51 protein-coding genes and 1 tRNA gene (2 of these 52 running past the window's edge) are annotated in these 57,671 nt (G+C 40.7%); 20 read left to right on the top strand and 32 right to left on the bottom strand.

Annotated elements, in window-relative coordinates:
• The 8 genes from FQ085_RS11375 to ilvD all read right to left on the bottom strand — a co-directional run.
• Positions 1-1,480: the 5' portion of a nicotinate phosphoribosyltransferase gene (locus FQ085_RS11375; RefSeq protein ID WP_058386071.1), read on the bottom strand. The gene continues 2 nt to the left of window position 1, outside the view; only the first 1,480 of its 1,482 coding nucleotides appear in the window; its start codon is at positions 1,478-1,480; its stop codon straddles the left edge of the window (only 1 of its three bases is visible, at position 1).
• A gap of 591 nt (positions 1,481-2,071) precedes the next feature.
• Complete coding sequence (locus tag FQ085_RS11370) at positions 2,072-3,514, bottom strand: aldehyde dehydrogenase family protein (RefSeq protein WP_149456625.1); 1,443 nt, start codon at positions 3,512-3,514, stop codon at positions 2,072-2,074.
• 20 nt (positions 3,515-3,534) lie between these two features.
• Entirely contained in the window at positions 3,535-4,290 is a 756-nt protein-coding gene (locus tag FQ085_RS11365) for an SDR family NAD(P)-dependent oxidoreductase (protein WP_058386073.1), read from the bottom strand.
• Positions 4,291-5,376, bottom strand: a complete 1,086-nt coding sequence (locus tag FQ085_RS11360) for a tartrate dehydrogenase (RefSeq protein ID WP_149456624.1) — start codon at positions 5,374-5,376, stop codon at positions 4,291-4,293.
• 18 nt (positions 5,377-5,394) lie between these two features.
• On the bottom strand, positions 5,395-6,663 hold the full coding sequence (locus FQ085_RS11355; protein WP_149456623.1) for a TRAP transporter large permease: 1,269 nt from the start codon (positions 6,661-6,663) through the stop codon (positions 5,395-5,397).
• Positions 6,664-6,665: 2 nt separating this feature from the next.
• Positions 6,666-7,136, bottom strand: coding sequence for a TRAP transporter small permease (locus FQ085_RS11350; RefSeq protein ID WP_058386076.1), 471 nt, complete (start codon positions 7,134-7,136; stop codon positions 6,666-6,668).
• Positions 7,137-7,198: 62 nt separating this feature from the next.
• Complete coding sequence (locus FQ085_RS11345) at positions 7,199-8,212, bottom strand: TRAP transporter substrate-binding protein (RefSeq protein ID WP_058386077.1); 1,014 nt, start codon at positions 8,210-8,212, stop codon at positions 7,199-7,201.
• 216 nt (positions 8,213-8,428) lie between these two features.
• A complete protein-coding gene (gene ilvD, locus FQ085_RS11340; RefSeq protein ID WP_071153700.1) occupies positions 8,429-10,111 on the bottom strand; it encodes a dihydroxy-acid dehydratase in 1,683 nt (560 codons plus the stop codon).
• A gap of 305 nt (positions 10,112-10,416) precedes the next feature.
• On the opposite strand from ilvD, the gene FQ085_RS11335 reads away from it, so the two are divergent.
• Complete coding sequence (locus tag FQ085_RS11335; protein ID WP_149456622.1) at positions 10,417-10,917, top strand: GNAT family N-acetyltransferase; 501 nt, start codon at positions 10,417-10,419, stop codon at positions 10,915-10,917.
• Positions 10,918-10,974: 57 nt separating this feature from the next.
• On the opposite strand, the gene FQ085_RS11330 is transcribed toward FQ085_RS11335, so the two are convergent.
• Together FQ085_RS11330 and FQ085_RS11325 are read right to left on the bottom strand one after the other, a co-directional pair.
• A complete protein-coding gene (locus FQ085_RS11330) occupies positions 10,975-12,609 on the bottom strand; it encodes an alpha-glucosidase (protein WP_149456621.1) in 1,635 nt (544 codons plus the stop codon).
• Positions 12,610-12,825: 216 nt separating this feature from the next.
• Positions 12,826-14,847 (bottom strand): penicillin-binding transpeptidase domain-containing protein, encoded by a 2,022-nt coding sequence (locus tag FQ085_RS11325; protein ID WP_149456620.1) that lies wholly within the window; start codon positions 14,845-14,847, stop codon positions 12,826-12,828.
• 230 nt (positions 14,848-15,077) lie between these two features.
• On the opposite strand from FQ085_RS11325, the gene FQ085_RS11320 reads away from it, so the two are divergent.
• Together FQ085_RS11320 and FQ085_RS11315 are read left to right on the top strand one after the other, a co-directional pair.
• Positions 15,078-16,361 (top strand): glucose-6-phosphate isomerase, encoded by a 1,284-nt coding sequence (locus FQ085_RS11320; RefSeq protein WP_149456619.1) that lies wholly within the window; start codon positions 15,078-15,080, stop codon positions 16,359-16,361.
• A 152-nt stretch (positions 16,362-16,513) separates the two neighbouring features.
• A complete protein-coding gene (locus FQ085_RS11315; protein ID WP_058386083.1) occupies positions 16,514-17,095 on the top strand; it encodes a biotin transporter BioY in 582 nt (193 codons plus the stop codon).
• Between the two features lie 41 nt (positions 17,096-17,136).
• Here FQ085_RS11315 and FQ085_RS11310 read toward each other — a convergent pair whose 3' ends face one another.
• From FQ085_RS11310 to FQ085_RS11295, 4 genes are all read right to left on the bottom strand, one after another.
• Positions 17,137-17,610 (bottom strand): HEAT repeat domain-containing protein, encoded by a 474-nt coding sequence (locus tag FQ085_RS11310; protein WP_058386084.1) that lies wholly within the window; start codon positions 17,608-17,610, stop codon positions 17,137-17,139.
• A 129-nt stretch (positions 17,611-17,739) separates the two neighbouring features.
• Positions 17,740-18,978, bottom strand: coding sequence for a cysteine desulfurase-like protein (locus tag FQ085_RS11305; protein ID WP_149456618.1), 1,239 nt, complete (start codon positions 18,976-18,978; stop codon positions 17,740-17,742).
• Positions 18,979-19,175: 197 nt separating this feature from the next.
• Positions 19,176-20,138, bottom strand: a complete 963-nt coding sequence (locus tag FQ085_RS11300; protein WP_149456617.1) for a TRM11 family SAM-dependent methyltransferase — start codon at positions 20,136-20,138, stop codon at positions 19,176-19,178.
• Positions 20,139-20,207: 69 nt separating this feature from the next.
• Positions 20,208-21,143: a ketopantoate reductase family protein gene (locus tag FQ085_RS11295; RefSeq protein WP_149456616.1), complete on the bottom strand. Its 936-nt coding sequence runs from the start codon at positions 21,141-21,143 to the stop codon at positions 20,208-20,210.
• Between the two features lie 195 nt (positions 21,144-21,338).
• Between FQ085_RS11295 and FQ085_RS11290 the strand changes: the two genes are divergently transcribed.
• Both FQ085_RS11290 and FQ085_RS11285 read left to right on the top strand, forming a co-directional pair.
• Positions 21,339-21,890, top strand: coding sequence for a TVP38/TMEM64 family protein (locus tag FQ085_RS11290; RefSeq protein WP_071153705.1), 552 nt, complete (start codon positions 21,339-21,341; stop codon positions 21,888-21,890).
• 288 nt (positions 21,891-22,178) lie between these two features.
• A complete protein-coding gene (locus FQ085_RS11285; protein WP_058386089.1) occupies positions 22,179-22,952 on the top strand; it encodes an alpha/beta fold hydrolase in 774 nt (257 codons plus the stop codon).
• Positions 22,953-23,023: 71 nt separating this feature from the next.
• Here FQ085_RS11285 and FQ085_RS11280 read toward each other — a convergent pair whose 3' ends face one another.
• Positions 23,024-23,800: a 3-hydroxybutyrate dehydrogenase gene (locus tag FQ085_RS11280; RefSeq protein WP_058386947.1), complete on the bottom strand. Its 777-nt coding sequence runs from the start codon at positions 23,798-23,800 to the stop codon at positions 23,024-23,026.
• 24 nt (positions 23,801-23,824) lie between these two features.
• Entirely contained in the window at positions 23,825-25,144 is a 1,320-nt protein-coding gene (locus FQ085_RS11275) for a GntP family permease (protein WP_058386090.1), read from the bottom strand.
• A 186-nt stretch (positions 25,145-25,330) separates the two neighbouring features.
• Here FQ085_RS11275 and FQ085_RS11270 point away from each other — a divergent pair, with 186 nt between their 5' ends.
• Complete coding sequence (locus FQ085_RS11270; protein WP_058386091.1) at positions 25,331-26,212, top strand: LysR family transcriptional regulator; 882 nt, start codon at positions 25,331-25,333, stop codon at positions 26,210-26,212.
• Positions 26,213-26,254: 42 nt separating this feature from the next.
• Here the strand turns inward: FQ085_RS11270 and FQ085_RS11265 are convergent, their stop codons facing one another.
• The 5 genes from FQ085_RS11265 to FQ085_RS11245 all read right to left on the bottom strand — a co-directional run bounded on the left by FQ085_RS11265 (position 26,255) and on the right by FQ085_RS11245 (position 30,518).
• A complete protein-coding gene (locus FQ085_RS11265; RefSeq protein WP_058386092.1) occupies positions 26,255-27,082 on the bottom strand; it encodes an undecaprenyl-diphosphate phosphatase in 828 nt (275 codons plus the stop codon).
• Positions 27,083-27,363: 281 nt separating this feature from the next.
• A complete protein-coding gene (locus FQ085_RS11260) occupies positions 27,364-28,026 on the bottom strand; it encodes a class F sortase (RefSeq protein ID WP_237150173.1) in 663 nt (220 codons plus the stop codon).
• Entirely contained in the window at positions 27,977-28,774 is a 798-nt protein-coding gene (locus FQ085_RS11255; RefSeq protein WP_149456615.1) for a DUF4397 domain-containing protein, read from the bottom strand. The genes FQ085_RS11260 and FQ085_RS11255 overlap by 50 nt, the downstream gene beginning before the upstream one ends.
• Before the next feature lie 293 nt (positions 28,775-29,067).
• A complete protein-coding gene (locus FQ085_RS11250) occupies positions 29,068-29,727 on the bottom strand; it encodes a reverse transcriptase-like protein (protein WP_149456614.1) in 660 nt (219 codons plus the stop codon).
• Positions 29,728-29,861: 134 nt separating this feature from the next.
• Positions 29,862-30,518: a potassium channel family protein gene (locus FQ085_RS11245; RefSeq protein ID WP_058386095.1), complete on the bottom strand. Its 657-nt coding sequence runs from the start codon at positions 30,516-30,518 to the stop codon at positions 29,862-29,864.
• 136 nt (positions 30,519-30,654) lie between these two features.
• On the opposite strand from FQ085_RS11245, the gene FQ085_RS11240 reads away from it, so the two are divergent.
• Entirely contained in the window at positions 30,655-31,575 is a 921-nt protein-coding gene (locus FQ085_RS11240; RefSeq protein WP_149456613.1) for a PhzF family phenazine biosynthesis protein, read from the top strand.
• A gap of 88 nt (positions 31,576-31,663) precedes the next feature.
• Here the strand turns inward: FQ085_RS11240 and FQ085_RS11235 are convergent, their stop codons facing one another.
• Both FQ085_RS11235 and FQ085_RS11230 read right to left on the bottom strand, forming a co-directional pair.
• Positions 31,664-32,764 carry an AbrB family transcriptional regulator gene (locus FQ085_RS11235; RefSeq protein ID WP_262499789.1) on the bottom strand — a complete coding sequence of 367 codons (1,101 nt, stop codon included), beginning with the start codon at positions 32,762-32,764 and terminating at the stop codon, positions 31,664-31,666.
• 305 nt (positions 32,765-33,069) lie between these two features.
• Entirely contained in the window at positions 33,070-33,963 is an 894-nt protein-coding gene (locus tag FQ085_RS11230) for a sulfurtransferase (RefSeq protein WP_058386097.1), read from the bottom strand.
• Positions 33,964-34,127: 164 nt separating this feature from the next.
• Between FQ085_RS11230 and cysK the strand changes: the two genes are divergently transcribed.
• Together cysK and FQ085_RS11220 are read left to right on the top strand one after the other, a co-directional pair.
• The gene (cysK, locus tag FQ085_RS11225) at positions 34,128-35,048 is read left to right on the top strand and encodes a cysteine synthase A (protein WP_149456612.1); all 921 of its coding nucleotides are present in this window, start codon (positions 34,128-34,130) and stop codon (positions 35,046-35,048) included.
• A gap of 140 nt (positions 35,049-35,188) precedes the next feature.
• Complete coding sequence (locus tag FQ085_RS11220) at positions 35,189-35,905, top strand: 3-ketoacyl-ACP reductase (protein WP_058386099.1); 717 nt, start codon at positions 35,189-35,191, stop codon at positions 35,903-35,905.
• Positions 35,906-36,128: 223 nt separating this feature from the next.
• On the opposite strand, the gene FQ085_RS11215 is transcribed toward FQ085_RS11220, so the two are convergent.
• On the bottom strand, positions 36,129-37,418 hold the full coding sequence (locus tag FQ085_RS11215) for an MFS transporter (protein WP_058386100.1): 1,290 nt from the start codon (positions 37,416-37,418) through the stop codon (positions 36,129-36,131).
• 280 nt (positions 37,419-37,698) lie between these two features.
• On the opposite strand from FQ085_RS11215, the gene FQ085_RS11210 reads away from it, so the two are divergent.
• Positions 37,699-38,229, top strand: a complete 531-nt coding sequence (locus FQ085_RS11210; RefSeq protein WP_149456611.1) for a hypothetical protein — start codon at positions 37,699-37,701, stop codon at positions 38,227-38,229.
• A 137-nt stretch (positions 38,230-38,366) separates the two neighbouring features.
• Here the strand turns inward: FQ085_RS11210 and selA are convergent, their stop codons facing one another.
• Positions 38,367-39,770, bottom strand: coding sequence for an L-seryl-tRNA(Sec) selenium transferase (selA, locus tag FQ085_RS11205; protein WP_149456610.1), 1,404 nt, complete (start codon positions 39,768-39,770; stop codon positions 38,367-38,369).
• Positions 39,767-41,671: a selenocysteine-specific translation elongation factor gene (gene selB, locus FQ085_RS11200; protein ID WP_149456633.1), complete on the bottom strand. Its 1,905-nt coding sequence runs from the start codon at positions 41,669-41,671 to the stop codon at positions 39,767-39,769. The genes selA and selB overlap by 4 nt, the downstream gene beginning before the upstream one ends.
• Before the next feature lie 161 nt (positions 41,672-41,832).
• On the opposite strand from selB, the gene FQ085_RS11195 reads away from it, so the two are divergent.
• The 7 genes from FQ085_RS11195 (at position 41,833) to FQ085_RS11165 (ending at position 47,630) form a co-directional block, all read left to right on the top strand.
• Positions 41,833-41,929, top strand: a tRNA-Sec gene (locus FQ085_RS11195).
• Between the two features lie 308 nt (positions 41,930-42,237).
• Positions 42,238-43,233 (top strand): glycosyltransferase, encoded by a 996-nt coding sequence (locus FQ085_RS11190; RefSeq protein WP_149456609.1) that lies wholly within the window; start codon positions 42,238-42,240, stop codon positions 43,231-43,233.
• Between the two features lie 141 nt (positions 43,234-43,374).
• A complete protein-coding gene (gene selD / locus FQ085_RS11185; RefSeq protein WP_082707497.1) occupies positions 43,375-44,424 on the top strand; it encodes a selenide, water dikinase SelD in 1,050 nt (349 codons plus the stop codon).
• Positions 44,425-44,522: 98 nt separating this feature from the next.
• On the top strand, positions 44,523-45,419 hold the full coding sequence (gene phnD, locus FQ085_RS11180) for a phosphate/phosphite/phosphonate ABC transporter substrate-binding protein (RefSeq protein ID WP_149456608.1): 897 nt from the start codon (positions 44,523-44,525) through the stop codon (positions 45,417-45,419).
• An 11-nt stretch (positions 45,420-45,430) separates the two neighbouring features.
• Complete coding sequence (phnE, locus tag FQ085_RS11175; RefSeq protein ID WP_058386951.1) at positions 45,431-46,186, top strand: phosphonate ABC transporter, permease protein PhnE; 756 nt, start codon at positions 45,431-45,433, stop codon at positions 46,184-46,186.
• A 12-nt stretch (positions 46,187-46,198) separates the two neighbouring features.
• Complete coding sequence (phnC, locus tag FQ085_RS11170; RefSeq protein ID WP_149456607.1) at positions 46,199-46,969, top strand: phosphonate ABC transporter ATP-binding protein; 771 nt, start codon at positions 46,199-46,201, stop codon at positions 46,967-46,969.
• A gap of 100 nt (positions 46,970-47,069) precedes the next feature.
• Positions 47,070-47,630 carry a polysaccharide deacetylase family protein gene (locus FQ085_RS11165; RefSeq protein WP_262499788.1) on the top strand — a complete coding sequence of 187 codons (561 nt, stop codon included), beginning with the start codon at positions 47,070-47,072 and terminating at the stop codon, positions 47,628-47,630.
• Between the two features lie 30 nt (positions 47,631-47,660).
• Here the strand turns inward: FQ085_RS11165 and FQ085_RS11160 are convergent, their stop codons facing one another.
• Positions 47,661-49,694 carry a Na+/H+ antiporter gene (locus FQ085_RS11160; RefSeq protein ID WP_149456606.1) on the bottom strand — a complete coding sequence of 678 codons (2,034 nt, stop codon included), beginning with the start codon at positions 49,692-49,694 and terminating at the stop codon, positions 47,661-47,663.
• 168 nt (positions 49,695-49,862) lie between these two features.
• Here FQ085_RS11160 and FQ085_RS11155 point away from each other — a divergent pair, with 168 nt between their 5' ends.
• A complete protein-coding gene (locus FQ085_RS11155) occupies positions 49,863-50,600 on the top strand; it encodes a hypothetical protein (RefSeq protein WP_058386108.1) in 738 nt (245 codons plus the stop codon).
• Between the two features lie 259 nt (positions 50,601-50,859).
• Here FQ085_RS11155 and ulaA read toward each other — a convergent pair whose 3' ends face one another.
• From ulaA to FQ085_RS11135, 4 genes are all read right to left on the bottom strand, one after another.
• On the bottom strand, positions 50,860-52,128 hold the full coding sequence (gene ulaA / locus FQ085_RS11150; RefSeq protein ID WP_078080196.1) for a PTS ascorbate transporter subunit IIC: 1,269 nt from the start codon (positions 52,126-52,128) through the stop codon (positions 50,860-50,862).
• Positions 52,129-52,153: 25 nt separating this feature from the next.
• Entirely contained in the window at positions 52,154-52,420 is a 267-nt protein-coding gene (locus FQ085_RS11145; RefSeq protein ID WP_071153720.1) for a PTS sugar transporter subunit IIB, read from the bottom strand.
• Positions 52,417-54,480, bottom strand: coding sequence for a BglG family transcription antiterminator (locus FQ085_RS11140; protein WP_149456605.1), 2,064 nt, complete (start codon positions 54,478-54,480; stop codon positions 52,417-52,419). The genes FQ085_RS11145 and FQ085_RS11140 overlap by 4 nt, the downstream gene beginning before the upstream one ends.
• Before the next feature lie 176 nt (positions 54,481-54,656).
• Positions 54,657-55,553, bottom strand: a complete 897-nt coding sequence (locus FQ085_RS11135) for a glycerophosphodiester phosphodiesterase (RefSeq protein WP_058386111.1) — start codon at positions 55,551-55,553, stop codon at positions 54,657-54,659.
• Positions 55,554-55,914: 361 nt separating this feature from the next.
• Here FQ085_RS11135 and FQ085_RS11130 point away from each other — a divergent pair, with 361 nt between their 5' ends.
• Together FQ085_RS11130 and FQ085_RS11125 are read left to right on the top strand one after the other, a co-directional pair.
• Complete coding sequence (locus FQ085_RS11130; protein ID WP_058386112.1) at positions 55,915-56,292, top strand: YidH family protein; 378 nt, start codon at positions 55,915-55,917, stop codon at positions 56,290-56,292.
• A gap of 42 nt (positions 56,293-56,334) precedes the next feature.
• Entirely contained in the window at positions 56,335-57,552 is a 1,218-nt protein-coding gene (locus FQ085_RS11125) for an EAL domain-containing protein (protein ID WP_149456604.1), read from the top strand.
• 80 nt (positions 57,553-57,632) lie between these two features.
• Here the strand turns inward: FQ085_RS11125 and FQ085_RS11120 are convergent, their stop codons facing one another.
• A protein-coding gene (locus FQ085_RS11120; RefSeq protein WP_058386114.1) for a YitT family protein crosses the window boundary here: on the bottom strand, positions 57,633-57,671 show its end. 804 nt of this gene lie beyond the right edge of the window; 39 of the gene's 843 nt are visible here — the last part of the coding sequence; the start codon falls outside the window, past its right edge; it ends in the stop codon at positions 57,633-57,635.

The raw sequence follows: 57,671 nt of genomic DNA, 5'->3' as shown, positions 1-57,671 counted from the left end.
AAGCTCCTCCTTCCTCTTCGATAAAGTCATGAACTGCTTCCCGTACTTCTTGAATATTTTTCATTTTATTGTTCCAGCATTTCTGACTTAAGTCGACTGGGTACTCTTCAGGATTTAATGACCGTTTGTATTCATCCCACAATAAATCCATATTTTTAATTCCGTAGCTTTGCATTTCCTGCACACTTGGATTGTCATAAATGATTTCACCATTTTCAACAACTTTTTGATGGATATTGATTGCATCGAAATTCGTCACAAACTTTGATACGAAGGTATGAACCGGATGGAACATTTTTAAACGTTCTTGAGAAGCCGGATCTTCATCGTGCATAGCAATATAATCGCCTTCAGATTTACCATTTTCTCTATCGATAATTCGGTAAACATTTTTCAGACCCGGCGTCGTAACTTTCTCAGCGTTTCCGGAAATTTTAATGGTATCTTCCATTTCACCGCTGTCGTTTTCAATAGCTACTAATTTATAAACAGCTCCTAATGCTGGCTGATCGTATGCCGTGATTAGCTTTGTCCCAATACCCCATGTATCTACTCGAGCACCCTGTGCCTTTAAATTCAATATCGTGTATTCATCGAGATCATTTGAAACTACAACTTCTGTATCCGTGAAGCCTGCAGCATCTAGCATTTTCCGCGCTTCTTTCGATAAGAAAGCGATATCTCCACTATCTAAGCGTATTCCTTGGAAGTTGATTTTATCGCCTAATTCTTGCGCTACCTTTATGGCAATAGGCAGTCCAGATTTCAAGGTATCGTATGTATCAACTAAAAACACACAGTTTTTGTGACGTTTAGCATATGCATGAAATGCAGCATATTCATCCTTGTATGCTTGCACCATTGAATGAGCGTGCGTACCTGCTACTGGAATACCAAATTTTTTCCCAGCTCGTGCGTTGCTAGTCGCTTCAAGTCCACCGATATACGCAGCTCTAGAACCCCAAATTGCAGCGTCCATTTCTTGGGCACGTCTTGTTCCAAATTCCATGACCCGTTCTTTTTTTACGATTTGTTTAATGCGACTGGCTTTCGTGGCAATTAAGGTTTGGTAATTAACGATATTCAATAGTGCAGTTTCAATTAATTGCGCTTCTACGAGAGGAGCCTCGACACGGATCAACGCTTCATTTTGAAAGACTAGTTCGCCTTCTACTACCGAGTAAACATCTCCGGTAAATCGGACGGTACGTAAATATTCGATAAAATCTTCCTTGTAGCCGAGTTCTTCTTGAAGATAATTCAAATCACTTTCTGTAAATTTAAAGTTTTTCAAGTAATCCAAAACACGTTCCAATCCAGCGAACAGTGCATAACCGTTGCCAAAAGGCAGTTTGCGGAAAAATAATTCAAATACCGCTTTTCGTTCATGCATCCCATCTGCCCAATAAGTCTCCGACATATTGATTTGATATAAATCTGTATGTAGCGCCAAACTGTCATCCGCATAATGCTTATCCATAAGATTCTCCTTCTTCCACCATCAGTAATGCTTCCAATTATACACCAATAATCCAAAGACAAAAATAAAAGTCATTCATATGTAGAGAACTAATGCTTCTTTTCTTCTAACCCCTTCAAATCAACACTTTTTTTGCAAAAATCTGTAATCTCACGTTTCAATCTTCTAGTTAATCTATCGACTACAAATGTACATGCTTTTTCTACACAATTGACAAAAAGTATATGACTACCCACAATTAATCATATGCCTTGACACTTTTCACCAAACATGAGATACTTACTTGGTTAACACAAAGGTAACTGGTAAATTTTGATAATCTGGCATTCTACGATAATGTTTTTGAGAATACTTATTCACACTGGAGCGATTTAAGGATCGCAAGGACGTAAAAGAAGGTAGGGTTTACGTTGCTTAGGTTAGAAAGCACCCAGTGGAACAATGACCGCGGTACTGAAAGTAATACTTTCAATGGAAATGATTCCCCAGTAACATGGGTTGAAAAATTGAGTCAAAACAAATTATGGTTACCTTAAACAAACAAAGGGATGTCCTCTACTTGAGGGCATCCCTTTTCCAATTCTTTAGCTGTTAATATTTGAGCGCTACATTTTTTAAAATGGTGTAATTGCGCAAAGCTTCAAGTCCTTTTTCACGTCCAAATCCACTTTTTTTATATCCTCCAAACGGCATCTGTACTCCACCACCCGCTCCATAATTATTAATGAATACTTGTCCCGCACGAATTTTACTGGCTACTCGATGTGCTCTAGCCCCATCTTTTGTCCAAACTCCTGTCACAAGTCCGTAATCTGTGCCATTGGCTAAGTCAATTGCTTGTTGTTCCGTTTCAAATGAAAAAGCTGTAACCACGGGTCCAAAAATTTCTTCTTGAGCAACGTAGCTGTCTGGTGACAGTCCATCAATCACAGTGGGTTGAAAAAAGTAACCATCTTCGAGTCCAACCGTCTTCTGTCGTTCACCTCCTATTAAAAATGTGGCACCTTCTTTTTTAGCTATATCCATAAATTCAAGGATACGTGTAAATTGTTTTTCATTTAAAATTGGGCCAAGATCCAAATCATCTAATCCTTTGCCGATTTGAATTGTTTTCATTTTTTCTACTACCTTTGCTAAAAACTCTTGCTTGATGGTTTGTTGAACCAAAAGACGAGATCCCGCTGAGCAGGTTTGCCCGGCATTTTGAATAATCGACCGAACAACCCAATCCACCGCTTCTTCTTGATCGCAATCATCAAAAACAATATTCGGCGATTTTCCGCCAAGTTCTAGCGTAACTGGCTTAACATTTTTCGCTGCTCCCGTCATGACAGCAGAACCTGTTTGAACAGAGCCGGTAAAAGTAATATGATCCACATCTGGATGTTCAGAAATTGCGGACCCCGCTTCAAAGCCATAGCCTGTCACCAGATTAAACACACCTTTGGGCAGGTCCGTTTGATCAAAAATTTCAGCTAATTTGATCGCAGTTAACGGCGTGTCTTCTGCTGGTTTTGCAACGACCGTATTGCCTGTTGCAATCGCTGCGGCTGTTGAACGAGAAATGATTTGTAACGGATAATTCCACGGAATGATATGTGCCGTTACGCCAATCGGCTCACGCAGTGTGTAATCCAAAATTCCCGGTTGAACGGGTATGGTTTCGCCGAAAATTTTATCCGCCATTCCAGCGTAATACTCAAAATAGAGAGCAGAAGCCTCCACATCTTTACGTGCCTGTGTCAGTGGTTTTCCCGTATCAAGTGTTTCTAACAAGGCGATTTCTTCTATGTCTGCGCGTAAAGCACAGGCTACTTTATGTAAAATTCGTCCTCTTTCAATTGGTGGAAACAACTGCCATTCTTCGGACTCAAACCTTGTGCGAGCCGCTTGAACCGCGGCATCCACATCTTCTTTTTTGCCTCTTGGTACTTCCGCTAGTATTTCGCCAGTTGCCGGATTTTTTGTTTCAAATCGCTCTCCGGTTAGACTGTCTAGCCATTTCCCATTTACATACATTTGCTGTTTTTTCATTTTCCTGTTCCCCTTCTCGGTTAGATTCCACGTCCTCCGTCTACGTTTACTACGCTGCCCGTCATCATTTTTGCTAAATCAGAACTGAGGTATAGCACACAGTTCGCAATTGCTTCAGGTGTAATCAATTCACCTAATGGTACGCTTTTGCGGAATATACGTTCTTTTGTCTCTCCTTCATCACTGCCGGATGCTGTAAATTCACCAAGCATCTTCGTATCGGCTGGACCTGGATTGATGGCATTTACTCTTATGTTGTAAGGAGCTAGTTCAATGGCCAACGCTTTTGTCAACGAAATCGTTGCACCTTTGGAAGCTACATAAGCATTCAAACCCGGACGCGGCCGGTCTACGGAAACAGAAGCAATGTTAATAATCGATCCACTTTTTTGCTGTTTCATATATGGAACGGCCGCGCGTGAAGTTAAAAAAACCGCCGTTGAATTAATTGCCATAATGCGTTCCCAATCTTTTAAAGACACTTTTTCAATATCTGTCGCTGCCTGTGCAATTCCGGCAACGTTTGCCAAGACATCAATCTGCCCAAATGTTTCAGCCGTTTTTTTCACCGCATCTTCCACACTTTGTTCGTCTGTTAAGTCTCCTTGAATAACTAGTAACTGCTCCGGATATTGAGTCTTTAATTCATTAAGACCGTCTAAGTCGAGATCAATTGCCGCTACTTTTGTGCCATGTGTTAAAAATTGTTCGACAACTACTTTACCCATTCCACCGCCGGCACCCGTAATGATTGCTACTTTAGTTTCTAGATTCATCTATCTTTCCCCCTCTTTGGTCAGCAAATGATAGACTTTTTCTGCAATTGCTGATCCGACTTGTTGCGTTGTGGCAATACCACCTAAATCCGGTGTCAGCACTTTGCCTTCTTGAATTACTTGTTCGATGGCGCTTACAATTGCAGTCGATAAATCTGCACGTCCTAAATGATCCAACATTAATGCAGCTGACCAAATTTGCGCAATCGGATTGGCAATTCTTTTGCCCGCAATATCTGGTGCCGAACCATGTATTGCTTCGAACATAGAAGGGAAATTACGTTCTGGATTGATATTGCCTGACGGGGATACACCTAGCCCTCCGACTAAGGCGGCTCCGAGGTCTGTCAAAATATCCCCAAATAAATTGGATGCAACAACCACTTCAAACGATTCTGGTCGCATGACGAAATACGCAGCCAAGGCATCAATAAAATTGCTTTCAAGTTCAATATCCTCGTAATCTTTCGCGACCACTTCCACGACTTCGTCCCATAGCTTCATTGAATGGATGATAGCATTGGATTTTGTCGCACTCGTCACTTTCGATTTGTTGTTTTTTCGAGCATATTCAAATGCGTATTTTGCAATTCGCTCGACGCCTTGTTTGGTGATCACGGTGTTTTGTATGGCCATCTCTTGCGACTGTTGCTGGTATAAGCGACCGCCGATATTCGAGTATTCACCTTCTGCATTTTCACGGAATACCATGAAATCAATTGGCAAATCATTTTTCAAAGGAGATTCAATACCGGCCAATCGTTTAATTGGTCGCATGTTGACGTACTGTTGAAATTTTTTGCGAATCGGCATGATTAGTTCCCATATAGTAATTTCATCTGGCACCCGTTTGTCTCCAACAGCACCGAACAAAATAGCATCAAAGTTCTTTAACTGATCTAGTCCATCCGCAGGCATCATGTACCCATGTTCCAAGTAATATTCACTGCCCCACTCGAATTGCTGAAAATCAATGTTAAAAGTAGGGTCTTGTCGCTTAAGAGATTCTAATACTTTGATAGCTTCTTTTGTAACATCTGGTCCAATTCCGTCTCCAGGAAGGACCGCTATCTTATAAGTTGTCATATATTCTCCTCCAATTGCTTACTTTCCAAGAAGGAATAAACTGATTCCTGGAATAAATGAAATAATAAGTACATCGACAATCATCACCAGGATGAATGGAATAATCGCTTTCAGCAAACTTTCAAACTTTGTTCCAGCGATATTTGCAGCTACAAATAAATTGAGTCCAACTGGCGGTGTAATAAATCCGATTCCTAAGTTAACAATCATAATAATTCCGAAATGCACCAAATCGATTCCAAGTGCACTAGCAATGGGTACGAGAATTGGCGTCAAAATAATGATTGCCGCTGAAGTTTCCAAGAAAACTCCGCAAATCAATAGTAAAAGATTGATGATCAATAATGCGATAATCCAATTATCCGTCACGCTAAGCATTAACTCAGTCAACTCAGCCGGAATCCGCTGTCGCGTTAAGTAATAGCCAAATACTGAAGCGCCCGCAATGATGAACATAATCACTGCTGTTACTACAACAGAAGAAGAAAAAATACTTGCCAAGTCTGGCAGCTTAATTTCTCTATACACAAAAATCCCTACAAACAAGCCGTAAACAACTGCCACAACAGCAGCTTCTGTTGGCGTAAAAATTCCTCCATAAATTCCGCCCAATATAATAACAGGCATCATCAATGCGAGAAATGCATCTAAAAATGCTTTGAAAAAGTCTTTAAAACCGAACTTTTCGCCGCCCCCGTATCCTTCTTTTAAAGAAATCAAATACACCAGTAAAATCAATGACACCATTACAAACAAGCCTGGCACAATTCCTGCGATGAATAATTCACTAACAGAAACACCTGCCGCCACTCCGTAAAGAACGAGTGGCACACTCGGCGGAATCATAATTCCAATTGTCCCTCCAGCCGCTTGAATAGCCGTCGCAAAGCTTTTGTCATAGCCTTTATTGACCATCGCAGGAATCATCAACGCTCCTACTGCCGCTGTTGTTGCAGCTGCTGAACCTGAAATAGCTGCAAAAAACGCACAGGCAACAATCGAGACGATTCCGAGTCCTCCTCGAACACGACCAAAAATAACATTGGCTAGGTGAATCAGCCTGCGAGAAATCCCGCCACTTTCCATTAATTTACCAGCAAGAATAAAAAAGGGAATTGCCATAAGTGGGAAGGAGTCCACCGAATTGAACATTCGTTGGATAATCACGATCAATGAAACGTTTCCATCAATAAAGAAAACGAGTGTTGAAGCCAGTCCAAGTCCCACAGCAATTGGAACATTTATTAAAAATAAAACGATTAATAAACCAAATAACACCAACGCCATCTTCAGACACCCCCGCTTTTAAAGTCTTTTGAAAACTGCGAGGTCATGTTAATAATCAAAATTACACCACTTACTGGAATGATCATGTAGATCATCCCCATCGGAATCCGTAAAACTGGCGAGGTTTGAGACATGCCTTGCATCGCTAAATCATAGCCTTCAACTACCATTAACAAGAAAAATAGCAAACTTGCAAACGTGGCGATAGTGTAGAATGCCTTGCGTACAGGAACTGCAAATAATTTCACAAAAAACTCCATTCCGATATGCGCCTTTGATGACATAGCATACGATGCCCCTAAAAACGTTAGCCAAATCAAACTATAGCGCGCTAACTCCTCAGTCCAAGCAAGAGGCGAGTTGAGGATAAAACGGAAAATTACTTGAAGAAAAACGACGGTGACCAATAATGCCATAATCAGATTCAATACATGCTTAATGCCAACGTTCATATAACCGATCCATTTATTCATCGTCATGCCTCCGATATAAAAAAGAGAGAAAGGATTCTCTCTTTTTTGAGTTAATTATTTTTTTACTGAGCATCCAGAATTTCATTTAATAGATCTTGATACTCAATTGTTTCGTAAACTGGCTTTACAGCTTCCTGGAATGGCGCTGTATCAATATCTTCTATTATTTCCATGCCATTGTCTTTCAATGTTTGAATCGATTCTTTTTCCATTTCTACGATTAATTCACGCTCTCTTGCGCCTGCTTTTTGTCCTTCTTCCACAACAATGTCACGCAAATCTTCTGGCAATTCATCGTATGTTTGCTGACTCATCATATAGATGGCTACAGAATAAACGTGACCTGTTAAACTCATGTATTTCTGGTTCGCATCATACAAACTAAACTGGTCAGCAACAATTGCTGGGTTTTCCTGAGCATCTACTACACCTTGTTGCAATGCTGTAATTGCTTCTGTCCAAGCCATTGGAGTCGGTTGTGCACCAAGTGCTTCAAAAGCAGCTAAATGAATTTCATTTTCCTGCGTTCTGATTTTCAACCCTTTCAAGTCTTCCGGTGTTTCGATTGGACGTTTTGCATTGGTAATGTGACGGTAACCATTTTCTCCCCAAGACAAACCTATTATACCATTTTCTTCCATTTTAGCGAATAATTCATCTCCTATATCACCTTCTAGAATTTCTACTGCCGATTCCCGGTCTTTAAATAAGAATGGTACATCTAAAACACCTAACTCCGGCACAAAGTTCGTAACAGGAGCAGTTGAAGATACCACCAAATCAACAGTTCCAAGACCCATACCTTCTGTCAATTCTCGCTCAGCTCCAATTTCACTGTTTGCGAAAACTTCAATCGTTACTTGACCGTCTGTCCGTTCTTCAACAGCATCAGCCATTTCCAAAAGTCCAAGATGGTACGGATGATCATCCGGCAACGAATGTCCTGCCTGCAAAACAAATTTTTCTTCTGAGTCTTTTCCTCCTGATGAGGAATCACTATCAGAATCACCACATGCCGTTAAAGCCAATGTACTTGCCAACATTATTGAAACAAATCCAAATTTCTTCTTTGCCATCTTTGTTTCCCCCTTTTTTCATCTTGCTCTAGCGCTTTAATAGATTCTACTTTTACAATAAAAGAAATTGTCTATAAAAAGACAAAATATTCCGTTTTTTATATTTTATAAAAATTTAGCGGGATGCAGTATCCCGCTGAATTCTGTTTATACTTGTTCAAGCAAGCGAAAATGCGCAGTGGATGCAGAACGTACTAATGCAGTGACCTACCTTACTTATCGATTCAAATAATCGGTTACTGCTCCTTGAGAAGAGCAAGATACATTATGCGCATATTTGCCAAGTACGCCTTTTTTATGAAGTGGCGGTGCTACCCAGTGTTTGCGACGTTCTTCTAGTTCTGTTTCGGATACTTCCATCGAAATTTCCTGCAAGTCAGAATCGATCGTAACAATGTCTCCTTCTTCTAGCAAGGCGATTGGTCCGCCAACTTGTGCTTCTGGTGCAATATGTCCAACTACGAGGCCGTGGGTTCCGCCTGAGAAACGTCCATCAGTTAATAACGCTACAGATGCATCCATACCTTTCCCAACAAGAATTGCCGAAATTGACAACATTTCTGGCATGCCTGGTCCACCTTTTGGTCCCACGTAACGAATAACTAGCACATCGCCTTCGTTTATTTCATTTGCCATTACAGCTTCTGTTGCTTCTTTTTCTGTATTGTAAACGCGAGCTGGGCCCGTATGACGTTTTACTTTCACGCCCGAAACTTTTGCTACGGCCCCACTTGGAGAAAGGTTTCCTTTCAAGACGATTAAAGGCCCATCTTTACGTTTTGGCTGTTCAAAAGGCATGATGACTTTTTGACCTTCCTTAAGAGCTGGTGCTTCCTGCAGATTTTCTGCTACCGTTTTACCCGTAACCGTCATGCAATCTCCGTGAATATAACCTCCCTCAAGCAACATTTTCATCACAGCTTGAACGCCACCGACCTCGTGCAAATCCTGCATGACGTATTTGCCGCTCGGCTTCAAATCAGCCAAATGGGGTACCCTTTGTTGTAGGCGATTAAAGTCGTCAATTGTTAAGTCTACTTCGGCTGCATGAGCAATCGCCAATAAATGAAGAACCGCATTTGTCGATCCGCCAAGTGCCATGACAACGGTAATCGCATTTTCAAAGGCTTTTTTTGTCATAATATCTTTCGGATATATATCCAGTTCTAAAAGATTATGTACTGCTGCTCCAGCCTTTTCGCAATCAGCTAATTTCGCTGCTGATACTGCCGGATTAGAAGAACTTCCTGGTAAACTCATTCCCATTGCTTCAGCAGCAGATGCCATCGTGTTCGCTGTATACATGCCGCCACACGATCCAGCTCCTGGGCAAGCCCCACATTCAATACTGCGAAGTGTATTGTCGTTGATGTCGCCGTTATTATGCTGACCTACACCTTCAAACACTGAAACAATATCAATATCTTGTCCGTTATGGCGTCCTGGAGCAATGGTTCCTCCGTAAACAAAAACAGCTGGAACTTCAGAGTTCGCAATCGCAATCAAACAGCCGGGAATATTTTTATCACAGCCCCCAATTGCGACTAACCCATCCAAGCTTTCTGCTCCTACGACTGTTTCAATTGAATCGGCAATCACATCTCGGCTGGAAAGAGAATACTTCATGCCTTCTGTACCCATTGAAATTCCATCAGAAACAGTAATTGTATTAAAAATAAACGGGACGCCTCCAGCATCTCTAGCGCCTTTTTTCGCGCTAATCGCTAAGTCGTCAATATGTATGTTACACGGTGTCACTTCGCTCCACGTACTAGCGACGCCAATCATTGGCTTTTTAAAATCTTCGTCTGTTACACCTACTGAACGAAGCATCGCTCGGTTAGGTGCTTTCATGGCTCCATCAAAAACCTTACTGTTGATGCGCAAATCCTTTTTCATAATTATCCAATCCTTTCTTTTCTATTTATTATAGAACACATTTATCAGAATTCAATGAATAAAAAAATAATAGTTAGATATTTTTTTATTTGTCTAACAAGTCACAAATGTATCCGTTTTCATGTTATTATAACGTACTCACTCTTGATGTATGCAATATATAGCTTTATAATTACCATGTCTACAATAACTTTTTAGACATTGAGCTGCAGAATTTCTTTACATGCCTCTTCATACACTTGTCATTTTATCTTTTCTAAGACTTTGAACACCGGTCGGAATTCTGAGTAACAGGAGATGGTCTTTTGTTGATTCGCGAAGCCAAAAAAAATGAGTTTTTTTTACTAAAAAAACAACGACTTGCTTCCTATAAAATTTACAAAGAAAAACTATCATCAAAACAATGGGCTATGCTAGAAACTCATTTGTCTTCTGACATTAACCACCAGCCAGGCGTTGAAGTGTTTGTTGCAGAAATGGATAGGCAAATTGTTGGGAGTGTAGCCTTATTTCCTGCTGACTCCAAATCCTACGCAGGAACTTCCCAAGCAATTGAATGTCCTGAGATTAGAATGTTGGCTGTCAATCCCGATTTCCGTTCCCATGGAATCGGCAAGTTGTTGGTCGAACATTGCATTGATATTTCTAAAATTCGCAAACAAAAATTCATTGGTCTATATACTGGCTGTTTCATGAAGCACGCCATTGCACTTTATGAAAAAATGGGATTTGAGCGAATTTCTTCACTTGATTTTTCACCTTTAGATGACGGAGTTTTCGTTAAAGCTTTCCGTTTTTATTTATAAACAAACAAAACAAGCCACAAAGCCAGCTTGAAACGATGGCTTTGTGGCTTAGTAACGTCAGTAAATTTCTTTTTTCAAAAAGTAAACACAGGCTTCGTATGGCTGTAATATGCCTTTTTCACGCTTGTCATAGTTACTTAGAAGAAGTTCCGCATCGTAAGGGGTATTCCACGTACAGACATGTTCACTTAGATTTGAAGCAATGAGCATTTTTGTGTATTGATCTTCACGGATGTAGGCGTATACATCTGGACATCCAGAATCCGCTAAATCGGTCGTCCCATAAATCAGAACCTTCCAGTTTTGGCGTAAATGAATCATTTTTTTATAGTAGGCCCAAATAGATTTTGGGTCATCTTTTTGAGCCTCTACATTCAACCATTTGTAATTTGGGTTTACTGAAAGCCACGGCGTAACTGTAGAAAATCCAGCAAACTTCTGATTGCTCCATTGCATCGGTGTCCGAGCATGATCTCGGCTAATTTTCTTAATAATTTCCATTACTGCTTCGTGAGACAGTCCTTCTTGTCGCTTATACCGATAGATGTTTTTTGTTTCGATGTCTTCGTACATGTCAATATCATCAAAGGGGGCATTGGTCATCCCAATTTCCTGACCTTGGTAGATAAAAGGCGTGCCCTGCATGAAAAAGTACATACAAGCTAGTGCTGTAGCGCTTTCGAACCAATAATCTTGGTCATTCCCCCAAATAGAAACTGTTCTTGGGCGATCATGATTTTCTACATAAAGAGAATTCCATGCAATGCCATATGTTGCTTTTTGCCAACGGTCTAAAACTTCTCGTAAGCCCTCTACGTTTAATCCGCTATTCAAACCACCACTGGCCGCTTTTATCGCTTCTAGTTGGAAAATCATATTGAACTTCCCTTCCTGCTCACCGATCCATAGCCCCATATTTTGTGATGTGACGCTATTCGCTTCGCCTATCGTGACAATATCATTATTCGAAAAAACGCGATCTCGCAGCTCTGCCAATATGTCCTGTAATCCTTCTACGTCAGTAAATCTTTCCCAAGCAGGAACATAAGGAGAAGATTGAGAAGGAGGCATGTCCCGATAATCTTTTTTCAGATGATTACTGGCATCTACGCGAAAGCCATCCACTCCTTTAGCTAGCCACCAATGGCTCATCTCGTATATGGCATTACGCATAGCTTTATTTTCCCAGTTTAAATCTACTTGGTTTTTAGTATAAATATGCAAGTAGTATTGCGCTGTCTTCGGATCAAATGTCCAGGCCGGTCCTCCGAAAATACTTTCCCAATTAGTTTGCTGATCACGCCATACGTACCAATCACGCTTTGGATTATCTTTAGAGGAACGGGATTCTATAAACCACGGGTGCTGATCACTCGTGTGGTTCACTACTAAATCAAGAATAAGTCTCATTCCTCTTTTATGCACTTCCTCTAGCAAGCGATCAAAATCTGCCATCGTCCCCATCTCTTCCATAATCGCTTGGTAATCACTAACGTCATACCCGTTATCAATATTTGGAGATTGGTAAATCGGGCAGATCCAGATGATGGTAATGCCCAGTTCATCCAAATAATCTAGTTTTGCTGTTATGCCATTTAAATCGCCCATGCCATCGCCATTCGAATCGTTGAAGCTCCTTGGATATATTTGATAGACGACTGCTTCTTTCCACCATACTTCCTTCAACGTCATCTCCCTCTTCCCGATACTAGAATGTGCTGTTGTTAAACCGACTTTCTAAATCTAGTTGAGCATACTTACAGGCTGCCATTGAAATTATGGAATGATTTATTATTGGTTTATATTCAATATTCTGATGAAAATCCCTGCAATTAAAATTTGGTTTTGGCTCGTAGCCTTCTTATATACAAAAAGCCACCAACAATAGATGTCGGTGGCTTTTTTCTTTTACTCAGCTTTATAGTTTTCAAATACCTTGGTTGCAAATCCAGCAACATAATCACTGCCACCGTTTTCTTCAATTGATTCAATCATCATCGCTAAAATAAAATCCGGGCTTTCGGAATCATAAGCAACAAAAAAGCCATTTTCTTGTCCTTCTTCTCCAATCGCACCTTTCAACTCAGCTGTACCGGTTTTGCCAGCAATCTTGACCGTTTTACTGTTTGCCGATTGTGCATAGCCATCTACGACGACATTACGCATCCCAGTGCGGAGAACTTTTGCATTTTCTGCGCTAAGCAATCCTTCTTTCCAAACTTGGCTTTTTTCTTCATCCATAAACAATAACGGTTTGTACATCGTACCGTCCGTTAAGAAGGGCTCATACATAGAAGCCAGGTGAAGGATATTCGTCAGCATTTGACCTTGACCAAATGATGTATCGGCCAACTGTCCTTGTGACCCGAGTGTACCTTCATTTGAAATTTGAGACGATTGCAATTCTAAAGCAAAGGGAATTTCTTCTCCGAAACCAAAGCGCTGCAAACCAGAAACAAATGCTTGATTGCCCATTTCAAGTGCTTGTCGTGCAAAGTAAATATTGTCGGAATAGACTAACGCTGTATTCAAATCAACTGGATTCGGTGCTTCTGGATGAAGACGAGTAACTCGGTAATCTCCCCAGGAACCGTCTTTTTGCCAGGTTGCTCCATCAATCTGTAACCCAACTGATGGATCTAGTGTTCCTGCTTCCATTCCCATTGCTGCCGTTACAGGCTTGATTGTTGACCCCGGTGCATAGGCTGCACCAAAACGATTGAATAACGGATTTAACGGATCTTCGCTTAGTTCTTTAAAGCGATCCTCGCTAATCCCTAGCATGTATTCGTTTGGATTGTACGCTGGTGAACTGACCAATACTAAAGTTTCTCCTGTTTTTGGATTGACCGCAGCACTTGTGCCAGCTTCGCCTTCCATCGCTTCATAAGTGGATTTTTGCAATTCGGCATCAATCGTTAGCACAACGGTTTCTCCATCTTTTGCGGGAGTTTCAGCGATCGTTAACTCTTCTCCTGTATCGCCTTGTTTTTTAATGAGAATTTTTAGGCCATTTTCGCCACGAAGACGTTCTTCAAGCGTTTGCTCAAGTCCTCTTCTACCAATCAAGTCCGTAGACGTATACCCTTGGTCTTTAAGTTCTTCTAATTTTTCGGCAGTCATTGGTCCGATATAACCGCTTAAATGGCCAAGAGCTTCTCCATATGGATATTCGCGCATAGTTGTTTCTTGATAAGTTGCTCCTGGAACAGCTTTTACTTTCTCCAGTAATTGCGTGTTGTCTTTAGCTACTTTTGATATGGGCACGAACTGATTTTCTTGAACCCAACTTTGGTTTAATTTTTCGTCTATAGATGCTACTGACACTCCCAAAACTGTGGCTAGTTCTTTTTTAGCAGATGCATCTTTGAAGTTTTCAGGAACCACACCCACGTTATAGCCTGTTCCATTAATGGCAATTGGTTGTTCATTGCGATCTAAAATTTCACCGCGCTTTGCACGTGTTGCCGAGACACGAACTTCGTCTCCTGTTGCCAATTGCTCAAAGATAAAAGAAGGATCCCATTCAATAAACCAATCTTCTTTGTCTTCTGCTGTTTCATACAACAAAGTCATATTTTTTTCAAACTCGATTGGTCCAGCCATCGTATCCATCTTCACCTGTACCGGAAAATCTGCAGGTTTTTCAGTATCCCAGTTTTCATCTTTCGAGGGCTTGGTATAAGTCACTTCAATATTTTCAATTGCCAAGTCTGTATACAGTTTTTGCTGTCGTTCGACAAAATCTTCTGAAGCATAAGCTTCTTTCGTGCCTTGGTTTAAATACGTACTGTACATTTCTGAGAACTCTTCCTTGTTCCAATGCCCTATGTATTCCTTCAGCCTTTCTTCAGGTGACGCTTTTGGTTGACAACCTGCAAGAAAAACCAAGAAAGCCAGTGCTAGAATGACTGCTAATTTCTTAGTCACATGATAACCCCCAATTGTTTTCTTCATTTTACCAATAATAAACAATAAGTTAAAAGAATAAAAGCTCTAGAGTAAAAATGACTCGATGAATCGCTTTTTTCTTGCTAACTTTTAGCGTTAAATTTATCTTGTGATCAGCGTAATGGATTTCTGTTTTTTTGCTTATTGCATTAGCTGGCTGCGCAATTGCCGCTTTAAATATGGTAAACTGATAAACAAATGATAGGAGGATGAATATGGTTGAACTTACATTTTCAGAGTCAATTGGAGCAGGTTTAACACTTGAAAAAAGAGCGCATTTAAAACAGATTCACGAAAACCTTTACAACAAAAAAGGGAAAGGCTCTGACTTTCTTGGGTGGCTAGACTGGCCGAGCAAACTCGATGAAGAGTTTTTGAAGAAAGTTGAAAAAACAGCAGTGGAAATTCAGAATAAGGCAGATGTATTAGTAGTGATTGGTATTGGCGGATCTTATTTAGGCGCTAAAGCTGTGTTGTCCGCACTCGCTCCTTATTTCAGTAAAGAATCAGGACTCGAAGTGGTTTTTGCAGGTCACCAAGTTAGCGGTGAGTATTTAAAGCAATTGCTTGCTCATCTTGATGGCAAACGCGTAATGGTCAATGTGATCTCCAAATCAGGGAAAACAACAGAGCCTGCTATCGCTTTTCGCTTCCTAAAAGACTATATGGAAAAGCGCTACGGCCAAGAAGCAGCAGAGCGAATTATTGTAACGACTGATGCTGAAAAAGGTGCTTTATTAACACTTGCTGAAGAAAATGGTTATAAACGTTTTGTCGTTCCTGCTGACGTAGGCGGACGCTATTCTGTTTTCACTGCTGTTGGACTTGTCCCGATTGCCGCTGCGGGTTATTCCATACGCGAGTTGATGGCTGGAGCTACAAATGCAGAAGAACTTTACAATAATACGAACTTTGATGACAATGCAGCAGCACAATATGCAGCAGTTCGTCACCAGCTTTATGTAGAAGGCTATACGACAGAAGTAATGGCAACATTCGAACCGAAACTATCGTTCGTCCAGGAATGGTGGAAGCAATTGTTTGGCGAAAGTGAAGGCAAAGAAGGCAAAGGTATTTTCCCGGCATCTGTTTCCTTTACAACCGACTTGCATTCGATGGGACAGTATATCCAAGATGGCAAACGCAATTTGTTTGAAACTTTCTTACTCGTTCAAGAAGCAAACGAAGACTTGTCGATTGTTGAAGCTGAAAATGACGACGATGAATTGAATTATATGGCGGGACTTTCTTTACAGGAGTTTAATCACGTCGCGTACAAAGGAACATCAAGTGCTCACTTAGACGGTGGTGTACCGCAGCTTAGTTTAACGATTTCTAAAATCGATGAATACCATCTAGGTCATTTATTGTATTTCTATATGCTTTCATGTGCCTATAGTGCTTATATGCTCGATATTAACCCATTTGACCAGCCGGGCGTAGAAGACTACAAGAATAATATCTTTAAGTTATTAAATAAACCAGGATTTTAAAATTATAGCAAAAAGCTGACTTGTAACGAGTCAGCTTTTTTTTGATTGTATTTTTCTCCTTTTAAATGAGTTAACCATAAAAATAAATAAGTTGACTTAAATAAATCATCTCTTTATACTCAATTTATATGAAAAAAGTAGGAGGAAATATAATGACCACAACGACGACTAGATCGGCTAATCACTCCCGCACTCTGCAATTGGTACATATCGCGTTATTTTCTGCCTTAATGGCCATTGGCGCAAATATTGCTTCGTTTCTGATTATCGGCGGTGTACCGATTACGCTTCAAACTTTCTTTGCAATTTTAGCAGGCATTCTTCTTGGTAGTCGCATGGGTGCCGTTTCTATGATTGTTTATGCATTTATCGGTCTTGCAGGCGTCCCTGTTTTTGCAAAATTTTCTGGTGGCATGGACACGTTGATTAGTCCAACTTTTGGATTTATTGTGTCTTATGTTTTTACAGCTTATTTAGCCGGACTCATTGCTGAAAAATGGTCTACTAAAAAAGGATTTGTTATTGCGGCACTCGTCGGCATGACGGTCAATTATTTGTTTGGTACCAACTGGATGTATGCAGCCTACAAATTATGGTTTGCAGCGCCTGAAGGCTTTACGTATAAAATGGCTTGGGCTTGGATGGCTGTACCGCTTCCAAAAGATTTAATCCTCGCTGTACTTGCCGGTTTGTTCGGTTACCGTTTAAAACCTATTATTCAAAAATACCTTTAAAAAAACCCGAATGCCTCGGTGGCATTCGGGTTTTGGTTTTATTATCTGCGGCGTGGTTGTTTGAATGGAGCTGCTTTCCATTGCTCTTCTAACCATTTTTCGAAATCTTCGCCTTTGTCGCCTTTATACGTATCGTAAATATCGCTACGCATTTTTTGCAACTTTTCTTTAAATTCTTCATAGCTATGCCCTACTGGCAAACTTTTTTTGATTCGCACAAGTACTTTCGAAGTGTCTTTGATCAAATCAAATTTCTTACGCTCTGGCATATGAACGTTTTCACCAAAGTTTTTAAGTTGTTCATAAGCAGCTTCTTGTACTTGATAAACAGAATCGTGATTCATGCGATGTGTCAAAAGGTCGATTGTTGGCTCGCTCTTCCAGTTACCAAGCTCTTCAACCGCAGCCAAACGCTCTTTCCAGTTAGCCTGCCGGTTCGCCGCTTTTTTCAATTCGTCGTAATTCGGTGGTAAATTCGTCGGTTTGTTATCAGAGTTGCTGTTCGTTTGTGTCAAAATTTCATTCTCCTTTGTTTATGTCCCTTTGCGGGAAATAACGTAATGCTCTCCGTTGGCGGAACAAGTTCCTACCAGTATAACATCATCTAGAGCAAAAGGAAAAAAGTCGATTATTCATACTACAGTTTAAGTAAGCTCTTTAATAGCGCCAATTAAACGATCTACCTCTTCTTCTGTACTATATGGAGCAAGACCTGCACGCACCCAGCCACCACTGTCATTGACGCCTAGAACCTCACCAAGTGTCGATGCGTAGAAATGACCTGCGGCAACAAAAATACTATGGTCTTCAGCTAGCTTTTTGCAAATTTCTCCTGGTTCAACACCAGCAACTTGGAAAGCGACTGTCGGCGTTTTGGGTACATTTGCTGCAGCTTGTGTAACTATCACACCTTCAATAGCTGATAAGCCTTCCCGCAGTCGATTTGCCAAACTGTTTTCGTAACTTTCAATATGCGCCACACCACTCAAAATACGCGCTCTTCGCGTTTCGCCTTCTCCAAAACCTGCAAAAAACTCAATAGCTGGGCGAATTCCGGCAATGCCTTCATGATTTTGCGTACCGGTTTCTAGCTTATCTGGGTAATAACTTGGAGAAGTGGTCAATTTGTACGGCTCCAAATCTTTGAAAATTTCCTCTTTGATTGCGGCGATGCCGATATGCGGTCCAAAGAACTTGTAAGCTGAGCATAATAAAATATCAATTTCCATGTCGTCTCTGTCCATCGGTACATGTGGTGCAGCATGAACAGCATCAGCTATTAATAGGGCTCCAACCTTTTTTGCTCGTTCCGCAAACGGTTTAAGATCGACGATTGTGCCAATCGCGTTAGATGCCATCCCAATAGCGACAATTTTTGTCTTTTCATTGATGAGTTCGTTTAATTCTGTCAAATCGAGTGTTTTTGTTTCAGTATCAACTTTGACCCAGCGAACCGTTAATCCTCGGTCTTCTGCCATCATGATCCACGGATCGACATTGGCACGATGATCCATTTCAGTGACCACGATTTCGTCACCTGCTTTGAATTTTTTACCGAGTGCGTTGGCGATGGCAATCGTTAATGTTGTCATGTTCGCTCCAAACGCTACTTCCTTGGCTTGGACATTTAGAAAGTCTGCGACCGCAAGTCTTGCTTCTGAAATCACTTCTTCTGTTTCCCAACTAGATGGAAAAGCACCGTGGAGATTACCGCCGCCTCTTTCCATATAACGAGCGATTGCTTGAATCGCTGAACTGACAACTTGCGATCCGCCTGGACCATCAAAATAAGCAACCGTTTTCCCGTTATAAGTTCTCGTTAAAGCCGGAAATTGTTCACGTACTTTAGCAATTGGATAATTCGTTATTGTGGCTATTTTCATTGCTTGCAGCTCCTTTTTGAGTAAGGTACTGTTACCGTATTCAATTTTCGAACGCAATTCCCTTTATTTTTTAATGTTTTTGAAAATACTGTCCGATTGGGCTGAAATACTGTCCGATTGGGAGCAAATACTGTCCAGTTCACGCTAAATACTTGCCAAACCCGATTTCAACTAAAAAACGCCGCTTATCGCGACGTTTAAACAGCTTTTTGACACACGACGATTTCCCGCAAGAACAACCCTTTTTTAGCAATACAGCGGTCAGTGATGACAAATCCCGCTTCTTTGATCATATGATCCATTGTCTCGATCGTGACGACCACTAACTTTTCAGTAATCGGATATGCAGCTTTTAAAATTCCTAATTGGTCTGCGGGCGTTGCGTGTGTGTATAGGTTATACGGCATATCAATGATGGCCACGTCGTAAATAGCTTCGACTTCCGCAATCGGGCCTAATGCTACTTCACCAGTCAATCCAAAATGAGCGATATTTTCTCTAGATCCATCGACAACTAGCGGATTCATATCACGCCCAACAATGTCGATTCCCATTGATAGTGCTTCCACTAAAACTGTACCAATACCACAACATGGATCAATGGCTTTGATACCTTTTGGTTGTGGTACGGCAATATTAGCAACTGCGCGAGCAACGCGTGTACTTAATGCCGTTGAATATTCGCGCGGTTTTTTCATATGCTTAAACCAAACAGGCTCGCTTTGAAGATAGCGCCCGAAATACCAGCGACCTTCAAAAGGAATCAACCCAAATGTTACATCTGGATGATGAACGTCCGCTTCACCGGTAATAGCGGAACCAATTTCTCGCTCAACGTTTCGTTTACCTGAATAATCAACTTGGTCCTGCTCAGTCAAGCCATTGATTTTCAAAAAAATGACTTTGAATGTTAACTGGTCCATATCTACTTCTGCTGATTGTCTCAAAATTTCTTGCAAGCTATCGCCTTCAAGCAATACTTCAACTCGTTCTTTAATAAACGGGCTCCGACTCGGATCGATTGCGACTCCGCTTTTGATAATTTTACTACTGGTGTCTTTTTCGAAAAAAGATCGCATTTCTAATTGACATAAATTTTTTTCATCATTTGTATAAGCATACGTGTAGATGTAATCGCCTGTTGCAGTTAATTGTTTCAATTCATCCCGTCCTTATCTGCCCCTTTGTTCAGGACAACATCTCCTAAGTATAGCAGAATTCTTCAGAAGTTAGTCGACTTGCAGGTCATAATTTGCTTCAATGACTCGAATGATTCCCGTGATCATTTCATTATATGGAGTTGGTATGCCGTGGTATTTGCCAAGTTTGGATACAGCGCCATTGATCGCGTCAATTTCTGTTTTTCGCTTATGTAGAATATCCATTAACATAGAAGATTTATTGGTAGCAATTTCTTCGTTACCCATTTTTATGCACTTGGCGATTGTCTGTTGTGCGTCTACAGAAACACCTTCCGCTTTAGCTACCTGCAGTGCTTCTGTTACGACACGTTCGAGCAACTGTTGTCCTTCATTTGTATGGAGAATATCACCATTTCTCAAGCGCGTTACTGCCGTCAATGAATTAAAAGCAACGTTAACAAACAGTTTATTCCAAATAACGGTTTGAACATCTTCTGCTAACTCCGTTTCCAGACCGGAGCAATTCAACGCTTCGATGAATCCTCCTATTTTCTTTTGAGCAGCAGCATCTTTAGAATGACCAATCCAATTTTTCCCCCAGCCCCGGTGAAGAATCCGTCCAGCACTTTCTACACTAGCACCACAGCCCATCGTACCGGCAACCACAGGATTGTTCGGGAAAATGGCTGAAATAGTTTCTAAGTTTCCAAGACCATTTTGCATGGTCACAAATAAGGTATTCACAGAAAATGAATCCTTTAATTGGGTTAACACATTTTTCGTAGCATGCGTTTTCAACATCACTAATACAAGATCATACGAAGCACCTGAAACTTCGTGTACGACTGTCAAAGGAACCATTGTCTCCTGGTTATCTCGTTCAACAATCGTTAATCCACTTTGATTGATTTTATCAACATGAGAATTTCTCCTATTATATAGAAAGACATTAGCTCCTTGTGCTTTTAAACGTCCCGCGAACAAACTCCCCATTGCTCCTGCTCCGATAATTAATACATTCATGCAATCCCTCTTTTCTATCTACCTTTAGCGACTTTATATGAAAAATAGTATAGTTAATTTTGGAAGATCGACAAGCAAAATTATTCAGTCGATATATCTAGCATGAATATACCACATAAAAAAACTCCTTGCTTTTACAGTCTTTTTAGATTATCCTACCTTATTAGTAAACATAATTAGAGAGGTTGGGATCGTATGGAGCAATTCGATCAATCCCTCGAAACATTCATGGATAACGTCGGTTGGTTGGCACCGCTTCTTTTTATACTTTTGCATTTATTACGGCCACTGTTATTCATACCGGTTATCGCTGTTTGTATTGCTGGAGGCTACCTTTTCGGATTTTTTGAAGGAGCTCTTTTGTCGTTTATCGGCTTAACGTTAATGAGTTGGGTATCTTACGTATTAATCAATAAATTTCCGAAATTCCAAGAAAAAATGGGGAAATTGAAAGATAAAATATTCCCCAATCGCACTTTGTCTGTTGCTCAAGTGATGATTCTTCGGATTATGCCTTTTGTTCATTTTCATTTATTATCTTGGTACTTGATGGAAATGACTAAGTCACTTAAGGAATACATGGCTATTTCTGCTCTTGGATTAATTGCACCTGCCATTCTGTATACCGCATTTGGGCAGTCTATTTCAGAGTTTCCTTGGTATGTCACCGCAAGTATGTTCATATTGCTTGCAGCGATATTCAGCTTTATTGAAAAATGGCAGAATTCTCGTCCGCAGTCTGATTGACTAAAACAGTACGTAGAAGAAACACAGTACACTGTTATTCACTTTTTGTAGACAAAATCTTAATATGCTTGGTAATTGCGACACGCTAAGATTCGTAGCGCAAGCCCGCAGAAAGCGACCGCCTGGAGCGCTAAATCCGATATAAACAAGATGAAAAGAATGTTCATTCTCTGCCGACTTATAATGATTCTTTCGTCTACAAACTGAAGCACAACTTTAAGTTGTGCTTTTAATTTTCTTAATTACAGGGTATTACATGTCATAGATGATTGATAAAGGAGAATGATTATGCCCGTTTTCACCCACAACGGAATCGAATTATTTTACGAAGATATCGGAGAAGGACAACCGCTTCTCTTGCTTCATGGACTGACAAGCAATTCAGCGATGTTTTATCGCGAAATGGACTTTTTCAAAAATGAACACCGCGTTATTGCATTGGATTCACGCGGACACGGCAATTCCAGCCGTCTTGAACAATACACATTGCAAGATCATATAGACGATGCCCTTGCTCTTCTTGCTCATCTCACACTTGATGCGGTTCATGTGATTGGTGTATCGATGGGCAGTTATATTGCACAGGGAATTGCAGCTCAACAACCGAAAAAAGTTGCAAAGCTTGTACTAGTTGCGACTAAATCTTACGGCGAACAATCCTCTATGACTGAGCTTTTTGATCGTTATCCTGAGGAGTTTGACGGTTTGAGCATTCTTGAAAAATTCAAGACTTCCTCTAGCTATATCTACCACAACCAAAATCGGATTGATGAATGGCTCAAAAAAACGGCTCAAAAAAGCCGTCAATTGACTATGAAAGAGCAAGCTATTGCAGCGGATGCTTTAAAGAAATTCGACTTTCGTCAACAACTTCCCCAAATTTCTGCCGAGACATTGATCATTAGCGGCAAATTCGACGGATTAAACCCGCCTGATAAAGGACGCGAAACAGCAATTGCCATTCCCGATGCTACTTTTATGGAATTTAAACGTTCTGGACATGCACCAAATGTGGAGCAACCCAAACTTTTCCTTGGAATTATTGAAAACTTTCTTGACTAATCTGCCCTAGCTACGTCTATAAAACGACAAGAAAAACCCGTTCGGCACCTATTATGCTGAACGGGTTTAGTTTATTGAGCGGTATAGCCACCATCTAGCACAACGGCTTGTCCCGTAATACCTGACGCTTTGTCACTAGCTAAGAACATCGTATAATCTGATACTTCTTTTACCGCCAGTAGACGCTTTTGAGGAATTAAAGGATATAGCACTTCTTCAAATACTTTTTCAACTGGCACTTGACGCGTTTTTGCTAAATCGTTCATCTGATTTCGGACAAGTGGCGTGTCGACGTAGCCTGGACACATGGCATTTACGGTAATGCCATGCTCAGCGCCTTCAAGTGCTGCAACTTTCGTCAAGCCAATGACGCCGTGCTTGGCACTATTGTATGCAGCTTTTCCTGCAAAACCAACAAGTCCATTGATGGATGCCATATTAATGATGCGTCCAGAACCTTGTTTTTTCATAATTGGGAAAGCGTGCTTTGTCGCGATAAACGGTGCAATTAACATAATCCGAATCAATAATTCATACTTCTCTGTTGGAAATTCTTCAATTGGTGAGATGTATTGCATTCCAGCATTATTGATAAGAACATCAAGTGAGCCATAATGAGCAACTGTTTGTTCAATAACATTTTTAATATCTTCTTCATTTGTTACATCGCATTTGATGCCGAGGCAATCCATCCCTTTGGCTCTCAAAGTTTCTGCTGCTTTTTGGACTGCATGCTCATCAATATCCGATAACACAATTTTTGCTCCAGCTTGTGCAAAGTCTGAGCTGATTTCATAACCTATTCCACTAGCGGCGCCTGTTATCAATACTACTTTATTGTCTATCATCATTTGTTCCCTCCGTAGCTGTTGTTAAATTCCAAGTCCTAGTGAAAATAAAATGATGGCAATGGCAAGTCCTAGTAACGGAACAATGACTGTCACAGCACCAACAGGTCCATAAGCGGCTTGATGTGTTTCGCCACAAATCCCTCGAATCGTTGTAACGACGTACCCGTTGTGAGGTAATGAATCAAGTGCTCCTGATGAAATAGCAATTGTTCGGTGAAGCGCTTCTGTATTAACACCCATGTCGATATAATGTGGCGCAAGAAGTGGCAAGGCGATAACTTGCCCACCTGAAGCGGATCCAGTTAGTCCAGCAATGACGCTGACAGCGATCGCCCCACCGATTAATGGGCTTCCGGGAATACTTGTCATCGCATCTACTGCTACTTGGAACGCTGGGACAGATTTGGCAACACCACCAAAACCAACGACAGCCGCCGTATTACCGATTGCAATTAATGCACCGATTGTTCCATCTGATAAAGCTTTGCCTAGATTAGAAAAATACTTACGGTTCAATAAATACGTTGTCAAAACGCCGCCTAGTAAAGCGATAATCAACGCAGATGTTTTTAATGAATCATGGAAAATAAAGGAGATTCCAAGAACGACAACTAATGGGATTAAGCCCATAATCGGGTTCGGCAATTCTCGATTCTTAACAACTGGATCTGTTGAACGAGCTTCAAAACGCTCGCCTTTCTTAACAGCTTTACTAATCATGCGTTTTAACCACCAGTAACCAAACACGGCCATAAAGACAGCGACTAAAATACTAACTTCCCACCCTGCATACGGGCTCGTCTTTAAGTATTCAATCGGAATCCAGTTTTGAATTTCAGGTGAACCCGCAGACGTCATTGTGAATGTTACTGAGCCCAAAGCTAAAGCTGCAGGAATAAAGCGACGTGGAAGATCGGCTTGTTTGAACAAGCTAAGCGCCATTGGAAAAACCGAGAACGCAACAACGAACAAACTCACTCCCCCATAGGTCAAGACAGCACAGGCGATAACAATTGCAAGTACAGCTTTCGATAAACCAAATTTCCCAACTAACCATCTTGAGACGCTATCAGCAGCTCCACTATCTTCCATTACTTTACCAAAAATTGCACCGAGTAGGAACATCGGGAACCAAGCAGTGATAAATCCAGAAAAACTAGTCATATAATTTGTTAATAGGTTTGCTTCTCCTTCTCCTACCAATTGCGGAAATAATGGCAGTCCGCTGAAAAGTGCTACAAATAATGCGGATAATGGACCCGCAATCAATAAGTTCATACCTCTCATCGTTAAAACAATAAGAAGTACCAGTCCACCAACCATTCCAATCATACTCAACATTTAAAATCCCCCTTTTCTTTTACTTACCAAATAAAAACGCTTACTTACTTGTTTTCAAAAAGCGATTTAATTTTCTGAAAATTTAGAGCTGTTTGCTTTTATTAGTGTACAACTCTCTTCAAGATAGGTAAAATGAATAATTACTATAAGTTCTATAATAATTAGTTATAAGTAGAGGAGAATAGTATGGATATTCGTCAATTAACGTATTTCGTTGAAGTTGCCAAACATCGAAGTTTTACAAAAGCTGCACTTACTCTTCACGTGACACAGCCAACTTTGAGTAAAATGGTAAAAAACCTGGAGGACGAAATGGAAGTTATGTTGTTCGATCGGTCAGCCCGTCAAATCAATTTAACTGACGCAGGCGTTGTTGTTTATGAACAAGCTCAGAAAATCATTCACAGTATTGATGATTTATCGGCTTCTCTGTACGATGTCATGAATTTGAAAAAAGGCAAAGTGAAAATTGGTCTTCCACCAGTTATTAGTACGTTATTCTTTCCGACCATCATCGCCGAATTTCAACACGCTTATCCCGACGTCACTGTCATTCTTGCAGAAGATGGTGCCAAAACAGTAGAGAGAAAAGTATACGAAGGCGAAGTTGATTTGGGATTTGTTATGCTGCCAGTTGATCAAGAAAAATTCGATGTCGTCCCCTTTGTTGACCAAGAAATTAAATTGCTCGTTCACGAATCACATCCTCTTGCCTGTCACGATGTTATTGATTTGATTCGTTTTAAAGATGATCCATTTTTGCTCCTTAGCAAAGAATTTACTTTGAACAGCCGAACGATTGAATTTTGTATAAGTGAAGGATTCACGCCCAAAATTGCCTATGAAAGTTCGCAATGGGATTTTATTGTCGGAATGGTAGAAAAAAACTTAGGTGTTACGTTAATGCCCAAATTGATTTGCGACCGCGTTAAAGATGGTCCATTTAAAATGATTTCACTGACTCATACTTTTCCTTGGAGACTGGGCATTATTTTAGCGAAAAATCGCTATGTCCCTTATGTATCGCGCGAGTTTATTTCTTTAGTAGAAAAGTTACCGATTGTTTGATACAAAAAAGGAGCCTCCACTTGGAAGCTCCTTTTTTGCTTATTATAAGAAAACAATAATCGCCAACACTGCAGCCAAGACCAATCGGTAAATAGCAAACGGCATAAGCTTTATGCGAGAAATCAGTTTTAAGAAGAAACGAATGGAAATTAACGCAAAGACGAAAGCAGATACGAAGCCGACGACGTAAAAGGATAAATAATCCATCGATAACGTATCCCAGTTTTTCAGTACCGATACAAGGCTCGCCCCAAACATAATCGGAACAGCCATGATGAACGTGAAGTCCGCCGCAACTCGGTGATTTAACCCAAACAACACACCACCTGAAATTGTGGCACCAGAGCGAGAGAATCCCGGCCACAGCGATAAGCATTGCACGAGGCCTATTTTCAATGCTTGAAAATAGGTAATGTCATCTAAAGAATTGACTGTTGGCTTTTTAGGTCCGAACTTGTCTGCAACAATCATCAAGATGGCTCCGGCAACTAGTGCATAGATGACGGTCTCAACACCAAACAAGTGATCATCGATTAAATCCTTAAAAGCAAATCCGAAAATCACTGCTGGCAGCATGCCAATAATAACGTGTAGTAAATTGAAGCTCGAGCTTGCTTGTTGACCCTCTATTTTATAAAGGCCTACTAAACTGAATAGACGTTTCCAAAAGACCACAACAACTGCCAGTATTGATCCTAGCTGAATAACAATTTTAAATGTATTCGCTGGGTATTTCCCTAAAAACTCCTGTGATTTTAACCACATGTCATCAACGATGATTAAATGACCTGTAGAAGAAACAGGAGCAAATTCTGTCATCCCTTCAACAAACCCTAATATTAATGCCTTTAACAAGTCAAACCATTCCATGTAAACGAATCCTGCTTTCTGTAATAAAATAAATGCTGTATCTATTATACGGTTAATAAAGGCGTGTGAGTTGCTGAATTTTTATCATTTTGACTTTCTTTTTAAAGCATTTGTACTGCCAAAGATTAAGAAAGAACATACAGACTTTTGTTCAATTACTATAGAACGCTGTACTCAGAAAAAGGTTGCATCCATTCCAATAAAAAACGAGATGCACACGTAGTTCAAACTAAAAAGACATTGCGATATGCTCTTATTAGCACATTACAACGTCTTCCCAGTTATTCTTCTACAAGACTTGCGTAGACAATCAAACGTTCTTCTCGTGTTCCTCGATCAAAATCGTAAGTTCCTGAACAAGTAATCAGCACCAATTCAGGAGAAGAAGTATAGCCAAAAACATTCGAGACATCCGCCAAATCAAGCGCGACAGACTCCATCGTATGAATTTTGAATATCAGCGTTTTGTCTTTCCCTTCAACTACCACTTCGTCCCCTAACTGAAGCTGAGAAAGATCCCAGAAAATTGCAGGACCGTCAATACCATCGACATGACCGGCAATTACAGCACGACCGTTTTGACCAGGTTGGTATCCTGGAGAAAACCAACTGACATCTTCGATATTATCCGGCACTGCCATTTCACCATTCTCTGTTATCCCCAGGTGTTGGACTTCTGCTTGCACATCAATAGAAGGAATTTTTAATGAACTGGGCTCAATACCTGTTCGCTTTAACCCATTAATCGGATTTTGGGTTGGAGCCGTCTGTTGGACATCGACTGTAGCCGGTTCATCGAGCGTAAATCCTACGCTTTCTGAGCGGACACTTACTTCATCCTCCGGTTGCTGACAACCCGCTAACAACAAAAGAGTTAGAACTACCAGGAGCTCTTTATTGAAACCGTTTTTTCCATATAAGCGTACTAGCTCCGATAAGAACAAGGGCTCCTCCTAGCAACAACCAAGTAGCCTGAGATTGATTAGGCGTACCAAGACCTGTAGTTGGCATGCCGTCCGGTGATCCAGCTGCTTCATAATCAACAAGCGCAATTACTTCCAATGAATCAACCGTGTTTACTGCAAAGACACTATAAACAGTGTTTGCAGCTAACTCCGTGCCTTCGAGTGGCAACACTTGTGTGCCATCTGGTAAACGGATTTCCAAGTCATAAGTACCGGCATCCAATTCAGCATAAGCTGTAATTCCAGGGAATTCTGCTCCACTGAACAAAGCATCTCCACCAATTACACCAACATCAACTGCTGGAGCGTCTGGAGACAAGTGTCCAACGCGTACTTTTGTTTTCCCTTCTGTTACTTCCATTGAATCTTCAGCAACTACAAATTCAATAGATTCCAGCAAGTTTGCTGCAGCAACCGTATAGGCTTTGCCTGCTTCGACGGTAAGGTCTGCCTGCAATACGCCTTCACCCGCTGCATATTCCGTTCCGTTTGCAAAAACTTCTACATCATGTGTACCGGCTGGCACTTCTAGGTAGCCTGAATCTGCCTTAAATGGTACATTTTCGAGCGTTAAATCACCATTAACATACACATCAACAGCAGGTGCATCTGGTGAAGCGTGAACCACTCTGACTTTAGCAGTGTCACTATCTGCTAAAACACCAGCAGCGAGCAGTGAGAATACAAGTGCCATAGCAACTGAAAATGAAACTAAAATTTTCTTCATTTTTTCCTCTCCTTCACGTGTGTAGTTTTTGCACAATTATTGTACAACTTATTTATAACCTATTTCTGTTGTTTTTACAACATTAAAATCAGATTATTCTGATTTTTAAACTAATAGTACTATCCATCATCTACATAACTAGTAGCTTACCCTAAAAATATTCCATATTTTCTCATTTATTCTTTGTATAACCTTCCTGCATGACTAGCTTACACACAATAACATTTTCCCTATAAAAAAATGGACAGAGTTGCATGACCCTGTCCATTTCTTTTCGCTTACACATAGCGAACTTAACTTGTAATTTCAATTAAAGCTGCAATAGCTACACCGCTCAACGCTTGCGTAGCTAGTTTATCTGCTTCTGAATTCTCTTTGCGCGGTATTAATTGGTAATCAGTTTGAATGCCCAGCTCGTTTATTTTTACTCTACTTCGTTCTATCCAAAGCTGTAATTGTTTTTCTGTTACGAGCCATTCATTGGTCATGCCGTTTATGACAATGCGAGAATCGCCGACAAAGCGAACGAGTTGATGGTGGACTTCTAGCTGTTCCAATTGCTGCAGACAAAAATACAACGCTGCATATTCCGCTTCGTTATTTGAAGTTAGCTGATCCAATTTGGTATTTGTCCGAAGGCGATACGATTTGCCATGTTGCTCATAGTAAATCACACAACCAAGACCGGCACTTCTTGAAATACGTTCATGACCTCCATCAAAATAAACAATGACACGATGCGGTTCTGTTTCTATTTCTTTTAAGTATGCGTTCACTTCTTTTAACGTCCAGCTACTGTCAAAACGATCTACAAAACGAAGATTTTTAGCTCGACCTGTTTGCTCCAGGTCTTTGGCTACTAAAATCGCGGCAGCTGCTGGTAGTTCTTCTGAAAAGAAATTCACTTCTGGGCCTTTAGGCGTTTTATGCGTCCACTCTATCCGCAGCTCCATCCGTCGTCCTCCATTCTCTGTAAACTAGTCTACTTGCTCAACTTCTCTTGTACACACGATTCCCATTCAGCAACCTCACTAAACGACTACTTAAGCAGCAAAAAAGCCGCCTCCATTGTGGAGCCCGGCTGTCTTTATAATGCTTTCTCTTCTAAACGCTTTAAATCATTTTTATGTCCCATAACAATTAATACATCGTCTTGTTCCACCATATCGTCAATTGCTGGTGCGATATTAACATCTTCCTCTTTTTTTATCGCCAATACAATACAATTGAATTCTTTGCGAATGTTTAAGTCAATCAATGTTTTATTGGCCATCTTACCAGAAGCTACTAGCTCGATGATGCTGTAATCGTGGGACAAATCGATGTAGTCGATAATTTTATCCGAATCGACGTGATGCGCCACCCGGATTCCCATTTCTTTTTCCGGCTGAATGACACGATCTGCTCCGACTTTGTGAAGAATTTTCTCATGCTGGAGGTCACGTGCTTTTACCCACACTTTCGGCAAGCCAAGTTCTTTTAACATCAAAGTGCATAGCACACTTGCTTGAAGATTATCTCCGATAGCTACGATGGCATGTTCAAAATTCCGTACGCCTAACGATTTCAGTTGATTTTCATCAGTAGCATCTGCAATTACGGTAAAAGCTGCATACTCTCTTAAGGCATTCACTTTTTCTGGGTCTGTATCTATCGCCATAATTTCATGTCCCATGCTATGTAGCTCTTTACAGACACTGCTTCCAAAGCGACCTAATCCGACGACCACAATCTGTTTTTTCACAGGCTTCCCTCTTTTCTCTCATATAGCTACTTTATTCCCAAAACGAATTGTTTGCAATCGAAGACATTGGACTTTTTGATGGATAACTGATAAAAATAAACTAATAAGTAGAATTATTCAGAAAAGGAGGATTACTATGCAAACGTTAACCTATACATTAGTCGACGTGTTTACTGCACAATTTTTTAGTGGCAATCAATTAGCCGTTTTTCATGATGGTTCCGGCTTAGACACAAAAATCATGCAGCGGATTGCTAACGAACTGAATTTATCGGAAACTGCTTTTATCTGTCCTCCCCGCAAACCACAACACCAGCTAAGTTTACGGATTTTCACACCTCAAGTAGAATTACCGATAGCGGGTCATCCTACGATCGGAACAGCTTTTGTTATGGCCTACCTAAACATGTTACCTTTACACGACGGAATGAATGAATGGATTATCGAAGAAGAGCTTACCGATATCGCGGTGACCGTCCGCAAAGAAGGAGAGCAAATAACAACAGTAGAAATGATTCAACCTCTCCCAGTTTTCGGAGAAATATTTGAAAGACAAGCTTTGGTTGCAGACTTGCTGTCATTGCCAAAAGGAGAATTAGATACACGCTTTCCTATCCAGACCGTTTCGTCCGGTATTCCCTTCCTGTTCGTACCCCTTCGTTCCCTCGCCGCCATGAGAGAAATAAATTTCCGAACCGATGTTTGGGAACGCCACTTTAGTGGGGATTCCAATCGCCAACACGTCTTCACCTTCACAACAGAAACCGAACACGATGACTCAACAGTCCACTGTCGAATGTTTGCCCCTGCTATGGGCATTTCAGAAGATCCAGCAACTGGTGCTGCTTGTGGTCCACTGGGTGCATTTTTAGTTGAACACGGTGTTATTGACAATGGTGATGAAGGCCATTTTTTTATACGCAGTGAACAAGGAATAGAAATGGGAAGACCTAGTTTTATCGATATCACTATCACTAAGAACAACGAAACATACCAAGAAGTTAAAATTGGTGGCACTGCTGTCGTCGTCGGACGAGGTGAACTTTACATTCCCTAATTTTCAAAAAGAGCTGTCGACTTCTGAATCATGAAAGAGAATCTAGCTGCGAAATAAACAACAACTAGCTTTAACTTATAGTTGTTGTTTATTTTGTATTTTTTGCATACAAGTTTTCCTGTTGTTCACCGCGTTTAGCAATAATTTTAACAAACGGCACAATCAATGTTGAGACAACCAAAATCCGGAATAGCTGAAAAGCTGTCACTACTGTGACGTCTGCATCCACGGATGCGGCAATAATCCCCATCTGGTCAAGTCCACCCGGCACTACACTTAAAAAACTAGTCGAAAAGCTTAACCCGTATAACTTCTGCAACACTAGGCTCACGATAAAAGCAAAAGCAATCAGTACACTGCTTGAAAAAAAAGAGTAGAAGACCATGCGCTTAGTTAATTTCAAATCTTTCTTTTGCAATAATAAGCCGATATAGATGCCAATAAACAATTGCGCGATATGCAAAAAAGAACTTGGCATGACCGGAACTACCACACCAGTCAAGTTAAGCAACATAATAAAAAAAACAGGTCCCAACAAAAAAGCTGTCGGTACGTTTATTTTTTGTGCGATCATTCCAGCGCCATAACAAAGCGCTAGTAACATCAGCAATGACAGCGAATAGTTTCCCTGCCCTAATTTTTCAACATGTGAAGATCCACCGTCAGCAACAATAAATGGCACAATGGCGACAATGAGCAACACGCGTAGGACGTGATAAAACGTTACGGCTGTCAAATCAATTGTTTTCTGTTCTTCTGTAAAAGTGACAATCTGCGACAATCCACCCGGCACACAACACGTCATCGCCGTTGCCCGATCAACTTTCGTCTGAGAAGCCATTAATGAACTGATAAATAAAAAAAGAATAAAAAACGCTAAATTGATTACGACCATTGCCAGAAAATATTCTTTCATTCCTTGCAGCGCTTCCACAGTAAAAGCAAAGCCGATGACGTATCCTGCAATTACCAATCCACTATTGCGAAAGCGAGGATGCCATTTCAGCTGCAGTGGCGTAAACAATTGCATGAATAAGACAGCGAATAACGGACCTAGCAACCAAGGCATGGGTGCTCCAACCATTATAAAAATCCCAGCACCGGCTAAGCCAATTAGAAATGTTTTCATCATTGGATAAATCACCATTTGATCATCTTCTTTCTTAACATTCACAGCTACTGTATTCATTATAGCTTTTCAGGTCTTAATATAAAATCATCACATATCTGTTAGATAGCATTACTGAGTGATTTACTTTGTCGTTACGCTACATAAAACCTTAAACGTCCTTGAAAGTCGAATAGATCAGGCTTTCCCATAACCCTCTAAAATAAAACAGACGGAGAAAAAGAAGCTCTTTTTCTCCGTCTGTTTTTCTGAATCTCGGCCCACAATCTCGAACTCGATGTGTGTTTTTCGAGATTACAGTAGTGCAACCGGCTGAGACTCTACTCGCGGAAAGCGTCTGTCGCAATGGATATCAGCCCGGTCTTTCAATTTCCCATCACTAAAGGACACGTTGGATCACTTATCCATTCATTTAACGACCCGTCGTAAACAGCGACGTTTGTTTGACCGAGTGTATTAAGTATCAAAGCGGTCCACGTTGCCGCAAGTCCGCCACCGCAGTAGGTGATGACTTTTTTATCTAGATCTAACGCTCCTATTTTTTCAAATGGTTGACGCAGTGCGGCATCGGCATGCATTTTTTGTGTCTGTTGATCGGCATGATCACCAAAAAAGACATTGACGCTGCTCGGAATATGCCCTTTTCTGGGATAGGCATCTGTTGTTCCTTTAAAATCTTCAGGTGACAAGCTGTTGATGAGAATGACATTGTCATCGTTCATCGCACGTTTAACATCTTCTTTGCTCGCAAGCAGCTCGGTACGACGCTGTCCAGTACAAACAGTCGATGGGTAATTCCCGGGAACTGTCGTTAATGGACGCCCTTCTTGTTTCCATTTAGGCAGTCCTCCATCTAAAATCGCGATATTTTCGTAGCCTTCATAGTGCATTTGCCACGCTAGCCGTGAAGCCCAATAAGCAGCGACAACTGGATTTTCCACCAATGCCCCTTGATCGTAGATAACGGTATAAGTGCCGTCACCTATGCCCAGTTCAGTCATCTTTTTGCAAAAATAATCGCGTGGAGGCACTGTAAACGGTAACGACGATTCAGGATCTGACAATTCGTTTAATAAATCAATATGAACTGCTCCACTAATATGCCCTTGTTCATAGGATGGTTTGCCTGACAAAATCGAAGTTTGGCCTCCATCTCTTGGAATATCCATAAAGGCCGTCGCATCTATAATTCGTAACTTCGGATCATCTAATCGCTGTTCTAGCCATTCTGTACTAACTACTAAAGGTATTTTTTCCATTTCTTTAACATCCCTTTCTTAAGCCGACAAATCCAATATGATTAACAAATGTGCGTTATACTAGTACAATAATAGCTAGGTTGCACGCCGTCAATTGAAAGACGTCGTTTATTTCCACAAAATCCGCATGTTGATTTTTTAAACTAAGAAAGGTTGTTATCTACGTGAAACCCTACAATAATATTACCGAATTGATTGGCGATACGCCTGTCGTAAAACTAAATCGTATAGTGCCAGAAGGTGCAGCGGACGTCTACGTTAAATTGGAAATGTTTAATCCATCGAAAAGTGTCAAAGACCGTGCTGCCTATAATATGATCAAAATGGCCGAGGAAGATGGGTTATTAACAGAAGGCGCAACCATTATCGAGCCAACAAGTGGCAATACCGGTATTGGCTTAGCCATGGTTGCTGCTGCACGAGGCTATCGCTCTATCTTGGTACTGCCGGACAACGCAACAAAAGAGCGAATCAATTTATTGAAAGCATACGGTTCTGAAGTTGTCCTCACACCAAGTGACGAAAAGATGCCTGGCGCTATCGGCAGAGCACTTGAGCTGCAAAAGGAGATTCCAAATAGTTTTATCCCGCAACAATTCGAAAACAAAGCAAATCCTGATATCCACCGGACAACGACAGCGCTAGAAATCTTGGAACAAATGAACGGGAAACTGGATGCCTTTGTAGCATCTGCTGGCACTGGCGGTACTATTACAGGGACTGGTGAAACATTAAAAGAGCATCTGCCAGAGCTGTACATCGCAGTCGTGGAACCGAAAGGATCTCCAGTTTTGTCTGGTGGAAAACCTGGCAAGCATAAATTAGTAGGCACGAGCCCTGGATTTATTCCGAGCATCTTAAATACTAAAATCTACGATGAAATCATGGCAATCCAAGATGAAGATGCGATTGACATCTTTAAACGAGTTGCTCGTGAAGAAGGTATTTTTGTCGGACCCTCTGCAGGCGCGACAATTTATGCAGCGATTGAACTTGCGAAGCGCCTCGGTAGCGGCAAAAAAGTATTATGCATCGCACCCGATACCGGTGAACGTTACTTAAGTATGAATTTATTTGATGAATAAAAGATAATCACTACCAGCAGGCTTGTCGCCTGCTGGTTTTTTGTTTCTATTTTATTCCTGAGTTCTCTATTTAGGATTTCCAACTAGACTTTGCTACACTGGTATAGGAAATTGATTTTATATAAAGAGGAGCTATCCATATGCAAAACTTAACAGGAAAAAATGCGTTAATTACAGGAGCAGGACGAGGGATCGGCCGTTCTACAGCTATTGCTTTTGCAGCAGAAGGTATAAACGTTGGACTTGTAGGTCGCACTGCTGAAAACTTGGAGAAAGTTGTTGCGGAACTCGAGCAATACGGTGTGAAAACTGTTTTTGCAGTGGCTGATGTTGCCGATCAAGATTCAGTCAATGCAGCAGTTGAACACGTTTTGGCTGAACTTGGCTCGATTGATATTTTAATTAATAATGCAGGTATTGGGAAATTCGGCAACTTCCTTGATCTATCACCTGAAGAATTTAAAGCCATTATCGACACCAACTTGATGGGTGTGTATTATGTAACACGCGCTGTCTTGCCGCAAATGATCGAGCGTCAATCAGGTGACATTATTAATATTTCATCAACAGCTGGTCAAAAAGGTGCGCCGGTAACAAGTGCTTACAGCGCGTCGAAGTTTGGTGTCATGGGATTAACAGAATCGTTAATGCTCGAAGTAAGAAAACACAATATCCGTGTCAGTGCACTAACACCGAGTACAGTTGCAACTGACTTAGCGATTGGTGAAAACTTAACCGATGGCAATCCTGATAAAGTGATGCAGCCAGAAGATTTGGCTGAAATGATGGTTGCTCAGTTAAAACTACACCCACGCGTATTATTAAAATCGGCTGGACTTTGGTCGACTAATCCTTAAACTCAATCTAGTATAAAGAGCTCCGTTCACAAAATTGTGAACGGAGCTCTTTTAAATGACAGCTAAAATTATCCCTTTTACTAACGTTAAGTGTAAAAATAGTATACCGTTCATCCGGATTGATCAACAGAGCCTTTTGACTACGTAACTTAGCGAAGCCAAAAAGAAAATAACCTCCTGCCATTTTACATGAGCACTGAAAAACAACCTTTCTCAGAGCTGTTCAATTATCCACTTTTACTGTCTTCATCGACCAAAAAACAACTGGAATCATTGCCAATGCAAGAAATCCGCCTCCTAAAGACATGACGGCATAACTTGACTGCGCCATGACCAGTCCCGAAAGCCCGCCGCCTGTTGCTCCTGCTAGCGCAACTAATACATCTACAGTACCTTGTGTTTTTGCGCGTGTCGATGGATGGGTTGAGTCAACAATGAGTGTAGTGCCACTGATCAACCCAAAGTTCCAGCCGAGACCCAGCAAAGCCAGTGCGACAATCAGCACCCATAAAGAATCACTTGGCGCTAAGGCCGCAACGATTCCCGCAGCCATGAACGTCACTCCTGAAGCTACTGTCATGATAATTCGACCCAATTTATCGACAAGGATACCGGTGACAAGCGATGGCAAATACATGGCAGCTATATGAATGCTAATGACTAACCCGATGTCTCCAAGATTATGTCCATAATGACCCATATGAATGGGCGTCATTGTCATGATTGCAAACATAATCAACTGTGTCAGCACCATGACAGTCGCTCCTAGTACGACTCCTTTTTTATTAATGGCAGAACCTACCGACTCCGTGTCTACTAAACTCGCTTTAAAATTTCGCTGGTGCTCCGTTATCGCTTTTGATACTAGCAAAGGATCCGGTCTCAAGAAAATGACTAATACGATGCCAGCTAAACTAAATGCCACAGCAGCTAAAATAAAAGGACCTGCTAAAGCTGGAACGTTAATGGATTCAGCAAATCTGCCCATTACACCAATTAGATTTGGCCCGGCAAATGCACCGAAAGTCGTTGAAACCAAGGCAATACTAATTGCAGTCCCTCGTTGCTTCACAGTTGCCAAATCTGTGCCTGCATAACGTGCTTGCAAATTTGTAGCCGTTCCTGCTCCATAAATTAACAACGACGCAAACAGCAGAAAGACATTATCCGATAAAGCAGCCATAACAACACCAATTGCACCGATTGCACCCGCAAGGAAGCCTGTTGCCAAACCGGTTCGTCGACTAAAACGCTGCGAAAGCCTTCCAATAATAAGAGCTGCTGCCGCTGACCCCAGTGTAAACAGGGCTACTGGAAGACCTGCAAATCGGTCTGTACCGAGCATGTCCTGTGCTAGAAGTGCACCAACCGTCACACCAGCCGCTAGTCCAGCTCCTCCAAAAACCTGTGCCATTACAACAACCCACAGTGTTCGTCGATACAGCCCTCTAACCTTTTCTGGTGAATCGATATAGTCTTGAAGCATTGCCTGGTGATTTTCGTATTGCTTCATACTATTCCCTCGTTTCAAAACAAGTATATTCTTTTGACTTTTTAAAGAATGATAGAACTGCACGTAAGAAATAATTCGAATCTTTTTTCAGTATAACGCTTTTTTATCTACCAGCCATGGTCTTTTGAAATAAAGAGCTTTTCCGCAATTTAATGTTCCTGTTATTTTCAAAGTCCTTTAAATTAGGGGACTTTTGGCTATAAATCTACACGTAGTTTTTTCTAAAAAAACTAGTTTTCCTTTATACTAAAAGCATCACTGACCTAAGGGGGCCAAGACAATGACTAAAATACATAAACAGAAGTTTTGGCGATTTGCTGCTTTACCTTGGCTGTTATTAACAATAGCTGCTCTCCTCGCTACCGGTGGATGGCTACTAAAAGTGGACTCTCAAGACGCAACAAACGTAAAAAACGCATTGCAGGAAATCATTATTGACCAAACGGGAGCAACTAGTAATATGAATAAGAAACGCATTTCTAATCTATCAGTTTCCCACAGTTCAACAGGCTGGAATGTCGAGATTTCCATAAATGCTGATAAAGAACTTACCGTCATTTCAACCAAACAGAAAATGTTAACACAAACCATCGCGATACTTGACTCTCTACCCGAAATCGACCAACTCGAAGATATGTCCTTTTCATGGTTGTATCCTATTGGAAACGAACAAAACAAGGTAGATTATCAAAGTGTCTTGCCTTTTCGACTAGATAAAAAAACACGTGAACAACTGATTTGGGACAACGTCACACCTTCTATCCTTCCTGATCTTGTTATCGATTACGAGGAACGACTCCTACTTGAATAGATGATTGCCGATAGATGAAAGGAGTCAGCTAGTCGCCGACTCCTTTTGTTCATCTTTACATTAGTAAAGGTGCTTTTTCAATTGATGTACGCTAAGCTTAGCACCGATTTCTAGTGTCACGAGTCAGTTCACTGTATTTATTGGCAAGCGACAAATCCTGCCAATAAATCGTCTAGCTCAGAAAAGTTGATAGTCCGGAAATCAATACATACCTGGTCTTCTTGAATTCGCGACACGATGGCTGGTTTTACTTTTCTCAGGCAAAGCGACAATTGCGCTGCACTTAACCGTTTATGTGTTATAGCCGCAATATACGTCGAAATTTCTACTCCTGGCATAGTGCCTCCGCCTATTTGAGATGTACTTTCTTGAAGTTCACTGTGATAGTTACTAGACTTTGACTGTAAATTACGGATAAATAATTGCGCTTGAACTTTAATGTCTTCTGCTGGGCGAATGATATCACGGATGGTGGGAAGTTCAGCAATTTTCTCTGACCCCGCTAAATAGCTTTTTAAGGTTTCTTCCATTGCGGCAAGAGTCATTTTATCGACTCTTAAGATACGCGCCAATTGGTGCTTTTTCAATCGCTCGACCAACTCTTTTTTACCGGCAATCAATCCCGCTTGTGGTCCACCTAATAATTTATCGCCACTAAAAGACACAAGATCCACACCACTTTCAATTACTTCCCGAACAAGCGGTTCATCTCCAATACCATGTTGTTTAAAATCATAAAGCGCACCGCTCCCCAAATCTTCATAAAAGATAACATGTTGATGTTTGCCAGTAAGTTCAACGAGCTTAGCAGTCTCTACTGTTTCTGTAAATCCAATCATTTTGAAATTACTCGTGTGGACTTTCATCATCATAGCGGTTTCTTCTGTTATGGCCTGTTCATAATCAACTAAATGGGTTTTATTGGTAGTCCCCACTTCAACTAGTCGAGCCCCGCTTTCTTCCATAATGGAAGACACACGGAACGAACCTCCGATCTCGACCAATTGTCCCCGGGAAACAATCACTTCCTGTTTTTTTGCTAGCGCACTTAAAATGAGAAATACCGCTGCAGCATTATTGTTCACCACCATCGCAGCTTCCGCGCCTGTAGCTTGGACTACCAAATCTTCGATAATCTGATGGCGCGATCCTCGCTTTCCTGCTACTAATTGATATTCCAAATTCGAGTAATTCTCTGCTGTTCTTACTACGTGAGCAATGGCCGCATCGCTCAGTCGCGACCGTCCTAAATTCGTATGCAGCACGGTTCCGGTTCCGTTAATTACTCTTTCTAATCGGTCTTCTTGCCATATTTGTATGTGAAGTTCCGCAGACTTGAAAATCTGTCCAGTGAAATCTGGAGTTGCTTTTTCGATTAGAGTCTCTTCTGCTAATAAGCTTTTTCGCAAACTGCCCACTTCTTGTTGTAGAAATTCAGTCAACTGCGTTTCGTGGAGATCAAATTTCTTTTTTAGCGTTTCAAATCGTGGGTCTTTCTGTAATTCATGAACCGCTGGAAGTAGTCGCAAATACTGTTTCATCGTTTATCCTCCGTCCAATAACGCTGATCTTCTGATCGTTTCGTATAATGAAGTTCATCAAGTAATTCGAGAAACGGGATCATGTACTTTCTCGATAAATCTAGCACTTCTTTGGCCTGCTTTAAATCAAAACAAGTGTCTGTTTGATGCCGCAGTTGATTTAATGCGTCATCGAAAGCAGTATGGTGAATCAACGTATCTTCTCTCAAACGATAAACTTGATTACTTCCAATCAAATGGGCAGTGAGTTCAGTAATTTCCACCTTCGGTAAGGGTGTACCTAAAAAATAGTCTTCCCATTTCTTCGCTTGAAAAGCGTCTTGCTCTAGCGAACTAATAACCTGCTCCATTCGGACGCGCCATTTTTGTGGCAGATGTGGGTTAAAAAGAGGTAGAGCTACAAACTGTTCGAATCGCTTTAGTTCATTTTGTTCAACCAATAAATTTAAACTAAATTCCAGTAATGGTTTAGGATAGCTTGTGCTCACTGACTGAATTAGTTCGGCCTTGCTCATACCCATACGCATTGAAAAAACTTCGTGATACTGCTGCAACCTGTCGAGCAATTCATCTTTTATCTTGATAAACGTTTTGGTCAAACTATAGCCTTGGCGAGGAATTTCTAACCAACTATCCGATTCTACTTCTTGTTCTAAGATTTCCGCCAATGTGTTTTCGTTTAATGAAGTGTGTTGCATGAGGCTTTTCTCGTCGAGCAATAAGTATTTACTTAAGGCATCTACGACTAAATCTTTCGGTGTTCCTTGCTGGTGGTGACGAAGCATCTCGATTGTCTCGTCGCCAAAGCGGTATTTCCCACCATTTGGTTGTATGACCCAGCCGCCACCAATGGTCTCAACGGGACTCGGGCGCCGCAATACAAAACGATCTCCTCGACGCACGACTATTTTTTCTTCTAACCGAATTTGGCATAATACTTCGTTTGGTGTTTGCGTCAGTTCGTTACGGTCAAAAAAGACGATTTTGCCCATCACTTCAGAGGTTCCGACGTGAAGCCTGACAGCCGTCCGCTGTTTAAGTGGTGCGAACTTTCGACCAATCACTTGCAATGCAATATCGATCGTATCTGTTACAAGAAAATGTTCTGAATCGACAAGTACATCTCCACGTTTTACAGCTGTCTGATCCATGCCGCCTAAATTAATCGCCGTTCGCTGCCCTGCACGCGCCTGCTGACGTTCTTCGTGATGCACTTGAATTTGTCTCGCTTTCACAGAAATCCCTTCTGGTAAAAGACGAAGCTGCGAGGATTTCTGGACAACCCCCTCGTATACGGTTCCTCTAACAACAGTGCCTTGACCTTGGACTGAAAACACTTGATCAATTGGTAAACGGAATGAACCATAAGCGTCACGAAAATCGATTGCTTTTAGTTTCGTTAAAATCGTTTGCTTTAATTCGTCTATTCCGGTTCCCGATAAACTATCGAGCGCAACATACGGTGCGTCACGAAAAATGGTTTCTGACAGCCGTTCTTTAACATCATCCATGACCAATTCGAGCATAATTTCATCGACACGATCGATTTTCGAAATCGCCACGATGCAATGTTCCACGCCTAAAAACTGCAGAATTTCCAAATGCTCTTCGGTTTGCGGCATGATGCCCTCATCTGCCGCTACAACCAAAACAACTAAATCAATTCCCGCAACCCCGGCAATCATCTGCCGAACAAACCGTTCATGTCCTGGTACATCGACAATCGAAATAGCAACACCCATTTCTAAATTTAAAGGTGCGTAGCCCAGTTCGATAGAGATCCCACGTTCTTTTTCTTCTTTTAATCGATCTGTTTCTACGTTAGTCAATGCTTTTGTCAAAGTGGTTTTGCCGTGATCAATATGTCCTGCCATGCCGATTGTATAATAACGTTCTTCCATTTTTTTCACACGCCTTCTCTTATCGCTGTTCTCTTTACTTTAGTCTTCAAGAAGGGCTGTTTCAAGCCTGAGCACCGCTTTCACCGATTCTCACTAAGCGCCTTTCTTGCGAAGATCTTTTTTTCGGTATAAACTTGTACAGGTTCACCATTACGAACTTTGGGGTTGGATGGGTGACTGGTGTCCTCCTGGGTCTTCAAAACCCTGAGGGGCCTGCGTGTCAGGCTCGGTGGGTTCGATTCCCATACAATCCCGCCAAATACATAGAAAAGCGACAGCGCCTATGTAGCTCCGACAGGCTTAAGACAGACCGACGAAGTGGCGTTCTTTGCCACACAGTCGGGTTGGCTTAAGACCCGAGGAGCTAGGCGCTTGAGCTGGACATAGAAAAGCGACAGCGCCCTAGACCTAGTATCTGCTGCTATTCACCAAAAAGATTGCCTTATCGGCAATCTTTTTTTTACAAACAGAAAGGTAAGTTAGGTGACAAACTTACTAGGCTTTAGGATAATTCAATTTAATAGAAGTGAACAAACCTTCAATTTGTGGAGTAAAGGAGGATAAAAATGAAAATTGTTTTAGCTTCACCAAACTATCCGCAACTTCGCGGAAATACCATAACGGTCCAACGCATCTCAGACAATCTAACAAAATTAGGAATCGACACAGAAATCATTTCAACGACAGACGAAGACGTCATTCGCTGTTTTCCACCTGCCGATATCGTTCACGGTTTCCATGCTTATAATTTTTATCAGTTCTTGCAACAACTAGACACCAAACCTGCGCATTACATTGTGACCATGACTGGTACTGATTTGAATCAAGACTTGTTTAATCCAGATAGACGAACGGACGTCTTAACCTGTTTGCATGAATCAGACGCAATTCATGTGTTCGATAAAAAAGCAGAGGACTTGCTCGTAAAGGAAGTTCCTTGGTTGACTGATAAAATTTTTATTATGCCACAAGGCAATCAGCCTTCTTTTGCAGGTACATCTTCTTTTACAAAAGAGCCAGGTAGCTTTTTGTTTTTTTTGCCTGCCGGTATTCGGAAAGTCAAAAATATTCCTGAAGCAATTCTGATGCTCCATGATTTATATCTGCGAAACCCGCAACTTCGATTGTGGCTCATTGGCCCCGTTCTTGAAGAAATGGAAAGCGAACGCGTGATGGCTCTCGTCAAGCAGCACGAAGACTGGATTAGCTATCTCGGGCAAGTACCACACGAAGACATGGGTTCTATTTACCAACAGGCCAATGTTGTCTTAAATACTTCTTTATCAGAAGGACAGCCTGCTACGATTTTAGAAGCCATGGGATATGCCTTACCTGTCCTCGCTTCAGACATTCCAGGCAACAGCAGTATCATTTCCGATGGGGAAACAGGGTTTTTATATAAAACTCGGATCGAATTTCTTGATTATGCTGAAAAGCTCATGAATAATAACAAAATAAGAGAAACTATCGGCCATGCCGCTAAAGCTTATGTGAAACAACATCACTCAAGTGAAAGCGAAGCTGAAAAGTTCTTGAAAGTTTATCAAAACATCTTAAAGTAATTTTGGTTTTGGTCAGTATTAAACAATAGTAAGTTGAATTGAAGCAATGGTCATTGAGAGTTGGAGTAACCCAGCGGAATATCAGCAGGCTAAAATGATTCATTTAACTTATAAATCTGATGAGAAAAAGGAGAGATTAACATGGTTGAAAAAGAAAACGTACGCTTAACTTCTTTATCTACAAAAGGCGGTTGAGGCTGCAAAATTGGTCCTGAGGACCTGGCGCAGGTTCTGCGCCACTTACCGAAAAATGTAGACGATCCAAACTTGCTGGTCGGCTTGGAAACAGCTGATGATGCGGGAGTTTATAAAATTAATGACGAAACTGCATTGGTTCAAACTTTGGACTTCTTTACTCCGATTGTCGATGACGCTTATATGTTTGGTCAGATCGGTGCAGCTAATGCCTTAAGCGACGTTTATGCTATGGGTGGCAAACCCTTAACAGTTATGAATATTGTAGCTTTCCCAATCAATACTTTAGACAAAAGTATTTTAGCTGATATTTTGGCTGGTGCTTCTGACAAAGTGAAGGAATCTGGCGCTGTTTTAGTGGGTGGTCATTCAATTGATGATCAAGAACCTAAATTCGGACTTTCCGTTACAGGAACAATCCACCCCGATCGGATCCGCTCTAACGCTGGTGCGAAACCGGGTGATCGTCTAATTTTGACCAAACCTATTGGCGTCGGTATTTTAACTACTGCCATCAAGCAAGGGACTTTGGATCAAAAATCTTTGGATGAAGTTATGAATGTTATGGCTACGTTAAACAAAACTGCAGCAGAAGTGATGGAAAATTTCACCGTTAATGCCTGCACCGATGTCACTGGATTTGGCCTGCTTGGTCACACAATGGAAATCGCTAAAGGCGGCAATGTTGGCGTGACCGTAACTAACCAAGATGTTCCTGTTCTGGCTCGCGCTAGAGAACTTGCCGAACAAGACGTCATTCCAGGCGGAACCCGTAAAAATCGAAAATGGCTTGCTGATGACATCGATTATGCTGAAAACATTAGTGAAATCGATCAATTGATTCTGTGCGACGCGGTCACTTCAGGAGGCTTGCTGATTTCAGTTCCTGAAGCAGATGCGGATGCATTACAAAATGAGTTAGTAAAAAATAAAGTTCAATCCGCTATCATTGGTCATGTAACAAGTGAACATGCTGGACGTATTCGTGTTATTTAAAGGTCAGGCACAACTTATTTAAGCTTTTTACAAGGACTCTGCTTGAGTCCTTGTTTTACTGTTAACTCAATGCCCAAATTCAAAAAGAGGTGATTTTATTGAAAAAATGGATTGGTACGATTTCTGCACTTTTTCTTGTGTTATTCCTGTCTGCCTGTAGCAATGAGTCAGCTGAAAATGACAGCTCCTCAGATGAACAAGAACCCTTTACAATAGGAGTCATTCCTGCTCAAACAGAAGGTGAAATGGAAGTCGCGATGGAAAAATTACAAGCCCTTCTAAGTAAAGAACTGGATCGCAAAGTTGAGATTGAAGTTTATCCCGATTATAACGGCGTAGTAGAATCGATGAACTACGACCAGATTGATATGGCTTATCTTGGACCATTGACTTATGTAATCGCTGAAGCGAACAGCAATGCAGAAGCCATCATTACCCAACTGGTCGAAGGCGAACCTTTCTATCATTCCTATGTCATCACTCATAAAGACAATCCAGCAACGTCTCTAGATGAACTATTAAAAACTCCTGGTGAAGTTCAATTTGCTTTTGGTGATCCCAATTCTACTTCCGGGTCATTAATTCCTTCTATTGAATTACAAGATCGAGGCGTCTATGAGTCCGAACAAGAAAACCAATTTAAAAATGTTCGTTTTACTGGATCACACGACGCTACTGCCTTAGCCGTTCAAAACAAACAAGTTGATGCAGGTGCTATTGATAGCGCTATTTACAATCAATTAATAGAATCGGGCAAAATCGATGCGGACCAATTAAAAATCGTTTGGGAATCTGAGCCGTTGTTCCAATACCCATGGGCTGTTCTTGAAAGTACAGATGATGAAACGATCGCAAAATTACGGAAAGCATTTTTGGCGATCGAAGATCCTGAGATCCTGGACGCGTTTGGCGCAACCGGTTTTACAGAAGCTACGAATGCCGATTATGAAAGCATCAAACAAGCCGCTATAAAGCAAGGAATCATTGAAGAATAGAGTTGATTAGCTTGTGGTTTAAAAAAAGAAATTTTATTACACTCATAATTGTTCTCGTACTCGTTTATTTCAGCATGCGCATTACAGAATTCGATCTGTCCAAGTTTAAAGATTTTCGCAATATGATTGATTTTCTGTCTCAATGGTGGCCAATGGACTTTTCTAAGCTTCCAGGTATGGTAGAAGATACGTTTGAAACATTGGCAATGGCCTTTCTTGGCAGTGTTTTTGGTTTATTGATTGCTTTGCCAATCAGCTTTATGGCGGCACGCAATACAGCGCCTTCTAAGTCGCTCTTCCATATCACACGTGTGGCACTTAGTTTTGTGCGATCGATTCCGGAAATTGTTTTCGGTCTTATCTTATTAACAACACTTGGCCTCGGACCTTTTCCAGCCGTTATTGCCATCATGTTCCATAACGTGGGGGTTTTCGGGAAACTGGTTTCTGAATTAATTGAAGCAGCAGACCCTGGTCCCCAAGAAGCCATGCGAGCGGTTGGTGCAAAAAGATGGCTGGCGAATCTGTTCAGTATTCTGCCACAAATTTGGCCAAACGTATTGTCGCAGTTTTTTTATCGTTTTGAAGTAGCTATACGGACATCGCTTATCTTGGGCTTTATCGGTGGTGGTGGAATCGGACAACGGTTATTCAATGATTTTAAAACCTTTCAATACGCTTCTGTTTCACTAGACGTATTGATTATCATGATTATGGTCATCGCTATCGATTTTTTGGCCAGTACGGTTCGAAATCGTGTAATTTAAAGGAGTGGCGATATGATTCAAGTGAAAAATCTATCTGTACAGTATCCAGATATGAAAGTAAAAGCATTGACTGATATCAGCTTGTCTCTTAAAAAAGGCGATTTCGTCTGTGTACTAGGGAAAAGTGGTGCTGGAAAATCGACTTTTATTCGTTGTCTGAATGGATTACAAAAACCAACTAGTGGAGAAATTTACTTTGATGATCAAGATATCTCTATCCACAGTGAAGAAAAATTGCGCAAAGTACGACGAGAAACGGGGATGATTTTCCAGCATTTCAGCCTCGTTCCTCGTCTGAGTGTCATTCAAAATGTATTGACCGGCATGTTTGGTTATCGTTCTTCTTTCAAAAATCTGATTGGCTGGTTTTCTGCTGATGAGTTAGCTTTCGCCAAACAAGTTATTGCAGATGTTGGCTTGTCCGATATGACTTATCGAAAAGTTGAACAACTGAGCGGTGGTCAAAAACAACGGGTAGGTATCGCGCGTGCCCTCGCCCAACAGCCAAAAGTTTTGCTTGGAGACGAACCTGTTGCTAGTCTAGATCCTGGCACCTCTAATCACATCTTCACGTTACTGACAGAAATGCATGAACGTTTAGACTTACTGACGATTATCAATGTTCATGACATCGAATTGGCAAAGCGCTACGCTAGTCGCATTCTTGCTTTAAAAGATGGTAAGCTTATTTTTGATGGGCTGCCGGCAGACTTCACGGATTCCCAATATCGTGAAACCTATACGTCTAATCCACAAACCGCATTTTTCGATGCAGGAATTTAAATTCAAGGAGATGATTCGGATGATTAAGAGCCCTTGAGCAGTCGATCAATCCAGGGTCGTGTACGACTCTACTCACCCCGAAATTGTTACGAGCACTCGTTTGCAAAGCAAAAAATCTGTGATCTTAACATTTGATGACGGTCCAAGCAAACGACTGCCACAACTACTAGATATTTTAAAACAGCACGATGTGCAAGCGATGTTCTTCTGGCAATCGCATCTGCTTTATCCTGCAAGACCATGGCAACGCTTGTTGGACGATGGGCATGTTCTTGGTACGCATTCAATGAAACACCGGAACTTGATACAACTGTCTTATGAAAAACAGTATCAAGATATCCACAATAGTATGTTGCATATCGAAAAAATAACTGGAACACCCGTTGTTTTTTTCCGGCCTCCATACGGTAACTACAATGCCGATACGTTACGAGCAGCAAAAGCACTGGGCTTAACGACGGTCATGTGGCGAATCGCTTCGATGGACTGGGAATTAAAAGAAGATCCCCAACAAATTATTCGATATATCACTGAAAATCTTGAAGATGGTGCTATCATCCTGTTACATGAATTAGAGCAAACTGTCACTATTTTACCTCAGTTAATTCATGCGATTAAACAGCAAGGATATAGCTTTTCTTTAGTAGATACTAACGACTAAAAAGCAGCACCGAAAAATCGGTGCTGCTTTTTAGTCAGTAGTTTCGTGCAAGGTAACGCTTTCGATAAAATGAATATAGCGTCTTAGTTCTTTTGCCTGCTCTCTTGTAATATCTCCAGATGCATACATTTTATAAATTTCGGCTCGTCCCATATCCATGACAATGACGCGCAGTTCTTCTTTTTGCAATTCGTATTTTTCATCGTACAACGCTTCAGGTTTTTTTAATCTACTGACCATTTGTCTGTAATCTGAAACGACCGCTTCCATAATTTCTTTCGGTTCGTATTTTTTTGCATATGCTTCAATCCCAAAGAGAGCCGCTTGCAAAGCCTGCAGTTGAACTTCTCGTCCTTCCTGAAATTCGACCAGCCGTATTTCCTCTTCTCTCGAATTTTGCCCCCTGAAACGCCTCCATGCCCGAATCAGCTTCCCCTGTAAATAGAGCATGGTCGAACGCGTATTGTTGGCAATGACTTCTTCGCGACGATCTAGTGACTTTTCAAAAGCATCATGTAATTCTGAATCCAACTCCTTTTTGCGATAAAGTGATTGGATGTATTTACGTTCAAGTCGCAGCGCCTTTAATCGAAGTTCTCGCATTTTTCGCTGATACTTTTTATTGGCTTGCGTTGCGGCATCTTCTTCCGTTTGAATCTGACGGAAACGTAATTTATATTCTTCCATCAATTCATAAGCACCTGCTTCGTTTTCTTCCGTAATTTCAGATTTTATTTTTTTAATCGAAGTTAGTAAAATTCGTCTCTGTGCTTCTTCTAAATCTATCTTTAAGGATTGCTCACCATCTGCCAATTGTCCTTTACTGAGCATCGGTAAAACAATCGTTGCAACAATCAACGTAAAAAGAATGGTTCCTGCTGCTAAGAAAAGAATAAGCGACCGGTTTGGAAAAGTCTCTCCATTCTCCATCAGAAAAGGCAGTGACAGAACTCCGACCATAGTTACGGTTCCACGAACTCCTGTTAAACTAACATACAAAGTTAACTTCAAGCTGGGCTTGGCCGCTTCTTTCATTTTGCCAAAATGATATTCATAAATGGAAAACAGGTATGCCCAGACAAAACGAATGCCGAGAATCATCGTACCAATTGCGAACACATAGGAAAATATGAGCAACAAACTGGCGTTAGGATTTTCCAAAACACCGCGCATCGAAATCGGGATATTCAACCCAAGCAGTAAAAAAACTATGCCATTTAATATAAAAAGAATGATTTTCCAAATGTTTTCTGTTGATACTTGTTCTTCTGCAATAAACGTTTCGGTCTGTTCTCTAACGAGAGAATGTACGATTCCTGCGACCACAACCGCTATAACTCCCGATGCGTGGAGAATATCTTCTGTAACGATGAATATTAAAAACGGCGTCATAATTTGTAATAAGGTGTGGAATGTGACGTCGTTAATGCCTTGCTTTCGCAATATTAATCGGATTCCGATAACTGATAACCCTAATAGCAAACCTAACAATCCACCTGCCAGAAATTTATACGAAAAATCCAAAACTGCTTCTGATAGTGAAAAATAGCCGGTAACCACAGCCGCTACGGCATAATTAAATGCGACTAAACCCGATGCGTCATTTATCAATGATTCGCCTCTCACCAGACTCAATACTTTTTGTGGAATCCGAATACGCTGCGCGATGCCATTAACTGCGACTGGATCTGTCGGAGATAGGATTGCAGCTAATGCGAATGCAGCAGCCAGCGGAATCTCATCTATTAGCCAGTGGATAAAATAGCCACCTAACACCGTTGTTAATAGTACGAGAATGATTGCATTTCCTAGAATGGGTCCTTTCATTCGCCATAATTCTTCACGTGGAAAGTGGCTGCCGTCATTAAACAATAAGGGAGCGATAAATAACAGTAAAAACCATTCTGTTTCAATATCGAAAGAGATATCTTGGTAAACAAGCACCAAAATAATTCCTAGAGCCACTTGGATTAGCGCGGTCGGGATAAACGGAATGTAATGGCTCACTACATTCGAAATCAATAGACAAATCAACAAAAGAAAAATAGTAAGCAACAAGTCCATAGCTTTTCTCCATTCTATTCCGGGTATGAGTCATCTATGTATACCCAAAACAGTCTACACTCTACGCTTTTTATTTAAGATGTCTTTTTGAATTCTACTATTATTTAACGCGAGTTTTTTGTAAAGATTCGGGTATACTGCTTTTAACCCAGATTAGGAGGTACTGCGATGTTTTACTTGAGCTTAGCCATCACCATCGCATTTATGATTGTTCATATCTCTACAAATTACATTAAATTTCTTGATCGAAAGCCAAAAGACAGACTTATGTCGTTTGTATCCGGTGGTTCAATTGCTTATGTCTTTCTCCACCTCGTTCCTGAATTGACCCATTACCAAGAAGTCGCTGAAGATGCTCAATTACCGCTGTGGCTTGAGTCACTTGACTACTCCACTTATTTGTTAACGCTCCTGGGTATTGCGTTTTTCTACGGCATCAATCAACTCAATGAGAAATCCAAAGCAAAAAATGAAAGAGAAGAAAACCTCTCTCAACCAAGCAGGTTCGTCTTCGCTCTTGAAATTTTCGGATTTGCATTATATAACGTGCTAATTGGCTATTTGCTTACTGATTTAAGTGGCGAACGAATTTCGGATTATCTTATTTACTTTGTCGTCTTTTCTTTTCATTTTATCGCCAACAATCGTGTACTCCATTTAACACACGAAGACTTGTATACGAATATTGGTCGTTGGGTATTGGCCATTTCCGTATTACTTGGTTGGTTGCTTTATCATGTTACAGAAACTAACGAATTGACTATTGCCTTCTTTTCAGCGTTTCTGACAGGGGGAATCATCTTAAATATTTTAGATGACGAATTGCCGGCAGAGAAAAATAGTAGCTATCCTTCTTTTATCGCAGGGCTTATCTTTATCACTGTGCTGCTCCAAATCATTCTTTGAGTAAGGTGGTGTCAATGTGCGGATTTCCTGTATGGATAGCCTGCTTACTTCACTCATTCTTTCGATTATCTTGACTATTTTGGTGAATTTACTGTTTTTTTAGCTCATCTTCAGTCTATATAAGTTGCTATTCAACTACTATCACCTAAAGAGCCTTTGCTGAACCTGTTTAGTCTTCAAACCTAAAAAGCCATGCCATGCAAAAAAAGCCAGTCAGAATTCATAGATTCTGACTGGCTTTTTTAGTTTAAAATCATTGTTATGCAAACCCTAAAAGTTTCATAATACTTAAAATCAAGATACCTACTACTCCAAAGTCAGAGTCACCAAATGTCGTTCCAGAAAATCCGATATCTCCCAGTAATACTAGTAGGATAGCGGGAATGAAACTGATGATTAAGCCGTTAGCAAATGCACCGAGCATCGCACCGCGTCTACCACCTGTAATATTTCCGAAGACACCAGCTGCTGCTCCAGTGAAGAAGTGAGGAACTAGTCCTGGAACAATGACACTCAACCCAAGAACCGGAAGAACGAACATCGCTAATAATCCTGCAAAAAAGCTGAATAAAAACCCAATAATTACAGCATTTGGAGCAAACGGAAAAATAATTGGCACATCAAGTGCTGGCTTTGTGTTCGGTACTAGCTTGTCGGCAATTCCTTGGAAAGCAGGAACGATTTCAGCAATTAGCATTCTTACTCCTGCAAGGATAATGTAAACACCCGCTGCAAAGGTAATTGCTTGAATGAATGAAAATACTAAGAAATTTGAACCGTTCGAGAGTGTTGTTTCAATAAACTCTTGACCTGCAAATAAAGCAACCACAATAAAGAACAATGTCATTGTCAAAGAAACTGCTACAGAAGTATCTCTTAGAAACCCTAACGATTGAGGAACTTTAATGTCCTCAGTGGTTTTTTCTTTATTACCAAACCATTTCCCAACATTGGCAGAAACGAAATAACCAATTGATCCAAAATGACCTACAGCAAAATCGTCACTTCCTGTAATTTGACGCACATATGGTTGCAAAAGTGCTGGGAAAAGCACCATACATAGACCAAGAATAATTGAACCAACCAAAATTAATGGAGCTCCTGCAAGTCCGCCGACTGATAAAGTCACTGCTAGTAGACATGCCATGAACAAGGTATGATGACCCGTAAGGAATATATATTTAAACGGTGTGATACGTGCCAAGAGAATATTGAAAAGCATTCCGAAAACCATGATCAATGCTGTTGAAGTTCCATACTCACTTTGTGCAGCAGCAACAATCGCTTCATTATTTGGAATGACGCCCTGGACATTAAACGCATAATCAAACATTTTCCCGAATATATCCAGAGAGCCAATCAGCACTGCAGCTCCAGCACCAATAATTACAAAGCCCATTACTGTTTTTAACGTTCCAGAAACTACATCGGCGCTATTTTTCTTCTGAAGTAATAACCCGATAAGTGCAAATAACCCAATCAAAATAGCTGGCGTTCCCAGTATATCGTTCATAATTATTTGTAACACAGCATTTCCTCCTTTGGCGTCAGTTTTATCCTAAATGCGGCTCTAGTTTCGATTTAATTTCTGGAATGCTCATCATGTTTTCCAAATTGACGATAGTTCGACTGCCATTATCTAACTGACTCATAATATCTGCTGCCCCAATAAAGATGTCCGCTTGTTCTGATTTAGCAGAAGTTAGATCTGTGTGACCTACTTCTGCTGTTTTGCCTAATTCTTTTAATGCCTTCTTAACATTCAATTCCATAATAAAACTGCTTCCTAATCCGTTTCCGCACACTACCATGATTTTCATTCTGTTTCCTCCTTGGAATAGTTATGGATGATCTCCAAAAGTTGATTTTTATTTGTTGCTCCCAACATTTGTTGGATATTTTCAGGTTCATTCAATAAATTTGTCAACTGAATTAATGCCCGAAGATGCGAATCGCTGTCAGCTGCTGCTAAAATGATAATTAATCGAACAGGTTTGTCCGGTGAAAAATCCACCGCTTGGTCAAGTTTTAATAGGCTCATTGATAAAGAACGAACCCCCTCTTCCGGTCGAGCATGTGGGATTGCAACTAACGGCGTAATAACGACATAAGGTCCATTTTCCTCGATAGACTCTATCATGGCTGTTACATAGCGATCTTCGATTGTCCCTAATTCTACAAGTGGCCTAGCAGCCACTTCGATTGCCTCTTGCCACGTGGCAATCACTGGTTCTAATTGAAGCGTTTGCTCATTTAATAGTTCGGCTAACACAGGCTTTTCCGCCTCCTTTACTGTATATGTGTGAGTTGCACTTTTTTGTGTCTGTAGCGATACTTGGAGTTCTTTCTCTAGTTGTTTTGCATCATGAATCGTGGCGTATTTAGAAATAATTTTCATCATACCTGCAACATCGGCTTCTGGAACCGCATAGCCGTAAAGTTCTTGCATGACTTGCTTACTCAACCTTTGTTTGTCGCGATCTTCTAAAATAGGCGGCACTATAAACAATGTCTCATTCGTCCTCATATAGACCGATGAAAAAACCAAATCGTAAGGGAGCGGATAGTCAGCTGTATCTCGAACAGATAATACATCCAAGAATAAGATAGTTGGAAACAATTCTCGCAACGTGTAGTTAAGGATGTTGCTGACACCTGTACCGTGTGGACAAACGACAATTGCTTTTTTTCGATCATCTAAACGCGTGCCTTGTCTTTGAAGCCAGCCCCCAAAATAAATTGTAAAATAGGCTACTTCAGCTTCTGGAATGCAAAGACTTAATTTTTCCTCGAGTACTCTCAAGGATTTGATTGTCAAATGATGAAGTTCCGGATAGATTTTGCGTATCCGTTCGCTCATCGGATTGACATGAGGAATCCCATACTTGATTCGGTAAAAAGCTGGTTTAAAATGCACATACAATTGTTCACATAGCTGATCTTTTTCGTGAAGGTGAACAAACGTTAGTCGTTCGAATTCTTCAATGACTTGCTGCAAGATCTCGTAAAAAACTTGATCTTCTTCTAAAGGAGAGCCGTCTTTTATACGGTTCATGCTGATGACATGTAAAGTTGCATATAATTTTTCCGTTTGGCTCCATTCCGAATAAAATGCAGCCGCTCCAACCATCTGTTCGATTAATGCGTATTCCTGTGTATCAATAAATGGCAACCAACTGGAATCTTGTTCTAGCTCTTCACCTTTTCCAATCAATTGATTTGTGGAAAAGAATAGATAAGCCAGTTCGTTTAGGCGATTATCTGTAAAAGTAGTGCCCAGTTGTTGTTCTATTCTTTCCAATTCTGAATGAATGGCATCGATGTGCTCTTCAAATCCTGTCCAAATGCATTCGATAATCAGCTGACTATTTGAACCACTTAATACTTCATGAATCAATTGTTCAATGACAAAGCGCTTGATTCGACTATTCCCAGTAATGATGTACCCCGCTTGTTTAGAATACTGAATTGTCAAATCCATTTGCTTAGCCATCTTTTTAAGACGTTGAAGATCTGTCAAAACCGTATTTCGTGAAACGCCGGCGACCGATTGAAAATGATAAAGAGATAAAGGCTCTAAACTGAGCAAAATTAACAAGTAAAAAATTTGTTGGCGATCTTTCTCTGAAAATACATAACTTCGTTTTGTCAGTTGGATATTGATTTCTTCTTTAATTGCGTCTGGTAAAAAATAGCCGGTATCTCGCTTATACTGAACGGGTTTATAATGATTAGATTGAAGCCAATCGTTGACCTTGTTTAAACTATACTGAATTTGTCTGCGTGTCAGTCCCGTTTGGTCTTCAATCGCACTCATCGAAGGAATTGATGAATGTTGTAGGAGCTTTAGTAAAGTTGCACTTCTTTCATCTAAAAACATCCTTTAATCCTCCCTTACTTTAACAATAGTCTATGTATTCACTAAAAAACATCTTTTCTCAGTCCCATTATTGTTCTTCCCGTTGCACAGCACTGTGCTGTACTACAGAAAAATTATAACGTAAAAAACCGTCTATGAAATCACAATTGATTTCATAGACGGTCTTTAAATTTCTGCTAGCCCTTTTTTTTCAATACGGCTTCTAAAACCTCTGGATAATTGGTGAATATCCCTGTTACCCCCCAGTCAATCAAGCGTTCCATGTCGGCACGTTCATTGACTGTATAAGGATGAATCAGTAGCCCGTGATGTCGTACTTGCTCTACATAAGAGCGGTCAATTTTCGTATGGCTCATGCCTACTCCAATCGCATATTCTTTAATATGTTCAAGCTCAAGATCCGAAATAACCGCAGGTTTTGAATAAGAAATCAATTGAACTAGTGGAATTTCTGGCTTCAAGTCATGCATAGTTAACAAGCTTTCCTGACTAAAGGATTGCACTAGAACTTTACTTGACTGTGCATTTTGTCCAGTCAACTTATGCTTTTCTAATATCCGCACAAGTTCCTGCTCCATTCCTGGATAAACGCTGGGTGCCTTCGTTTCGATATAATACCGGGAGCCTTTGCCGAACGTTTCTATCACTTCTTCAAGAGTCGGTACTTGCAATCCTTCAAACTCAGGTTGAGCTTTTTCAGGGTAAGCTCTGTTAAACCAGGAACCTGCATCTAATTTTTTGATTTCTGCAAGCGTCATGTCTTTAACATAACCAGAACCATCCGTTGTCCGATTTACTTTTTCGTCATGCATCGCAATCAGAACGCCATCTTTTGTCATCTGTAAATCCACTTCTATGTAATCAGCCTGCATCCCTTCACCTAATTTATAGGCAGCCAACGTATGTTCAGGTGCATGTCCAGAGGCTCCGCGGTGCGCAATAGACAAAAAACGATTGGAATTAAATTCAGCTTCTTTCGACTTTCCCTTTGCTCCTATTGAGTTGACTGACACCACTGTACTCATTAGTAATAAGACCAATAAGCTAAACGAAATTTTCTTCAACTGCTTCATCTCCTACTTTTTATTTGGTTTGGCAGTAAGACACTGACATATTTTTTCTGACTCTTCTTAAATGCCATTCTCCCTTAACTATACTTAAAAAGCTTCCGAATTGGGCATAATCACATTAACTTAATAGAATTTTTACAACTAGTTTACAGTGGTCGAATTCTTCCTCGATTGATTTGTTCAGCTTTCGTGCCTTCATAGCAACGGAACGTTACTTGCTTCTCTTTGTATAATTTATTCAACTTGTTTAATTTTTTGAAATTCCTTTTTAATCACGATTCATTTATACTGGAAAGACATTCGTTTTTCTCAATTCCAGATTTTTTAAATTTTGAACTGATTATTACTTGGAGGAGCGTACCGTATGTCCCGTCAGTCCTACCGAAAGGACAAAAATCAATTGGTTTATACACAACAACACCTAGCTAATGAACGTACCTACCTAGCCTGGATTCGTACGGTTATTTCAATTGTCGGCGTTGGTTTTCTGGCGACGAGTTTGCATTTTACTATGGGTGTCACACGTAATACATTTGTTGATACGTTTACTATTGCACTCGGTATTTTCGCCTGTATTTTTGGCCTCATCGTTATTTTTTCAGCAACACAAAATTACAAGAAAAAACGCCAACAACTCATTGATGAAACCTTTACTCCCTCAAACATGCACATCACTTTAATTTCTTCTATGCTAGCGATCATGATCATCATGGTCATTGTTTACTTTTTTATGATCATGTAACATTCTGCTTCCCGAAATACTTGCAGCAAAGGAGCACACCCGATGGATCCATTTGACATTCTCGAGAATTTACATAAGGTAAAACCTGCTTTCCAGCCTATCATTAGCGCCGTTAAACATACTGTCATCGGCTATGAAGTTTTGGGTCGCTTCCAAGTTGAAGATACTTGGATGAGTTTAGGCAGTTTCTTTCACGACGATGATGTACCTGACGAGTACAAAGTAGAAGTTGATCAGCACCTATTGGCATTAGCAATCACTCAAATGCTTGAAGCTAGAAATGATGGCCTGTTATTTATAAACCGTAATGCCAGACAACTGCTGATTAATAGCGGGGAAGATTTTCTAGAAACTCTTCAAAACTTTGCGGAAAAAGGATTTTCCATGGAGCGAATTGTCCTGGAAATTACCGAATATGATTTTGAAGAAGATTTTGATACGCTCCAGCATTTATTGTTTTACTACAAAACCTATGGTATTCAGATAGCGGTTGACCATGTGGGGGCAAAAAGCTCGAATATTGATCGAATTCGTCAATTGCGCCCTCATATTTTAAAAATCGATACCGGCTTTGTTCGAAATGCCAATCCAGAAGTATTCCAAGATGTTATCCAAACCCTCTCTGTACTTGCACGTCGAATTGGTGCCAAGCTTTCTTATGAAAACATTGAAGACAATTACCAATTGTATTTCGCCTGGAAACATGGCGGTCATTATTACCAAGGATTTTATTTGGCCAATCCTGAGGTTGAACTTCCGATGAACAATAGCATTCAGATGAACGTAGGAGAAAAAATTACTGAGTTTGTTCAACGAGAAAAATCGCTAATAGAAAAACGCTATACCTTTACGCTAGGTTTTGAAGAGAAGGTGAAAAAATCGCTGTCCAAATGGCATGGTCCAGAAACAGCAGATCTTTTTATCGAAGCTGTTGCTGAAGCCTTTAAAGAAGAAAGCTTTCGCTTGTATATTTGCAATAGCGATGGCCGACAAGTATCTTCCAATTTCAGAAAATACGGTGACGAGTGGGTGTTAGAAAAAGATCAACTTGGTTCACATTGGGCTTTTCGTCCTTATTTCCTTGAAAACACGATGCAAATGAAAAGTTGGCATAAAGGAATTTTGTCGGACGTTTATTCGGATATTGAAACTGGTAAAATGATTCGTACATTTAGTTTTCCTTTATCGCACGAATGCTATTTGTTTATCGACATTAGCAACGACTTTATCTCCGAAATTGATTATCTCTTGTTTCGATAATTCCTGTTAACAAAAACGAATTAGCTTTTAAATTAGCTTAGAGACGCAAAAAAGACTCTCCAGTCACTGGAGAGTCTTTTTTAGATTGAGTTTTTCATGAAGTTATCGTCTTTTCTGAA

Origin of the sequence: Planococcus sp. ANT_H30, assembly GCF_008369335.1 — a bacterium.
GTDB classification, from domain to species: Bacteria; Bacillota; Bacilli; order Bacillales_A; family Planococcaceae; genus Planococcus; species Planococcus kocurii.
The sequence above is the reverse complement of the archived record's forward strand: the minus strand, read 5'-3'. Positions and strand labels throughout refer to the sequence as shown.

Bases quoted from the DNA above. Each gene is read 5' to 3' on its own strand.
- selA (WP_149456610.1), bottom strand. From the start codon at position 39,770: ATGAAACAGTATTTGCGACTACTTCCAGCGGTTCATGAATTACAGAAA.
- FQ085_RS11250 (WP_149456614.1), bottom strand. From the start codon at position 29,727: ATGGAGCTGCGGATAGAGTGGACGCATAAAACGCCTAAAGGCCCAGAA.
- FQ085_RS11210 (WP_149456611.1), top strand. From the start codon at position 37,699: ATGACTAAAATACATAAACAGAAGTTTTGGCGATTTGCTGCTTTACCT.
- FQ085_RS11265 (WP_058386092.1), bottom strand. From the start codon at position 27,082: ATGGAATGGTTTGACTTGTTAAAGGCATTAATATTAGGGTTTGTTGAA.
- FQ085_RS11280 (WP_058386947.1), bottom strand. From the start codon at position 23,800: ATGATAGACAATAAAGTAGTATTGATAACAGGCGCCGCTAGTGGAATA.
- FQ085_RS11330 (WP_149456621.1), bottom strand. From the start codon at position 12,609: ATGACGTTGAAGGAAGTATGGTGGAAAGAAGCAGTCGTCTATCAAATA.
- FQ085_RS11345 (WP_058386077.1), bottom strand. From the start codon at position 8,212: ATGGCAAAGAAGAAATTTGGATTTGTTTCAATAATGTTGGCAAGTACA.
- FQ085_RS11305 (WP_149456618.1), bottom strand. From the start codon at position 18,978: ATGAAAATAGCCACAATAACGAATTATCCAATTGCTAAAGTACGTGAA.
- FQ085_RS11220 (WP_058386099.1), top strand. From the start codon at position 35,189: ATGCAAAACTTAACAGGAAAAAATGCGTTAATTACAGGAGCAGGACGA.
- FQ085_RS11230 (WP_058386097.1), bottom strand. From the start codon at position 33,963: ATGGAAAAAATACCTTTAGTAGTTAGTACAGAATGGCTAGAACAGCGA.
- FQ085_RS11275 (WP_058386090.1), bottom strand. From the start codon at position 25,144: ATGTTGAGTATGATTGGAATGGTTGGTGGACTGGTACTTCTTATTGTT.
- FQ085_RS11125 (WP_149456604.1), top strand. From the start codon at position 56,335: ATGGATCCATTTGACATTCTCGAGAATTTACATAAGGTAAAACCTGCT.
- FQ085_RS11130 (WP_058386112.1), top strand. From the start codon at position 55,915: ATGTCCCGTCAGTCCTACCGAAAGGACAAAAATCAATTGGTTTATACA.
- FQ085_RS11240 (WP_149456613.1), top strand. From the start codon at position 30,655: ATGCAAACGTTAACCTATACATTAGTCGACGTGTTTACTGCACAATTT.
- phnC (WP_149456607.1), top strand. From the start codon at position 46,199: ATGATTCAAGTGAAAAATCTATCTGTACAGTATCCAGATATGAAAGTA.
- FQ085_RS11160 (WP_149456606.1), bottom strand. From the start codon at position 49,694: ATGGACTTGTTGCTTACTATTTTTCTTTTGTTGATTTGTCTATTGATT.
- FQ085_RS11270 (WP_058386091.1), top strand. From the start codon at position 25,331: ATGGATATTCGTCAATTAACGTATTTCGTTGAAGTTGCCAAACATCGA.
- FQ085_RS11370 (WP_149456625.1), bottom strand. From the start codon at position 3,514: ATGAAAAAACAGCAAATGTATGTAAATGGGAAATGGCTAGACAGTCTA.
- FQ085_RS11235 (WP_262499789.1), bottom strand. From the start codon at position 32,764: ATGAATACAGTAGCTGTGAATGTTAAGAAAGAAGATGATCAAATGGTG.
- FQ085_RS11365 (WP_058386073.1), bottom strand. From the start codon at position 4,290: ATGAATCTAGAAACTAAAGTAGCAATCATTACGGGTGCCGGCGGTGGA.
- FQ085_RS11315 (WP_058386083.1), top strand. From the start codon at position 16,514: ATGACCACAACGACGACTAGATCGGCTAATCACTCCCGCACTCTGCAA.
- FQ085_RS11215 (WP_058386100.1), bottom strand. From the start codon at position 37,418: ATGAAGCAATACGAAAATCACCAGGCAATGCTTCAAGACTATATCGAT.
- FQ085_RS11255 (WP_149456615.1), bottom strand. From the start codon at position 28,774: ATGAAGAAAATTTTAGTTTCATTTTCAGTTGCTATGGCACTTGTATTC.
- FQ085_RS11350 (WP_058386076.1), bottom strand. From the start codon at position 7,136: ATGAATAAATGGATCGGTTATATGAACGTTGGCATTAAGCATGTATTG.
- FQ085_RS11320 (WP_149456619.1), top strand. From the start codon at position 15,078: ATGAATATGGTTGAACTTACATTTTCAGAGTCAATTGGAGCAGGTTTA.
- FQ085_RS11190 (WP_149456609.1), top strand. From the start codon at position 42,238: ATGAAAATTGTTTTAGCTTCACCAAACTATCCGCAACTTCGCGGAAAT.
- selB (WP_149456633.1), bottom strand. From the start codon at position 41,671: ATGGAAGAACGTTATTATACAATCGGCATGGCAGGACATATTGATCAC.
- FQ085_RS11285 (WP_058386089.1), top strand. From the start codon at position 22,179: ATGCCCGTTTTCACCCACAACGGAATCGAATTATTTTACGAAGATATC.
- FQ085_RS11290 (WP_071153705.1), top strand. From the start codon at position 21,339: ATGGAGCAATTCGATCAATCCCTCGAAACATTCATGGATAACGTCGGT.
- FQ085_RS11135 (WP_058386111.1), bottom strand. From the start codon at position 55,553: ATGAAGCAGTTGAAGAAAATTTCGTTTAGCTTATTGGTCTTATTACTA.
- FQ085_RS11145 (WP_071153720.1), bottom strand. From the start codon at position 52,420: ATGAAAATCATGGTAGTGTGCGGAAACGGATTAGGAAGCAGTTTTATT.
- FQ085_RS11155 (WP_058386108.1), top strand. From the start codon at position 49,863: ATGTTTTACTTGAGCTTAGCCATCACCATCGCATTTATGATTGTTCAT.
- FQ085_RS11140 (WP_149456605.1), bottom strand. From the start codon at position 54,480: ATGTTTTTAGATGAAAGAAGTGCAACTTTACTAAAGCTCCTACAACAT.
- FQ085_RS11360 (WP_149456624.1), bottom strand. From the start codon at position 5,376: ATGACAACTTATAAGATAGCGGTCCTTCCTGGAGACGGAATTGGACCA.
- ilvD (WP_071153700.1), bottom strand. From the start codon at position 10,111: ATGAAAAAGGATTTGCGCATCAACAGTAAGGTTTTTGATGGAGCCATG.
- FQ085_RS11295 (WP_149456616.1), bottom strand. From the start codon at position 21,143: ATGAATGTATTAATTATCGGAGCAGGAGCAATGGGGAGTTTGTTCGCG.
- FQ085_RS11355 (WP_149456623.1), bottom strand. From the start codon at position 6,663: ATGGCGTTGGTGTTATTTGGTTTATTAATCGTTTTATTTTTAATAAAT.